Annotated in this window: 59 protein-coding genes (1 of these 59 cut by a window edge); 36 read left to right on the top strand and 23 right to left on the bottom strand. The window is 71.6% G+C overall.

Going from position 1 to position 55,074, the window contains the following annotated elements:
* Positions 1–252, top strand: the final stretch of a protein-coding gene (locus ACZ6TB_RS27275) for an AzlC family ABC transporter permease (protein ID WP_465558361.1). The gene continues 441 nt to the left of window position 1, outside the view; the window shows 252 of its 693 coding nt (coding positions 442–693); the start codon falls outside the window, past its left edge; it ends in the stop codon at positions 250–252.
* Positions 246–554 carry an AzlD domain-containing protein gene (locus ACZ6TB_RS27270; RefSeq protein ID WP_465558359.1) on the top strand — a complete coding sequence of 103 codons (309 nt, stop codon included), beginning with the start codon at positions 246–248 and terminating at the stop codon, positions 552–554. The genes ACZ6TB_RS27275 and ACZ6TB_RS27270 overlap by 7 nt, the downstream gene beginning before the upstream one ends.
* Before the next feature lie 13 nt (positions 555–567).
* Here ACZ6TB_RS27270 and ACZ6TB_RS27265 read toward each other — a convergent pair whose 3' ends face one another.
* The 3 genes from ACZ6TB_RS27265 to nadA all read right to left on the bottom strand — a co-directional run bounded on the left by ACZ6TB_RS27265 (position 568) and on the right by nadA (position 3,982).
* The gene (locus tag ACZ6TB_RS27265) at positions 568–1,185 is read right to left on the bottom strand and encodes a DUF3043 domain-containing protein (protein WP_465558357.1); all 618 of its coding nucleotides are present in this window, start codon (positions 1,183–1,185) and stop codon (positions 568–570) included.
* A 59-nt stretch (positions 1,186–1,244) separates the two neighbouring features.
* Positions 1,245–2,600 (bottom strand): UDP-N-acetylglucosamine 1-carboxyvinyltransferase, encoded by a 1,356-nt coding sequence (gene murA / locus ACZ6TB_RS27260; RefSeq protein ID WP_465558355.1) that lies wholly within the window; start codon positions 2,598–2,600, stop codon positions 1,245–1,247.
* Between the two features lie 212 nt (positions 2,601–2,812).
* A complete protein-coding gene (nadA, locus tag ACZ6TB_RS27255) occupies positions 2,813–3,982 on the bottom strand; it encodes a quinolinate synthase NadA (RefSeq protein ID WP_465558353.1) in 1,170 nt (389 codons plus the stop codon).
* A gap of 67 nt (positions 3,983–4,049) precedes the next feature.
* Between nadA and ACZ6TB_RS27250 the strand changes: the two genes are divergently transcribed.
* The 4 genes from ACZ6TB_RS27250 (at position 4,050) to ACZ6TB_RS27235 (ending at position 7,243) form a co-directional block, all read left to right on the top strand.
* The gene (locus tag ACZ6TB_RS27250; protein ID WP_465558352.1) at positions 4,050–5,153 is read left to right on the top strand and encodes a glycerate kinase family protein; all 1,104 of its coding nucleotides are present in this window, start codon (positions 4,050–4,052) and stop codon (positions 5,151–5,153) included.
* A 97-nt stretch (positions 5,154–5,250) separates the two neighbouring features.
* A complete protein-coding gene (gene erpA, locus ACZ6TB_RS27245) occupies positions 5,251–5,619 on the top strand; it encodes an iron-sulfur cluster insertion protein ErpA (RefSeq protein WP_465558350.1) in 369 nt (122 codons plus the stop codon).
* A 124-nt stretch (positions 5,620–5,743) separates the two neighbouring features.
* The gene (locus ACZ6TB_RS27240) at positions 5,744–6,721 is read left to right on the top strand and encodes a carbohydrate kinase family protein (RefSeq protein ID WP_465558348.1); all 978 of its coding nucleotides are present in this window, start codon (positions 5,744–5,746) and stop codon (positions 6,719–6,721) included.
* A gap of 21 nt (positions 6,722–6,742) precedes the next feature.
* Positions 6,743–7,243 (top strand): P-loop nucleotide/nucleoside kinase family protein, encoded by a 501-nt coding sequence (locus ACZ6TB_RS27235; RefSeq protein WP_465558346.1) that lies wholly within the window; start codon positions 6,743–6,745, stop codon positions 7,241–7,243.
* Here ACZ6TB_RS27235 and ACZ6TB_RS27230 read toward each other — a convergent pair.
* Positions 7,236–7,496 carry a sulfurtransferase TusA family protein gene (locus ACZ6TB_RS27230; protein ID WP_465558344.1) on the bottom strand — a complete coding sequence of 87 codons (261 nt, stop codon included), beginning with the start codon at positions 7,494–7,496 and terminating at the stop codon, positions 7,236–7,238. The genes ACZ6TB_RS27235 and ACZ6TB_RS27230 overlap by 8 nt on opposite strands.
* Complete coding sequence (locus tag ACZ6TB_RS27225; RefSeq protein WP_465558622.1) at positions 7,493–8,599, bottom strand: cysteine desulfurase family protein; 1,107 nt, start codon at positions 8,597–8,599, stop codon at positions 7,493–7,495. Before ACZ6TB_RS27225 ends, ACZ6TB_RS27230 begins: the two co-directional genes overlap by 4 nt.
* Positions 8,600–8,840: 241 nt before the next feature.
* Here ACZ6TB_RS27225 and ctaC point away from each other — a divergent pair, with 241 nt between their 5' ends.
* Entirely contained in the window at positions 8,841–9,731 is an 891-nt protein-coding gene (ctaC, locus tag ACZ6TB_RS27220) for an aa3-type cytochrome oxidase subunit II (protein WP_465558342.1), read from the top strand.
* A 9-nt stretch (positions 9,732–9,740) separates the two neighbouring features.
* Positions 9,741–10,166, top strand: coding sequence for a cytochrome c oxidase subunit 4 (locus tag ACZ6TB_RS27215; protein WP_465558340.1), 426 nt, complete (start codon positions 9,741–9,743; stop codon positions 10,164–10,166).
* 51 nt (positions 10,167–10,217) lie between these two features.
* On the opposite strand, the gene ACZ6TB_RS27210 is transcribed toward ACZ6TB_RS27215, so the two are convergent.
* The 4 genes from ACZ6TB_RS27210 to ACZ6TB_RS27195 all read right to left on the bottom strand — a co-directional run bounded on the left by ACZ6TB_RS27210 (position 10,218) and on the right by ACZ6TB_RS27195 (position 13,147).
* Complete coding sequence (locus ACZ6TB_RS27210; protein ID WP_465558338.1) at positions 10,218–10,421, bottom strand: hypothetical protein; 204 nt, start codon at positions 10,419–10,421, stop codon at positions 10,218–10,220.
* Positions 10,422–10,543: 122 nt separating this feature from the next.
* Entirely contained in the window at positions 10,544–11,602 is a 1,059-nt protein-coding gene (gene trpD / locus ACZ6TB_RS27205) for an anthranilate phosphoribosyltransferase (protein WP_465558336.1), read from the bottom strand.
* Between the two features lie 37 nt (positions 11,603–11,639).
* Entirely contained in the window at positions 11,640–12,095 is a 456-nt protein-coding gene (locus tag ACZ6TB_RS27200) for a hypothetical protein (RefSeq protein WP_465558334.1), read from the bottom strand.
* Between the two features lie 95 nt (positions 12,096–12,190).
* A complete protein-coding gene (locus tag ACZ6TB_RS27195) occupies positions 12,191–13,147 on the bottom strand; it encodes a cytochrome c oxidase assembly protein (protein ID WP_465558332.1) in 957 nt (318 codons plus the stop codon).
* Between the two features lie 109 nt (positions 13,148–13,256).
* On the opposite strand from ACZ6TB_RS27195, the gene ctaE reads away from it, so the two are divergent.
* Genes ctaE through qcrB form a run of 4 tightly spaced genes read left to right on the top strand, consistent with a single transcriptional unit; the run spans position 13,257 to position 17,468 of the window.
* Positions 13,257–13,856, top strand: a complete 600-nt coding sequence (ctaE, locus tag ACZ6TB_RS27190; protein ID WP_465558330.1) for an aa3-type cytochrome oxidase subunit III — start codon at positions 13,257–13,259, stop codon at positions 13,854–13,856.
* A 50-nt stretch (positions 13,857–13,906) separates the two neighbouring features.
* A complete protein-coding gene (gene qcrC / locus ACZ6TB_RS27185) occupies positions 13,907–14,761 on the top strand; it encodes a cytochrome bc1 complex diheme cytochrome c subunit (protein WP_465558328.1) in 855 nt (284 codons plus the stop codon).
* Entirely contained in the window at positions 14,758–15,852 is a 1,095-nt protein-coding gene (gene qcrA / locus ACZ6TB_RS27180) for a cytochrome bc1 complex Rieske iron-sulfur subunit (protein WP_465558327.1), read from the top strand. Before qcrC ends, qcrA begins: the two co-directional genes overlap by 4 nt.
* Positions 15,849–17,468 carry a cytochrome bc1 complex cytochrome b subunit gene (gene qcrB / locus ACZ6TB_RS27175; RefSeq protein ID WP_465558325.1) on the top strand — a complete coding sequence of 540 codons (1,620 nt, stop codon included), beginning with the start codon at positions 15,849–15,851 and terminating at the stop codon, positions 17,466–17,468. The genes qcrA and qcrB overlap by 4 nt, the downstream gene beginning before the upstream one ends.
* 694 nt (positions 17,469–18,162) lie before the next feature.
* On the opposite strand, the gene ACZ6TB_RS27170 is transcribed toward qcrB, so the two are convergent.
* From ACZ6TB_RS27170 to ACZ6TB_RS27150, 5 genes are all read right to left on the bottom strand, one after another.
* Positions 18,163–18,450, bottom strand: a complete 288-nt coding sequence (locus ACZ6TB_RS27170) for an Lrp/AsnC family transcriptional regulator (protein WP_433302498.1) — start codon at positions 18,448–18,450, stop codon at positions 18,163–18,165.
* 79 nt (positions 18,451–18,529) lie between these two features.
* Positions 18,530–19,363, bottom strand: a complete 834-nt coding sequence (locus ACZ6TB_RS27165) for a nucleotidyltransferase family protein (protein ID WP_465558323.1) — start codon at positions 19,361–19,363, stop codon at positions 18,530–18,532.
* On the bottom strand, positions 19,360–19,815 hold the full coding sequence (locus tag ACZ6TB_RS27160; RefSeq protein ID WP_465558621.1) for an NUDIX hydrolase: 456 nt from the start codon (positions 19,813–19,815) through the stop codon (positions 19,360–19,362). Before ACZ6TB_RS27160 ends, ACZ6TB_RS27165 begins: the two co-directional genes overlap by 4 nt.
* A gap of 82 nt (positions 19,816–19,897) precedes the next feature.
* Positions 19,898–21,691: a RelA/SpoT family protein gene (locus ACZ6TB_RS27155; protein ID WP_465558321.1), complete on the bottom strand. Its 1,794-nt coding sequence runs from the start codon at positions 21,689–21,691 to the stop codon at positions 19,898–19,900.
* Between the two features lie 108 nt (positions 21,692–21,799).
* Positions 21,800–23,599, bottom strand: a complete 1,800-nt coding sequence (locus tag ACZ6TB_RS27150) for a DEDD exonuclease domain-containing protein (RefSeq protein ID WP_465558319.1) — start codon at positions 23,597–23,599, stop codon at positions 21,800–21,802.
* Between the two features lie 138 nt (positions 23,600–23,737).
* Here ACZ6TB_RS27150 and ACZ6TB_RS27145 point away from each other — a divergent pair, with 138 nt between their 5' ends.
* The 5 genes from ACZ6TB_RS27145 to ACZ6TB_RS27125 all read left to right on the top strand — a co-directional run bounded on the left by ACZ6TB_RS27145 (position 23,738) and on the right by ACZ6TB_RS27125 (position 28,594).
* On the top strand, positions 23,738–25,126 hold the full coding sequence (locus tag ACZ6TB_RS27145; RefSeq protein WP_465558317.1) for an NYN domain-containing protein: 1,389 nt from the start codon (positions 23,738–23,740) through the stop codon (positions 25,124–25,126).
* 78 nt (positions 25,127–25,204) lie between these two features.
* Positions 25,205–25,423, top strand: coding sequence for a hypothetical protein (locus ACZ6TB_RS27140; protein WP_465558315.1), 219 nt, complete (start codon positions 25,205–25,207; stop codon positions 25,421–25,423).
* Between the two features lie 22 nt (positions 25,424–25,445).
* The gene (locus ACZ6TB_RS27135; protein WP_465558313.1) at positions 25,446–26,693 is read left to right on the top strand and encodes a M48 family metallopeptidase; all 1,248 of its coding nucleotides are present in this window, start codon (positions 25,446–25,448) and stop codon (positions 26,691–26,693) included.
* Positions 26,693–27,823 carry a glycosyltransferase family 4 protein gene (locus ACZ6TB_RS27130; protein WP_465558311.1) on the top strand — a complete coding sequence of 377 codons (1,131 nt, stop codon included), beginning with the start codon at positions 26,693–26,695 and terminating at the stop codon, positions 27,821–27,823. The genes ACZ6TB_RS27135 and ACZ6TB_RS27130 overlap by 1 nt, the downstream gene beginning before the upstream one ends.
* Before the next feature lie 51 nt (positions 27,824–27,874).
* On the top strand, positions 27,875–28,594 hold the full coding sequence (locus ACZ6TB_RS27125; protein WP_465558309.1) for a TlpA family protein disulfide reductase: 720 nt from the start codon (positions 27,875–27,877) through the stop codon (positions 28,592–28,594).
* A gap of 107 nt (positions 28,595–28,701) precedes the next feature.
* Here ACZ6TB_RS27125 and ACZ6TB_RS27120 read toward each other — a convergent pair whose 3' ends face one another.
* Complete coding sequence (locus ACZ6TB_RS27120) at positions 28,702–29,928, bottom strand: MFS transporter (protein WP_465558307.1); 1,227 nt, start codon at positions 29,926–29,928, stop codon at positions 28,702–28,704.
* Positions 29,929–29,995: 67 nt separating this feature from the next.
* Here ACZ6TB_RS27120 and ACZ6TB_RS27115 point away from each other — a divergent pair, with 67 nt between their 5' ends.
* Together ACZ6TB_RS27115 and ACZ6TB_RS27110 are read left to right on the top strand one after the other, a co-directional pair.
* Positions 29,996–30,505: a MarR family winged helix-turn-helix transcriptional regulator gene (locus ACZ6TB_RS27115; protein WP_465558305.1), complete on the top strand. Its 510-nt coding sequence runs from the start codon at positions 29,996–29,998 to the stop codon at positions 30,503–30,505.
* A gap of 62 nt (positions 30,506–30,567) precedes the next feature.
* On the top strand, positions 30,568–30,975 hold the full coding sequence (locus ACZ6TB_RS27110) for a DUF4395 domain-containing protein (RefSeq protein WP_465558303.1): 408 nt from the start codon (positions 30,568–30,570) through the stop codon (positions 30,973–30,975).
* Here the strand turns inward: ACZ6TB_RS27110 and ACZ6TB_RS27105 are convergent.
* Together ACZ6TB_RS27105 and ACZ6TB_RS27100 are read right to left on the bottom strand one after the other, a co-directional pair.
* Positions 30,972–31,640: a response regulator transcription factor gene (locus tag ACZ6TB_RS27105; RefSeq protein WP_020512124.1), complete on the bottom strand. Its 669-nt coding sequence runs from the start codon at positions 31,638–31,640 to the stop codon at positions 30,972–30,974. The two genes, ACZ6TB_RS27110 and ACZ6TB_RS27105, sit on opposite strands and share 4 nt — an antisense overlap.
* Before the next feature lie 7 nt (positions 31,641–31,647).
* On the bottom strand, positions 31,648–33,336 hold the full coding sequence (locus ACZ6TB_RS27100) for a GAF domain-containing sensor histidine kinase (protein ID WP_465558301.1): 1,689 nt from the start codon (positions 33,334–33,336) through the stop codon (positions 31,648–31,650).
* Positions 33,337–33,417: 81 nt separating this feature from the next.
* Between ACZ6TB_RS27100 and ACZ6TB_RS27095 the strand changes: the two genes are divergently transcribed.
* The 6 genes from ACZ6TB_RS27095 (at position 33,418) to ACZ6TB_RS27070 (ending at position 38,914) form a co-directional block, all read left to right on the top strand.
* Positions 33,418–33,870, top strand: a complete 453-nt coding sequence (locus ACZ6TB_RS27095; RefSeq protein WP_465558299.1) for an SRPBCC family protein — start codon at positions 33,418–33,420, stop codon at positions 33,868–33,870.
* Positions 33,871–33,887: 17 nt separating this feature from the next.
* Entirely contained in the window at positions 33,888–35,099 is a 1,212-nt protein-coding gene (locus ACZ6TB_RS27090; protein ID WP_465558297.1) for a hypothetical protein, read from the top strand.
* 21 nt (positions 35,100–35,120) lie between these two features.
* Entirely contained in the window at positions 35,121–36,071 is a 951-nt protein-coding gene (locus ACZ6TB_RS27085; protein WP_465558295.1) for an ROK family glucokinase, read from the top strand.
* 4 nt (positions 36,072–36,075) lie between these two features.
* A complete protein-coding gene (locus tag ACZ6TB_RS27080; protein ID WP_465558293.1) occupies positions 36,076–36,750 on the top strand; it encodes an endonuclease/exonuclease/phosphatase family protein in 675 nt (224 codons plus the stop codon).
* Positions 36,751–36,821: 71 nt separating this feature from the next.
* Complete coding sequence (locus ACZ6TB_RS27075; RefSeq protein WP_465558291.1) at positions 36,822–38,162, top strand: flavin-containing monooxygenase; 1,341 nt, start codon at positions 36,822–36,824, stop codon at positions 38,160–38,162.
* The gene (locus ACZ6TB_RS27070; protein WP_465558289.1) at positions 38,159–38,914 is read left to right on the top strand and encodes an alpha/beta hydrolase; all 756 of its coding nucleotides are present in this window, start codon (positions 38,159–38,161) and stop codon (positions 38,912–38,914) included. Before ACZ6TB_RS27075 ends, ACZ6TB_RS27070 begins: the two co-directional genes overlap by 4 nt.
* On the opposite strand, the gene ACZ6TB_RS27065 is transcribed toward ACZ6TB_RS27070, so the two are convergent.
* Both ACZ6TB_RS27065 and ACZ6TB_RS27060 read right to left on the bottom strand, forming a co-directional pair.
* Positions 38,911–40,350 (bottom strand): alpha,alpha-trehalose-phosphate synthase (UDP-forming), encoded by a 1,440-nt coding sequence (locus ACZ6TB_RS27065; protein ID WP_465558287.1) that lies wholly within the window; start codon positions 40,348–40,350, stop codon positions 38,911–38,913. The two genes, ACZ6TB_RS27070 and ACZ6TB_RS27065, sit on opposite strands and share 4 nt — an antisense overlap.
* Positions 40,351–40,415: 65 nt before the next feature.
* Entirely contained in the window at positions 40,416–41,213 is a 798-nt protein-coding gene (locus ACZ6TB_RS27060; protein WP_465558285.1) for a DUF308 domain-containing protein, read from the bottom strand.
* A 174-nt stretch (positions 41,214–41,387) separates the two neighbouring features.
* Here ACZ6TB_RS27060 and ACZ6TB_RS27055 point away from each other — a divergent pair, with 174 nt between their 5' ends.
* Positions 41,388–42,122, top strand: coding sequence for a lysophospholipid acyltransferase family protein (locus ACZ6TB_RS27055; RefSeq protein ID WP_465558283.1), 735 nt, complete (start codon positions 41,388–41,390; stop codon positions 42,120–42,122).
* Here the strand turns inward: ACZ6TB_RS27055 and ACZ6TB_RS27050 are convergent.
* On the bottom strand, positions 42,073–42,753 hold the full coding sequence (locus tag ACZ6TB_RS27050) for a Crp/Fnr family transcriptional regulator (protein WP_465558620.1): 681 nt from the start codon (positions 42,751–42,753) through the stop codon (positions 42,073–42,075). The two genes, ACZ6TB_RS27055 and ACZ6TB_RS27050, sit on opposite strands and share 50 nt — an antisense overlap.
* Before the next feature lie 241 nt (positions 42,754–42,994).
* On the opposite strand from ACZ6TB_RS27050, the gene ACZ6TB_RS27045 reads away from it, so the two are divergent.
* Together ACZ6TB_RS27045 and ACZ6TB_RS27040 are read left to right on the top strand one after the other, a co-directional pair.
* Entirely contained in the window at positions 42,995–43,849 is an 855-nt protein-coding gene (locus ACZ6TB_RS27045; protein ID WP_465558281.1) for a phosphotransferase enzyme family protein, read from the top strand.
* Between the two features lie 62 nt (positions 43,850–43,911).
* Positions 43,912–44,403 (top strand): polyadenylate-specific 3'-exoribonuclease AS, encoded by a 492-nt coding sequence (locus ACZ6TB_RS27040; RefSeq protein ID WP_465558279.1) that lies wholly within the window; start codon positions 43,912–43,914, stop codon positions 44,401–44,403.
* Here ACZ6TB_RS27040 and ACZ6TB_RS27035 read toward each other — a convergent pair.
* A complete protein-coding gene (locus ACZ6TB_RS27035) occupies positions 44,400–44,630 on the bottom strand; it encodes a PLDc N-terminal domain-containing protein (RefSeq protein WP_465558277.1) in 231 nt (76 codons plus the stop codon). The two genes, ACZ6TB_RS27040 and ACZ6TB_RS27035, sit on opposite strands and share 4 nt — an antisense overlap.
* 249 nt (positions 44,631–44,879) lie before the next feature.
* Between ACZ6TB_RS27035 and ACZ6TB_RS27030 the strand changes: the two genes are divergently transcribed.
* Both ACZ6TB_RS27030 and proC read left to right on the top strand, forming a co-directional pair.
* Entirely contained in the window at positions 44,880–45,908 is a 1,029-nt protein-coding gene (locus tag ACZ6TB_RS27030; protein WP_203820816.1) for a 6-phosphofructokinase, read from the top strand.
* Positions 45,909–45,972: 64 nt separating this feature from the next.
* Positions 45,973–46,800, top strand: a complete 828-nt coding sequence (gene proC, locus ACZ6TB_RS27025) for a pyrroline-5-carboxylate reductase (RefSeq protein WP_465558275.1) — start codon at positions 45,973–45,975, stop codon at positions 46,798–46,800.
* Here the strand turns inward: proC and ACZ6TB_RS27020 are convergent.
* Complete coding sequence (locus tag ACZ6TB_RS27020) at positions 46,787–47,464, bottom strand: DUF429 domain-containing protein (RefSeq protein WP_465558273.1); 678 nt, start codon at positions 47,462–47,464, stop codon at positions 46,787–46,789. The two genes, proC and ACZ6TB_RS27020, sit on opposite strands and share 14 nt — an antisense overlap.
* Before the next feature lie 248 nt (positions 47,465–47,712).
* Here ACZ6TB_RS27020 and ACZ6TB_RS27015 point away from each other — a divergent pair, with 248 nt between their 5' ends.
* From ACZ6TB_RS27015 to ACZ6TB_RS26995, 5 genes are all read left to right on the top strand, one after another.
* Positions 47,713–49,194 (top strand): glycosyl hydrolase family 18 protein, encoded by a 1,482-nt coding sequence (locus ACZ6TB_RS27015; RefSeq protein WP_465558271.1) that lies wholly within the window; start codon positions 47,713–47,715, stop codon positions 49,192–49,194.
* Positions 49,195–49,280: 86 nt separating this feature from the next.
* Positions 49,281–50,687: a class II 3-deoxy-7-phosphoheptulonate synthase gene (locus ACZ6TB_RS27010; RefSeq protein ID WP_465558269.1), complete on the top strand. Its 1,407-nt coding sequence runs from the start codon at positions 49,281–49,283 to the stop codon at positions 50,685–50,687.
* Positions 50,680–51,708, top strand: coding sequence for a threonine aldolase family protein (locus ACZ6TB_RS27005; RefSeq protein ID WP_465558267.1), 1,029 nt, complete (start codon positions 50,680–50,682; stop codon positions 51,706–51,708). The genes ACZ6TB_RS27010 and ACZ6TB_RS27005 overlap by 8 nt, the downstream gene beginning before the upstream one ends.
* Position 51,709: 1 nt before the next feature.
* The gene (locus ACZ6TB_RS27000) at positions 51,710–52,675 is read left to right on the top strand and encodes a sialidase family protein (RefSeq protein ID WP_465558265.1); all 966 of its coding nucleotides are present in this window, start codon (positions 51,710–51,712) and stop codon (positions 52,673–52,675) included.
* A 40-nt stretch (positions 52,676–52,715) separates the two neighbouring features.
* Positions 52,716–53,159 (top strand): hypothetical protein, encoded by a 444-nt coding sequence (locus ACZ6TB_RS26995; protein ID WP_465558263.1) that lies wholly within the window; start codon positions 52,716–52,718, stop codon positions 53,157–53,159.
* A gap of 4 nt (positions 53,160–53,163) precedes the next feature.
* Here the strand turns inward: ACZ6TB_RS26995 and ACZ6TB_RS26990 are convergent, their stop codons facing one another.
* Positions 53,164–53,901 (bottom strand): CTP synthase C-terminal region-related (seleno)protein, encoded by a 738-nt coding sequence (locus ACZ6TB_RS26990; RefSeq protein ID WP_465558261.1) that lies wholly within the window; start codon positions 53,899–53,901, stop codon positions 53,164–53,166.
* Between the two features lie 72 nt (positions 53,902–53,973).
* On the opposite strand from ACZ6TB_RS26990, the gene ACZ6TB_RS26985 reads away from it, so the two are divergent.
* A complete protein-coding gene (locus tag ACZ6TB_RS26985; RefSeq protein ID WP_465558259.1) occupies positions 53,974–54,843 on the top strand; it encodes a LysR family transcriptional regulator in 870 nt (289 codons plus the stop codon).
* Positions 54,844–55,074 lie beyond the last annotated feature (231 nt).

The raw sequence follows: 55,074 nt of genomic DNA, 5'->3' as shown, positions 1-55,074 counted from the left end.
GGCGTGCTGCTGGGCGGCGCCACCGGCAACCCGGACGCGCTGGGCCTGGACGCGGCGTTCCCGGCCGCCCTGATCGCCCTGATCATGCCGTCGCTGCGAGACCGGGCGACGCGGACCGTCGCCCTCACCGGCGCTGCCGTGGCCGTCCTGCTGACGCCCGTGCTGCCCGCGGGTCTGCCGGTGATCTGCGCGCTGGTGGGGCTGGTGACGCTGGTCCGCCCGCGCCGCCGAAGGAGGGACCAGCCATGCTGATCGCGGCGATCATCGCCCTGGGCGTCGGCACCTACAGCATGCGGCTCGGTGGCGTGCTGCTGCGCGGCCGGCTCAAGCTCTCCGCCACGCTCGAGCGCCTGCTCCCGATGGCCGCCGCCGCGCTGCTGGCCGCGCTGGCCGGGACCGCGGCGCTGATGGCCGGCACCGACTTCGCCGGCCCGGCCCGGCCGCTGGGTGTGCTCGTCGGCGGCGTCCTGGCCTGGCGGAAGGCGCCGTTCGTGGTGGTCGTCCTGGCGGCCGCGGCGACCGCGGCCCTGCTCCGGCTGGCCGGGGTGAGTTAGCCGGCAGCGAAATTCAGACCTTGTCGCCGATCTCGACCTGCGGCTTCGGGACGCGCATGCGGCGGAACGTCAGGCCGCGCATCACGCCGTACAGCTGGAGCGAGCCCACCCGAACCGTGGACTTCGGGACGCGCTCCTTCACCAGCTTCTTCACCCGGCGGGCGATCAGCACGCTGTCGACGATCACGGCGATCGCGAGCAGCGCCCACAGCACGTTGCTCGCCAGCTGGACGGCGGAGATCCGGACGGTCGAGCCGACCAGCACGATCAGCGCGCCGCCGAAGAACCACGTGCCGACCGTACGGCGCGAGTCGATGATGTCGCGGACCAGCTTGCGCTCGGGGCCGCGGTCGCGGGCCAGCAGGTAGCGCTCGTCGCCCTGACGCATGCCCTCGGCCGCCTCGGCGCGCTCGACCCGCTGCCGCTCGCGCATCTGCTTCATGGCCTCGCGGCGGTTGGCCGGCGCCTCGGCGTTGACCTTCCGGGCGTTGCTCTGCCGCTTGGGCGTGACCTGGCCGAGCTCCCGCTTGCTCGGGGTGTAGCCCTTGGCGCGGGGCGCGGCGCCGCTCACCTCCTCCTCAACCTCGGGAGTGGCGACGTCGGCGGACTTGCGGCGAAAAAGCGAGGACACGCTAGGAGAGTAGCCAAGCGGCGCGGTGCGAAGCACACCGCGCCGCCCAAATCTATAAATCAGAGACGTTCGACGTGTGCGCCGAGGGCGGCGAGCTTGTTCTCGAAGTCCTCGTAACCGCGGTTGATCAGGTCCACGCCGTAGACCCGCGAGGTGCCCTCGGCCGCCAGCGCCGCGATCAGGTGGGCGAAGCCCGCCCGCAGGTCGGGGATGACCAGGTCGGCCGCGTGCAGCTTGGACGGCCCGGCGATGACGGCCGAGTGCTTGAAGTTGCGCCGGCCGAAGCGGCAGGGCGTCCCGCCGAGGCAGTCCCGGTAGACCTGGATCGTCGCGCCCATCTGGTTCAGCGCGTCGGCGTAGCCGAGCCGCTGCTCGTACACCGTCTCGTGCATGATCGAGAGGCCGCGGGCCTGGGTCAGCGCCACCACCAGCGGCTGCTGCCAGTCGGTCATGAAGCCGGGGTGCACGTCGGTCTCGAGCGCGACCGGCTGGAGGTCGCCGCCCGGGTGCCAGAACTTGATGCCGCCCTCGGCGCCGGTGACGCCCGGCCGGGCGACCCGGTCATCGGTGATCTGGAACTCGCCGCCGATCGAGCGGAACACGTTCAGGAACGTCATCATGTCGGCCTGGCGGGCGCCGACCACGTCGATCTCGCCCTTGGTGGCGAGCGCGGCGGCGGCCCAGCTGGCGGCCTCGATCCGGTCCGGGATCGGCTTGTGCGCGTACCCGTGCAGCCTCGGCACACCCTCGATCTCGATGACCCGGTCGGTGTGGACCGTGATGATGCCGCCCATCTTCTGAAGCACGCAGATCAGGTCGATGATCTCGGGCTCGATGGCGGCGTTGCGCAGCTCGGTGACGCCCTCGGCGCGCACGGCGGTGAGCAGCACCTGCTCGGTGGCGCCGACGCTGGGGTAGGGCAGCTCGAGCTTGGCGCCCTTGAGCCCGTTCGGCGCGCTCAGGTGCATGCCCTCGGGCGCCTTGTCGACGACCGCGCCGAACTCGCGCAGCGCCTGGATGTGGAAGTCGATCGGCCGCGGGCCGATGTGGCAGCCGCCCAGGTCGGGAATGAACGCCCGGCCGAGCCGGTGCAGCAGCGGGCCGCAGAACAGGATCGGGATCCGGCTCGAGCCGGCGTGCACGTTGATCTCGTCGGTGCTGGCGCTCTCGACGTTGGTCGGGTCCATGACGATCTCGCCGTCGTCGGCGCCGTCGGTGACCTTGACGCCGTGCAGCTCGAGCAGGCCGCGGACGACCTCGACATCGCGGATGCGCGGCACGTCGTAGAGGCGGCTCGGCGTCTCGCCCAGCAGGGCGGCGACCATCGCCTTGGATACGAGGTTCTTGGCGCCACGGACCCGGATCTGGCCCTGCAGCGGCGTACCGCCGTGCACGACCAGGACATCGTCGGTCAACGTAACCTCCAGCCGGCGGGCGATCGAAGCGCCCGGAAGTGATCGACGGGCGGGGGTACCCGTTTCTGCAACCGGGGAAGCATAGCGTTGAGTGACAATAAAGAAAGTCGGCACAACGCCCAGGGGCCCGTGAAATGCTGATGATTAAGACAACAGAAAGGCACGATCACGCGGACTGCGCCTCTGTCGTTACCCAGAGTTACGGCTGGGGGTTACGGCAGGGCGAGCATCTGGTCGAGCGCGATCCGCGCGTGGTGCGCCGTGTCCGGGTCGACCGTGATCTGGTTGGGCACCCGGCCCGCGACCAGCTCCTCGAGCGCCCACACGAGGTGCGGCAGGTCGATCCGGTTCATCGTCGAGCAGTAGCAGACCGTGCGGTCCAGGAACATGATCTGCTTGTCCGGGTGGGCGAGAGCCATCCGGCGTACGAGATTGAGCTCCGTGCCCACCGCCCAGGCCGACCCCGCCGGCGCCGCGTCGAGCGCCTTGATGATGTATTCGGTCGAGCCGACCTGGTCGGCCGCCCGCACCACCTCGTGCTTGCACTCCGGGTGGACCAGCACGTTCACGCCCGGCACCCGCTCGCGCACCTCGCGCACGCTGTCGATGGTGAACCGGCCGTGCACCGAGCAGTGCCCCCGCCAGAGGATGATCCGGGCGTCGCGCAGCTGCTGGTCGGTGAGGCCGCCGTTCGGCTTGTGCGGGTCGTAGAGCACGCAGTCGTCGAGGTCGAAGCCCATCTCGAGCACCGCCGTGTTGCGCCCGAGGTGCTGGTCGGGCAGGAAGAAGACCTTCGAACCTTGCTCGTACGCCCAGGTCAGCGCCCGCTTGGCGTTGGACGACGTGCAGACGACGCCCTTGTTGCGGCCGACGAAGCCCTTGATGTCGGCCGACGAGTTCATGTAGGTGACCGGGACGACGTCGCCGGCGATGCCCAGGTCCTCGAAGTGCTCCCAGGCCGTCTGCACCTGGCCGAGCACCGCCATGTCGGCCATCGAGCAGCCGGCGGCGAGGTCGGGCAGGATCACCTTCTGCGCCGCGGTGGTCAGGATGTCGGCGCTCTCGGCCATGAAGTGCACGCCGCAGAACATGATGAACTCGGCGTCGGGACGGGCCGCGGCCTGCTGCGCGAGCTTGAACGAGTCGCCGGTGACGTCGGCGAACTGGATCACCTCGTCGCGCTGGTAGTGGTGCCCGAGCACGAAGACGCGGTCGCCGAGCGCGGCCTTGGCGGCGGTGGCGCGGGCGACCAGGTCGGGGTCGCTCGGCGCGGGCAGGTCGCCGGGACAGTCGACGCCGCGCTCGGAGGCGGGGTCGACGCCGCGGCCGAGCAGGAGGAGCGCCGTTGCGGAATTCGACGGTTCGGTCCAGGTCGAGGTCACGAATTCATCGTCGCACAGCGCGGGACGGCCATCTCCCGTGCGAACAGTGGCCTGCCACACTCGACCCGTGCGCGTACTGATCTGTCCGGACAAGTTCGCCGGCACCCTTTCCGCCCCCGCCGTCGCCGCCGCCGTGGCCTCCGGCTGGAACCCTTCCGACGACCTCGTGCTGCGGCCGCTCGCCGACGGCGGTCCCGGGTTCGTCGAGGTCCTGGCCGGAGCGCTCGACGGACGCCGGCTCGAGGTCGAGACGGTCGATCCGCTCGGCCGCCCGGCGCGCGGCGAGGTGCTGCTGGCCGGCAACACGGCCTACATCGAGAGCGCGCAGGCGTGCGGCCTGCACCTGCTCACCGGCGAGGAGCGGAACCCCAACACCACGACGTCGTACGGCCTGGGCCTGCTCATGCTCGCGGCGGTCGAGGCGGGCGCGGCCGAACTGGTCGTCGGGCTGGGCGGCTCGGCGACCAACGACGGCGGAGCGGGCATGCTGGCCGCGCTCGGCGCCGCGCCGGTCGACGTGGCCGGCTACGCGCTGCCCTACGGCGGCGCCTACCTGGCCTCGGCCGCGGCGCTGGGCGGTCAGCCGCGGTTGCGGGACGTGCGGCTGGTCGCGGCCACCGACGTCGACAGCCCGCTCACCGGCCTGCACGGCGCCAGCAAGGTTTTCGGCCCGCAGAAGGGCGCCACCGAGGAGGACGTGTTCCGCCTCGACGCCGCCCTCGAGCAGTTCGCCGGGGTGCTCGAGCGTGCCTTCGGCGTCACCGACCTCGAGGTCGCGCCCGGCGGCGGCGCGGCCGGCGGCATCGGGGCCGCCCTGATCGCCATGGGCGGCCGGGTCGTCTCCGGCATCGGCCTGGTCGGCACCCTGATCGGCCTGGAGAAGGAGCTGGACGCGGCGCACCTGGTGATCACCGGCGAGGGCTCGTTCGACCACCAGTCGCTGCGCGGGAAGGTGGTGGCCGGGATCGCCAACGGCGCCCGCGACCGGGGCCTGCCCTGCATCGTGGTCTGCGGCCGGAACGAGACCGGCTACCGCGAGGCGGCGAGCGCCGGCGTGACCGAGACGCTGTCCCTGACCGAGCACTTCGGCTCGGCGGAGACGGCGATGGCCGAGCCCGCCCGGGGCCTGCGTGAGCTGGCCGAGCGCCTTTCCCGGCAGTGGAGCAGGTGAACCGGGGTGACCTGGACCACCCGGATTGGGAATCATCCGGAACAGGGCTAGCGTTGGGTGGTACGGCAGACTTCGCACCCTGGCAGGGAGATACGCAGTGACCACTGAAGCGCACACCCACGCGACCGAGGCCGCCGCGCCGACCGGCGTCATCCTTACCGACGTCGCCGCGGTGAAGGTCAAGGCCCTGATCGAGCAGGAAGGGCGCGACGACCTGCGCCTGCGTATCGCCGTTCAGCCCGGTGGCTGCTCCGGCCTTCGCTACCAGCTCTTCTTCGACGAGCGTTCCCTGGACGGGGACATCGTCAGCGACTTCGGCGGTGTCGAGGTCGTCGTCGACCGGATGAGCTCGCCGTACCTGGCGGGCGCCACGATCGACTTCGCCGACCGCATCGACGCCCAGGGCTTCACGATCGACAACCCCAACGCGCAGAACTCCTGCGCCTGTGGCGACTCGTTCCACTGATCTCGCCCGCATAGCACGTCCCGACCGCAGGCCGTCCCGTTAACGGGGCGGCCTGCGGCGCGTAACCTGCCGGTAGGCTGCGTTGGTAAGGCTGCCCCCTGTTTCCCGACCCCCGAGGGCCGACATGAAGATCGCCGTCACCGGCTCGATCGCCACCGACCATCTGATGCACTTCCCGGGCCGGTTCGCCGACCAGCTCATCGCCGACCAGCTTCACAAGGTCTCGCTCTCGTTCCTCGTCGACGACCTGGTGGTCCGGCGTGGCGGCGTGGCCAGCAACATCTCGTTCGGCATGGGCAAGCTCGGCCTCCAGCCGATCCTGGTGGGCGCGGTCGGCGCCGATTTCGCCGACTACCGTTCGTGGCTCGAGCGGCACGGCGTGGACTGCGCGTCGGTGCACGTCAGCGAGGTGGCGCACACGGCCCGCTTCGTCTGCACCACCGACGACGACCTCAACCAGATCGCCTCGTTCTACGCCGGGGCGATGGCCGAGGCCCGCAACATCGAGCTCACGCCCGTCGACGCCCGCGCCGGGGGCCTCGACCTGGTGCTGATCAGCGCGAACGACCCGGCCGCGATGATCCGCCACTCGCAGGAGTGCCGGGCCCGGGGCTTCAAGTTCGCCGCCGACCCCTCGCAGCAGCTCGCCCGCATGGACGGCAGCGACGTGCTGACCCTGATCAGCGGCGCCGACTATCTGCTGACGAACGACTACGAGCGCTCGCTGCTGGAGACCAAGGCCGGCCTCACCCCCGAGCAGGTCCTCGAGCACGTGCGCATCCGGGTCACGACGCTGGGCAAGGACGGCGTCGAGATCACCGGGCGCGACATCGAGCGCATCCACGTGCCGGTCGCCCGGGACGTCATCCCCGACGACCCGACCGGCGTCGGGGACGGCTTCCGGGCCGGTTTCTTCGCGGCCGTCTCCTGGGGCCTGGGCCTCGAGCGGGCCGCGCAGGTCGGCTCGCTGGTGGCGGCGCTGGTCCTCGAGTCGGTCGGCCCGCAGGAGTACGACATCCGGGCCGAGGACTTCACCAAGCGGCTCGCCGACTCGTACGGCGACGAGGCCGCCGCCGAGATCAAGCCGTTCCTCCCCGCCTGAGCCCTGCCCTAGGGTGAGGTAATGGTCCTCGCCGTCTTCGCCGGGTTGCCCGGCGTCGGGAAGAGCACGCTCGCCGCGCGGGTGGCCACCGAGCTGCCCGCGGCGGTGCTCGCCGTCGACACGGTGGACTTTACGCTGCGGCGTTACGAGGTCGCCGAGTCACGGCCGGGATATGCGGCGTACGGCGTGGTGGCCGCGCTCGCCGAGCTCCAGCTCGAGATCGGCCACCACGTGATCATCGACGCGGTCAACCCGGTGAAGGCGGCCCGGCAGCTCTGGGTCGACCTGGCCGAGCGCCGCCAGGTGCCGCTGCGCGTGGTCGAGGTGGTCTGCGGCGACGACGCCGAGCACCGGCGCCGGGTCGAGGCGCGCTACGCGACGCGCGACCACGACGGCATCCCGGACTGGGTGCGGGTGCTCGAGCGGCAGCAGGAGTACGAGCCCTACCTGGGTCCCCGGCTCGTGGTCGACACGTTCCTGGCCAAGGAGCCGGTCGGCCCGGTCGTCGACTACCTCAGCTGACCCGCCGCACGTCGAACGCGTGCGGTTCGGGGGAGCCGAGATACTCCTGACCCTTCATCCGGCACCAGGCCGGCACGTCATTGGCCGCCGCCGGGTCGTCCGCGAGGACCCGGATCACCTCCCCCGGCCCGACACTTCCGATCTGCCGGGCGAGGGCGATGATCGGGAGGGGACAGCGCCGGCCGAGGCAGTCGAGGGTGAGCGAGGGGAGAAGGCCGTCCCCGATCGCGCCGCCCGCGTCCGCCGCGCTCACATCCCCGCCTCCTTCCGGATATTTGCCACTATTCCCGGCAGGACCGCGAGGAAGCGGTCGACCTCGGCCTCCGTCGTCGACCGGTGCAGCGAGATCCGCACGTTGCCGTGGCTGAGCACGCCCATCGCCTCGAGCACGTGACTCGGCCGCAGCGTCGAGGCCGTGCACGAGGAGCCGGACGAGACCGCGAACCCCTGGCGGTCCAGGGCATGCAGCAGGGCCTCGCCGTCCACGTACAGGCAGGAGAACGTGACCAGGTGCGGGAGCCGGTCGCGCGGATCGCCCACCACCTCGACGTCGGGCACGGTGGCCGGCACCCGCTCGCGGATCCGGTCGACCAGCGCGCTCAGCCGCAGCGCCTCGGCCGCCGCCTCGCCGAGCACGGCGCGCAGGCTCGCGGCGGCGGCCACCACGGCCGGGAGGTCGAGGGCGCCCGGCACGCCGGGGCGATAAAGATCATCCTGTGGGTACGGTGAGATCCACCGCACTCCCTTGCGCACCACGAGCACGCCCACGCCCGGCGGGCCGCCCCATTTGTGCGCGCTGGCGCTCAGCAGCGACCAGCCCGGCGGCACCGGATGACGGCCGATCGACTGGGCGGCGTCCACGTAGAGCGGCACGCCCGCCTCGTCGCAGTAGCCGGCGGCCGCGGCCACCGGCTGGACGGTGCCGGCCTCGTGACTGGCGCTGATCAGCGCGGCCAGGGCGACCCCTGGTGCGGAGACGGCCCGGTACCAGGCGTCGAGGTCGAGCCGACCGAGCCGGTCGACGCCGACCTCGGTGGATTCTCCCTTATGGGCGGCGTGCAGGACGGCGGAATGCTCGATCGCGGAGTGGACCAGGGTGGCGCCCCGGCGGCGTCCACCGGCGAGCCCGCCGAGCACGGCCGCCTGCGCCGCCTGCGTACCGGATGGCCAGAAGGAGAGCTCGTCCTCGCGTACGCCCAATGACTCGGCCATCGAAGCCTGCGCCGCCTCGCGCAGCCGTTGTGCCCGCCGGCTCGCGGAATAGAGCCGCGAGGGGTCGGCCCAGCCGTCCGCCAGTGCCGCCACCAGCGCCTCCGCCGCCACCGGATGCAGTGGAACGGCGGTGGCCGCGTCCATGTAGGCCGCCGGTCCGGCCGGAACGCCCGTGTCTCCCACCCGGAGAACGGTATCGTCCGTTTGTTGAGGAGTATCCGGGGGAGACGGAAGATCGGACCCCCGGAACCGGACGGTAGGGCCTGGTCGAGTAATGTGCGACCGTCGGTGACGCCTTGCCGCTCGTGTCCGTTTTCGGGCGAGGCGGCGCTGCTAAGGGAGGCAGAAGCAGGTGGGCGCAAAGGGTTCGGCCGCACGGCCGCGGATGGCAGTCCGGATCTCCGGGCTCGCTCTCGGCGGCGCGGGGCTGCTGATGATGCTCTCGGGTTGTTCGTTGCAGGACTTCGGGAGCAAGTTCGGCAACTTCGGGTGGCCCAGCAACGGCATCAGCCTGCAGGCACACAAGATGTACGACCTGTGGATCGGGTCCGTCATCGCCGCGCTGACCGTCGGCATCTTCGTGTGGGGCCTGATCTTCTGGTGCATCATCCGGTATCGCAAGCGCGGCGACGAGCTGCCCGTGCAGACCCGGTTCAACATGCCCATGGAGGTCCTCTACACGGTCACCCCGATCCTGGTGGTCGCGGTCCTCTTCTACTACACGGCGATCGTGCAGACCGACGTGGACAAGCTCTCCAAGAACCCCGACCAGGTCGTCCAGGTCGTGGCGTTCAAGTGGCAGTGGGAGTTCGACTACCGCGACGGCATGGGCAAGGACGCCAACACGGTCGCCTCGACCATCGGCTCGGCCGACGTGATCCCGCTGCTGGTCCTCCCGACCGGGGAGAAGATCCGGTTCGAGGAGACCTCCAAGGACGTCATCCACTCGTTCTGGGTCCCGGAGCTGCTGTTCAAGCGGGACGTGTTCCCGGGCAACGTACGCAACGTCTTCGAGGTGACCCTCGACAAGGAGGGCCGCTACGTCGGCCGCTGCGCCGAGCTCTGCGGGACGTACCACGCCTTCATGCAGTTCGAGCTGGTCGTCGTGTCGCCGGGCGACTTCGACAAGTTCCTCGCCGAGAAGAAGGGTGGCGCCACCACCCAGGAGGCGATGACGGCGATCGGCAAGGCGCCGTACGCGACGACCACCCAGCCGCTGAACACGCGCCGGCACATCGACAGCTGGAACCAGTTCAAAGATGCTGCCGGGAACTAGGGGACTGACGTGAAGACCGAGTACAAAATCTTCATCGGCGTTGCCGGCTTCCTCTTCGCCGCGGCCGCGCTCTACGGCTTCTGGACGCACGGCGAGACCGGTCATCTGGAGTGGATCGGCTTCGTCGCGCTGATCCTCTCCGGACTGCTCTGCACGATGTGCGGCACGTTCTTCTGGTTCGTCTCGCGGCGCATCGACCTCCGCCCGGAGGACCGCGAGGACGGCGAGATCGCCGAGGGCGCCGGTGAGATCGGCTTCTTCAGCCCGGGCAGCTACTGGCCGTTCGGCATCGCCCTGGCGGCGTCGGTCGCCGGCCTGGGCCTGGTGTTCTGGATGTGGTGGCTGATTGCGGTCGGCCTGATCATGGTGATCTTCTCGGCCAGCGCGATGCTCTTCGAGTACTACTCGGGCACCCGGCACACCGCCGAGCACTGAGCTGTTGCCGAAGGCCCGCGTTCCCCTCGGGGACGCGGGCCTTCGCTGTTTCTAGGCCGCTCGGCGCTGGTGGGGCACCTGGAGTTGCGGCCGGAGCTTCCAGCTCAGGTGCACGACGATCGGGGCCACTACCTCGGCGGCGCCGCAGCGGGTGCAGACCAGCTCGGGGCAGTCGTCGTGATCGTCGGGGCACGGTGGAACTTCGAACATCATGTCGCCGTCGCAGATCACACAGCGCAGCTCACGCTCGGACACGGGATGCTCCTGTCCTGGTGAATTACCCGAATGTGATTCAGACGCTGCCACGAATGGGCATCATCGCCGCGGATTAGCGGCGGCGTGTCTGATGCCTTTTCGTCATTCGTGACTTATTCGGCCTATTCGGCGGCCTTGGCCGTCTGCGCCGCCTCCACCCAGCGGGCCAGCTGAGCCGTCGCGGCCCCGGAGTCGATCGTTTCCTGGGCCCGGGCTATTCCGGCCCGCAGCGTGTCTCTGAAGTCGCCGGGGAAGCCGTTCTGGGCGGCGATGGCGGCCGCCGCGTTCAAAACCACGGCATCGCGTACGGCGCCCGGCTCGCCGGCGAACGTCCGGTGCGCCACCTGGGCGTTGAACGCCACGTCGTCGCCGCGCAGGTCGGCCGGTTGGCTGCGGGGCAGGCCGAGCTCGACCGAGTCGATCAGGAGCTCCTCGACGGCGCCGCCGCGGGCCATCCACACCCGGGTCGGGGCGGCGGTGGTGAACTCGTCCAGGCCGTCCTCGCCCCGCACCACCAGCGCCGAGTCGCCGCGGTTGGCGAACACCGCGGCCATCACCGGCGCCATCCGCAGGTCGAAGCAGCCGACCATGGCCGCGGTCGGCCGGGCCGGGTTGGTCAGCGGGCCGAGCACGTTGAAGAACGTCGGCACGCCCAGCTCGCGGCGGGTGACGGCGGCGTGCCGCATGCCGGGGTGGTAGCGGGCGGCGAAGCAGAACCCGATGCCGGCCTCGGCCACCGTGCGGGCCACGCCCGCGGGGCCGAGGTCGAGCGGGATGCCGAAGTGCTCGAGCAGGTCGGCGGTGCCGGTCGTGGACGACGCCGAGCGGTTGCCGTGCTTGACCACGGTGACGCCGGAGGCGGCCGTGATGATCGCGGCCATCGTCGAGATGTTCACGGTGTTGGCCCGGTCGCCGCCGGTGCCGACCACGTCGACGGCCGAGGTGCGCGTCTTCTCCGGCAGCTCGACCAGCGTCGCCGCGCCGAGCATGGCCTCGACCAGGCCGGCCAGCTCGCGCGGGGTCTCGCCCTTGGCGCGCAGGGCCATCGCGAACCCGGCGATCTGCACGGGCGTGGCGTTGCCCGCCATGATCTCGCCCATCGCCCAGGCCGTGTCGGCCGTGGCCAGTTCCTCGCCGCGCAGCAGGGCGCTCGTCAGGTTCGGCCAGGTACGTGCGCCCATGACGGGGCCTCCGGGGGAAGGTCTGAAGGGAAGAGGATCAGCCGAGGTGGCCCAGCGTGCCCAGCGGGATCGCGCCGTTGCGGCGGGCCCGCAGCATGGCGGCGATCGTCTGGCCGGTGGTGACCGGGTCGAGCGGGTAGGTCAGGGTCTGGTCGACCTGGGCGTAGGCGGCGAGCCAGCGGTCGGCGGCGCGGGCCAGCACGACGCAGACGGGCGGGGGAGTCGCGTACTCGTCCTTGGTCTGCCGGGCGATGCCGAGGCCGCCCGCGGGAGCCGCCTCGCCGTCCAGCACCATCAGGTCGATCTCGTACTTGTCGAGAATGATGCGGCACTCTTCCCACGTCGAGGCGTCGACGAACTCGACCGCGAGATCGGCGGCGGGGCGGGTGCCGATGGCCATCCGGATCCGGTCGCGAACCGCGATGTCGTCGCTGTAGAGCAGGACCGTGTAGAGATCCGGCCGCGGAGTCGCCTGTGCGTCGCTGTCGCTCATGTTTGGCCTTAGTTCCGGTCGTGGGTGGTGGGCGGGGCGGTTGGATGGGCCCGGTTCACGTCGAGTTAGGTGCGCGCTGATCGTACCGAATCCGGTTATCCGCCGTCGGTCTGGCCTGTGACTCTCGTCGCTGCCGCCCGGGCCGCCTCCTGCGCCTCCTGGCGGTCCAGCGCGCGGTCGATCCGGCGGGCTTCCCGTTCGGACTGCTTGATCCACTGCATGACCAGGATGCCCAGCATGGTGACGCTCACGAACTCGCCGCCGGCCCACAGGATGCCGCCCGCCAGCACCTGGTCGTCCCAGGGGTTCGACCAGGTCAGGTGCAGGCTCGGGTAGTAGTCGCCGGCCAGCAGCGTCTTGCTCTGCATGATGGTCAGGCCGAGGACCGTGTGGAACGGCACGGAAAGCACCATGAGCAGCGCGCGGCCGGGGTAGGGCCAGCGGTTCGGCAGCGGGTCGAGGCCGAGCAGCGGCCAGAAGAACAGGCAGCCGGTCACGATGAAGTGGACGTGCACGAGCTCGTGCAGCCAGGCGTGCTCGAGGGACGCGCGGTACAGCCCGGTGAAGTAGAGGATGAACGGGTTCGCGATGAAGATGCCGAAGGCGACCAGCGGAAACGTCAGAACCTTGGCCACCCGGCTGTGGATGACGGCCAGCAGCGTCTTGCGGCTCGTGCCGTGCAGGGTGCGCAGGGCGAGCGTCACCGGGGCGCCGAGCGCCAGGAAGATCGGCCCGACCATCGCCAGCACCATGTGCTGGACCATGTGCACCGAGAGCAGCGTGTCGTCGTACGCCTCGATGCCGGTGACCGTGACCGCCGCGATCGAGCCCAGTCCACCGACGACGAAGGCCACCGTGCGCCCGGCCGGCCAGTGGTCGCCGCGCAGCCGGAGCTTGTAGACGCCATAGCCGTACAGCGCGGCCGCGACCAGCAGGAACAGTCCGACCAGGCTCGCCAGGTGAAGGCCGCTGAAGATCGAGGCGGCCGTGAACGGCGGAAGAACAGTATCCCCGGCCGAGGCGAGCGGCGTGGGCGTTTCGACTAGCTGCACCACTCGAGGCTAGGCCCATCCGGTCGATCACCGTTCTTCCGGGCTGCGACTCGTGCCGGATTCCACCCCCCGCGGCACGTTGGACTGATCGCGGGGCAATAATGAGCCCGTGACAGCGGCCTCAGCCATCGACAAGAGCAGGATCCACTCCCTGACCCGACCGAACATGGTCAGTGTCGGGACGATCGTGTGGCTCTCCAGCGAACTCATGTTCTTCGCGGCGTTGTTCGCCATGTACTTCGCGATCCGTGCGGCGGATTACAGCATGTGGGAGGAGCACACCCCCGAGCTGAAGATCCCGTACGCGACGACCTTCACGGTGATCCTGGTGCTCTCCTCGGTCACCTGCCAGTTCGGCGTGTTCGCGGCGGAGAAGGGCGACGTCTTCGCGCTGCGGCGCTGGTTCACGATCACCTTCGTGATGGGCCTGATCTTCGTGCTCGGCCAGGCCAACGAGTACCACAACCTCGTCCGTGAGGGCATCAAGCTCAACGGCGACGGTTACGGCTCGATGTTCTACCTCACGACCGGCTTCCACGGCCTGCACGTCACCGGTGGTCTGATCGCCTTCATCGTCTACATGATCCGTACGACGATGGGCCGTTTCACCCCGGCGCAGGCCACGTCGGCGATCGTCGTGTCGTACTACTGGCACTTCGTGGACGTCGTGTGGATCGCGCTCTACCTCATGATCTATTGGCTGAAGTAGAACCGCGCCCGTCCATGAGCTTCAGGTCGAAAACCAGAAGGATCCAGCCCATGACTTCACACACCCCCGCCGGTCGGCGATTCCGGGGGCTGTTCACCCGGCGGCGCGGGGCGCCGAGCCGGGCGCGCCGTCGTTTCGGTGCGGCGGCGCGCATGCTGGCCGCGCTCGCCCTCGCCGGCGGCGTGTACACCGCGTTCGCCCCCGGCGCCTTCGCCGAGGACAACGTGCAGCTCTCCGCCACCGCGCAGGAGGGCAAGCAGCTGTACGACAACAGCTGCATCACCTGCCACGGGCGCGACGCGCAGGGTGTGCCGGGCCGCGGACCGAGCCTGATCGGCGTCGGGTCGGCCTCGGTGGAGTTCCAGGTGGGCACCGGCCGCATGCCGATGACCCGCCAGGAGGCTCAGGCCGAGGAGAAGAAGCCGCAGTTCGACAAGACGCAGACCAAGCAGCTGGGGCAGTACATCCAGGAGCTCGGCGGCGGTCCCGAGCTGCCGGCCGACGGCAAGTTCACCGAAGACCTCAAGGAGAACCCGGACGCGCTGGCCCGCGGCGGCGAGCTGTTCCGCGTCAACTGCACCTCCTGCCACGGCTTCGGCGGCGCCGGCGGTGCGCTCTCCTCCGGCAAGTACGCGCCGAGCCTGCACGACGTCAGCCCCGAGCACCTCTACGCGGCCATGCTGACCGGCCCGCAGAACATGCCGGTGTTCGGTGACAACGAGCTCACGCCGGAACAGAAGCGCGAGATCATCACGTACGTCACCGTGCAGCTCCAGGACGACAAGGACCCGGGTGGCCTGTTCAACCTCGGCCGGTACGGCCCGGTCACCGAGGGACTGGCTATCTTTGGGGTAGGCATTGTGCTCCTGGTCTTCACGACGCTGTGGATTGCGGGGAAGTCATGACGACGCTGCACGACGAGCCGGAAGCGATCGACGTGAACGACCCGCGCCTGAGCCGGTTCGAGATCGTCAAGGAAGGCGCCCGGCGGGACGAGATCGAGATCGTCACGTACGAGTCGCAGTTCCACGGCGTGGACTCCAAGGCCGAGAAGCGCGTCGTGCGCAACATCGCCCTGCTGTTCCTGATCGCCGGGGTGGCCGGGCTCGCGTTCATGGGCTTCTACATCTGGTGGCCCTGGGAGTTCGAGCTCGGCGACACGCTGAGCGACTACTACACGCCGCTGCTCGGCATCTCGCTCGGCATCGCGTTGTTCGGCGTCGGCTTCGCGATCCTGGCCTGGGCCAAGAAGCTGCTGCCGCACGAGGTGTCGATCCAGCAGCGGCACAACGGCGGGTCGCCGTCCGACGAGCAGCTCATCACCGGCCAGACCATGGCCTTCGTGGGCGAGGAGCTGGCCGTGGGCGTCCAGCGCCGGCCGCTGCTCAAGGGCGCGATCGCCATCGGCCTCGCGCCGCTCGGCCTGGCCGCCGCGGCGCCGCTGATCGGCGGCCTCATCGAGAACCCGCACAAGGACGACCCGCCGTTCATGTTCTCGACGGGCTTCAACCCGAAGAACAACGGCGGCAACCTGGTGCGGCTGACCCGGCAGGACGGCACGCCGCTGCGTCCCGACGACGTCAGCACCGGCGGCCAGCTCACGGTGTTCCCCGGCATCCCCGGCGGCTCCACCAACGAGTGGGCCGACTCGCCGACCCTGCTGATCCACCTGCGGCCCGACGACGCCCAGCTGACCAGGGCGAACGCCGACGCCGACCCGCGGAACAAGGGCTCGTTGTGGGGTGACTACGTCGCGTACTCGAAGATCTGCACGCACGCCGGTTGCCCGGCCAGCCTGTACGAGCAGCAGACCAACCGTCTGCTCTGCCCGTGCCACCAGTCGCAGTTCCTCATCACCCGGAACGCGCAGCCGATCTTCGGTCCGGCCACGCGGCGTCTGCCGATGCTGCCACTGGGCGTGGACGACGAGGGCTACTTCGTGGCATTGTCCGACTACAGGGACACCGTCGGACCCGACTTCTGGGAGCGGCCGTGAAGCGCCGGAAAGTTGATCTCGCGCAGGCGCCCGTCACCTTCGCCAAGGGGGTAGACGAGCGGTACAAGGCTGCCACCCCGCTGCGGGGGCTGCTCAACAAGGTCTTCCCCGACCACTGGTCATTCCTGCTCGGGGAGATCGCCCTCTTCTCCTTCATCATCCTGCTGCTCACCGGCACCTTCCTGACCCTCTTCTTCGACCCGTCGATGAAGGAGGTCGCCTACCAGGGCGCCTACCCGGCCCTGCGCGGCACGGAGATGTCGGCGGCGTACGAGTCGACCCTGCGCCTCTCCTTCGAGGTGCGCGGCGGCCTGTTCCTGCGGCAGATGCACCACTGGGCGGCGCTGCTGTTCATGGCGGCGATCGTCGTGCACATGGCCCGCACGTTCTTCACCGGCGCGTTCCGCAAGCCGCGCGAGGCGAACTGGGCGATCGGCGTCGTCCTGTTCCTGCTCGGCTTCCTGGCCGGCTTCACCGGCTACTCGCTGCCGGACGACGGCCTCTCCGGCACCGGCCTGCGCATCGCCTCGGCGATCATGCTGTCCATCCCGGTGGCCGGCACCTGGATCTCGGCCTCGATCTTCGGCGGCGAGTTCCCGGGCCACCTGATCATCGGCCGGTTCTACATCGCGCACGTGCTGCTGATCCCGGGCGGCCTGCTCGCCCTGATCAGCGTCCACCTGGGCCTGGTCTTCGCGCAGAAGCACACCCAGTGGCCCGGCCCGATGCGCACGAACACGAACGTGGTCGGCGAGCGGATGTTCCCGCGCTACGCGCTCAAGCAGGGCGGCTTCTTCATGGCCGTCTTCGGCACCGTGGCGCTGATGGCGGGTCTGTTCCAGATCAACCCGATCTGGCTGTTCGGGCCGTACCGCGCCTCCGAGGTGTCCTCGGCGTCGCAGCCCGACTGGTACGTCATGTTCATGGACGGCCTGGTCCGTCTCATGCCGAACTGGCAGATCTACATCCCGATCGGGAACGGCTACAGCATCCCGCCCCTGTTCTGGCCCGCGGTGGTCGGCCTCGGCGCGCTCACCACGGTCCCGATGTTCTACCCGTGGATCGAGGCCCGGCGCACCAAGGACAAGGCGATCCACAACCTGCTCCAGCGTCCGCGCGACAACCCGGAGCGGGTCGGCATCGGCGCCATGGCGTTCACGTTCTTCATCGTCGCCACGCTCTCCGGCGGCAACGACGTGATCGCCGACAAGTTCCACATCAGCCTGAACGCGATGACCTGGGCCGGCCGCATCGGCTTGCTGGTCGGGCCGCCGCTGGCGTACTTCATCGCGGTCCGCGTCTGCCTGGGTCTCCAGCAGCACGACCGCGAGGTCCTGGCCCACGGCGTGGAGACCGGCATCATCCGCCGCCTCCCGAACGGCCAGTTCATCGAGGTCCACCAGCCGCTCGGCCCGGTCGACGACCACGGTCACCCGATCCCGCTCGAGTACGGCGGCTGGGTCGTGCCGAAGAAGATGAACCGCGTGGGCGCCCTGGCGCCGGCGATCAAGGGCTTCTTCTTCCCGGTCGAGAAGCCGGCCGAGGCGCCGGTGTCCCCCGGCATGCCGCCGGTGAGCGCCCGCGACGAGCGCGAGGAAATCACGTCCGGCCGGTAACGCACAGCGCAACGCGAAAGGGGCCCGCTTCGGCGGGCCCCTTTTCGCATCTCACGCCCGGGCCGTCTCACGCTTGGGCCGTCTCGGGCCTGGGTGGTCTCGGGCCTGGGTCGTCTCGGGCCTGGGTCGTCTCGCGCCCGGCCGTCTCACGCCCGCGCCGGCTCACGGGTTGGGCTCGGGCTGATTCGGGCTCGGGCTCGGGGCGGCTCATGCCCGCGCTGGCTCATGCCCGCGCTGGCTCATGCCCGCGCTGGCTCATGCCCGCGCTGGCTCATGCCCTGGGTCGGCTCACGCCCGCGTCGGCTCACGCCCGCGTCGGCTCACGCCCGCGTCGGCTCACGCCCGCGTCGGCTCGCGCTGGCTTGGGCTCGCGCTCGCGCTCGAATGCACCGTCTCGTGCCCGGGCCTGGGCCGTTCAAGCCCGCGCCGTTCACACCCGTGCCCGATTTGCACCCGCGCTTGGTGATCGCGTCGCGGTTCGCCGCCTTGTCGCGGGCGTCGGGCCCTGCCGAGCCTGGCCTTGCGCTCGGCGGCGGCAACCTTGGTCAGGCGCGGGCGCGGGGCGCGGGCGCGGGGCGCGGGCGCGGGCGCGGGGCGCGGGCGCGGGGCGCGGGGCGCGGGCGCGGGGCGCGGGGCGCGGGCGCGGGGCGCGGGCGCGGGGCGCGGGCGCGGGGCGCGGGCGCGGGGCGCGGGGTCAGTCGGCGTCGGGGAGGCCGATCGCGAAGGCGTCCTCGAGGTCGTGCTTCGAGTAGGCGCGGAACGCGATGTGCGACTCCGTGTTGAGCACGCCGGGGGTTTTGGAGATCTTGCCGGCGATGACCTCGGCGATGTCGTCGAAGTGCGGGACGCGGACGATGGCGATGAGGTCGACGTTGCCGGCCACCGAGTAGACCTCGCTGACGCCGTCGAGGGCCGCGAGCGCCTCGGCGACCTCGGGGATCGAGTCGGTGGCGCAGTCGATGTGCACGATCGCGGTGTTCACCTGGGCTCCTCGACGATGAGAGAGACGGGACGATGGGAGGCGGGATCTTTCGCCGACCATGGTATCGGCGACGGCGCGGTCAGACTCGGACGGTCAGGCCGTTCGGTGCGCGGATCGCGTCGGTCAGGCTTTCGCCGGGGAGGACCTCGGCCCCGGGCCAGACAACCGCACGGGCGACGTCGCCCCCCACCCGGGCATGCGGGCCGATGACGCAGTCGACGACGGCCCCGGAGACCACAGCCGTGGGGTCGATCAGGGTCTGACCATTCGCGGCGTGCAAATTGGCGCTGAGGTAGTCGGCAGGCGTGCCGGTGTCGATGTAGGCGCCCTCGTAACCGATCAGCTCGAGCTCGCCCGCCGCCTCGGCCGGACGCCAGCTCGAATGCACGAGGGTGTCGTGGTCCTCGGTCAGGTCGCGGACGTGGCGCCACGGGAGGAGCGAGAAGCCGGCGAAACGGTGGCCGCTGAAGCCGCCGGTCTCGCCGGGACGGTTCGGCAGCGTGAGCATGCGCACCGTTTCCCCGGACCAACCGTCCAGCATGGCCGCCACGTCCTTGCCGGGGGACCGCAGCGGGTCGGCGAGGTAGGCGTCGGCGTTGCCGATCAGAACGCCGCGTCCGTCGATCCAGGACTTGAGGCGCGCGACGCCGCCGGTGGTGCCGAGCGGGCCATCGTGCTCGACCGAGAGGTGGGCCCGGCCGCCCACGTGCGCGACGATCATCGGCGCCAGGTAGGCGGCGTTGACGGCGACGGTGGCGGGGGAGTCGAAGCCGAGGGCGGCGACGCGGGCCAGGGCCCGGTCGAGCAGCGGGACGTTGCCGACCGGGCAGAGGGCCTTGGGGAGCCGCTCGGTGAGGGGACGGAGACGCCGGCCCTCGCCGGCGGCCAGGATCAGCGCGCAGACGGGCGTCACCGCGGGACTATGCCGTACGTGTTCAGCACGAGAGCCGTGTTGGCGCTGAGCCGCGGGAGGTCGTCGACCGGGAACCAGGCCGCCTCGAGGACCTCGGCGCCGTCGACCACCAGCGGCGTGGACGACGCCGGGACGTACGCGAAGAAGATCGTGTCGACCACGCCCACGACGTGGACGATGGCGTTGGGCGAGCCGGCCGTCATGTCGGCCGGCTCCACGCGTACGCCGGTCTCCTCGAAAAGCTCCCGGGCCGCGCCCACCACCGGCTGTTCCCGCTTCTTGAGCAGGCCGGCCGGCAGGCCCCAGCCGCCGCGATGCGGCTGGCGCAGGAGCAGCAGGCGCTCGGGTCCGCCGTTCGCCGCCGCCTCCGAGTCGCGCAGGACGGTGACCGCGCCCACCAGATATCTCGGCGCGACGAGCTTGGCCACGAAACGGCGAGCGGGCAGCGGCATCCGATAGAACGTGAGGTACGCCAGGCCGCGCACACGCCGAGGGAAATTCACGTCGCCAAGGCTAGCGGGGGCGGCTGTGAACTCAGTCGGGGTGGTCGACGAGGGCGATCAGCTGCTCGACCACCGCGTCCGGCTCGAGGTTGCGCTCGCACACCGCGACCAGCATCGTCTCGAGGTCGGGATACCCCAGCTCCTCGGCCAGCCGGCGCAGCGGCACCTCGCTGGCCAGCCCCCGGTCGTGCTTGCGGAGGGTGAGGCCGATCGTCGCCCGGCCGAGCTTCACCTTGTCGGCGATGCTCATGCCCGGCTCGTTCTTGTCGTCGAAGTAGCGGTTGATCGAGAGCTGCGCCTGGCTCGACTTCACGAAGCCGAGCCACTCCTTGCGGGGGCCGCGCGGCGCGTTCGGCTCGAGCTCGACGTGCTGGTCGGACTCGGAGAAGATCTCGACGACGTCGCCGTCGCGCAGCTGCGAGCTGAGCGGGGCCAGCCGACCGTTGATCGTGGCGGCCAGGCACTGGTCGCCCTTCTCCGAGCTCAGCTCGTAGGCCAGGTCGACCGGGGTGGAGCCGCTGGGCAGCTCGACCGCCTGGCCGTGGGCGAAGACCGTGATCTGGGCCTCGGCGAGGTCGCAGCGCAGCGAGGAGAGGAACTGGGCGGCGTCGTTGGTGTCCTGCTGCCAGTCGAGCACCCGCTTGAGCCAGGACAGCTGGTCGGCGCCGGACGGGTCGGCGGTCTCCGCGTCCTTCGGGTAGCGGTAGCCGGTGGCCACGCCGTACTCCGAGTAGCGGTGCATCGCCTCGGTGCGGATCAGCACCTCGACCAGGCGGCCGTCGGGGCCGGTCACGGTCGTGTGGAGCGAGCGGTACAGGTTGTTCTTGGGCGAGGCGATGAAGTCCTTGAACCGGCCGGCGACCGGGCGCCACTGGCCGTGGATCGCGCCGAGCGCCGCGTAACAGTCGGTGGCCGGGCCGTCGACGATCACCGCGATCCGGGGCAGGTCGAACGGGACCGGATGGTCGCCGGCGACCGTGTCCTTCCAGATCGAGTAGTAGTGCCTCGGGCGGGCCGTGACCACGGCCGTCACCCGCTGGCGGCGCAGGGCCGCGCGGGCCTTGCCGGTCACCTCGGTGAGGTAGTCCCCCCAGCCCGGGCGGTTCTTCACGTGGTCGTCGATGCGCGCGTACGAGTCGGGCTCGAGGTGGTAGAGCACCACGTCGTCGAGGTCGCGCTTGAGGGCCTGGATGCCGAGGCGGTCGCAGAGCGGGACCAGCACGTCGAGGGTGGCGGTGGCGATCCGGGCGCGGCTGGCGGGGGAGCGTGCATCGAGCGTACGCATGTTGTGCAGCCGGTCGGCGAGCTTGATCACCAGGACTCGGACGTCCTTGCCGGCCGCCACGATCATCTTGCGGATGGTCTCGGCCTCGGCCGCCTTGCCGTAGAACGCCTTGTCGAACTTGGTCACGCCGTCGACCAGGTGGGTCACCTCGGGCCCGAAGTCGCTGTGCAGCGCCTCGAGGGTGTAGCTCGTGTCCTCGACCGTGTCGTGCAGCAGGGCCGCGACCAGGGTCGTCGTGTCCATGCCGAGCTCGGCGCAGATCTGGGCGACGGCCAGCGGATGCGTGATGTAAGGATCGCCGGACTTGCGCATCTGGCCGCGGTGCATGTTCTCCGCGATGGCGTAGCTGCGGCGGAGCACGCCGGCGTCGGCGGAGGGGTGGATGCCGCGGTGGGTCTTGGTGAGTTTCGCGACCGGGTCGTCGTCGTTGCCCGGGAAACTCAGAAAGGACCGGAGCCGCTGGGAGATGGATTGCTCGGCGGGCACTTGCGTGGGGAGGGCACGTCCAAGGGCGGCGCCGTGGCCGGCGTCGACGTCCACTGGACACCCCCTCACCGCTCGGTCGCCCGGCACCCGACGGGCGCCACGCGATCCGCCTGGCAAATCGCCGTGAAGTCACCCGAACCATGCCCGGTGAATCCACTTGCCTTACAGCCTAAGCGAGCGAGCGTCATCCGAACGGTCAGTTACGGATGAGCGAACGGCCGAGTCTTTGCCCGCTGCTGCGGCTTCTGCCCGGTTGAGCAGGGCGGTGAAGCGCGCGGCGCCACGAACCGGTGACACCCAGTCGCCGGAGGTTTCCACCAACCGGGTGTCCGCCCGTTCGAGCCAGGCGAGGATCCGCTCGCTCTCCTCGGCGGTCGCGGCGGGGACCGGACCCGGTCCGGGTAGGACCGTCTCGGCCGTCATCCGGACCGCGTCGAGGGTCGGCCGGGGGTGCTGGCGAGGCGGCGAGGTGGCGGCCGCGGCGAGCCGGCCGTGCCGGACCACGACGATCTCCCACCCGCCGATGTCGTCGCGCCGGGCGGCCACGATCTCCGCCAGACGGGTCAAAGCGGACAGGCGCTGCATGCGGACCGTGGCCCGGAGCAGGGCGATCAGGCGGGAGCGGAGCACGGCGGCCTCCTCGTACCGCCGGACCTCGGAGAGGGCGTCGATGCGGCCCATCAGGGCGGCGACCACGATCTCGGGATCACCGTGGATGGCCGTCCGGAAGGGGAGGGCGGCCGTCTCCGCGTACGCCTCCGGAGTGATCTTGTGTTCGCAAGGCGCGGGGCATCGGCCGAGCTCGGCCAGGGCGCACGCGGGGGTCGGGGTGCGGATCGAGAGCGCGTGGGCGCACTGGCGCAAGGGGAGCGCGTCGTAGACACCGGCCGCGGCCAGCTCGGCGGTGCGGCGCGAGGAGAACGGCCCGAGATAGGCCGCGTCGTCGTCGGCCAGGCGCCGGACCACCGACAGGCGGGGGTAGACCTCGGTGGTCAGCTTGAGCCAGACCACCCGATCGGGATATTTCGACCTGCGGTTGTACGGCGGGGAGTGTGCCGCGATCAGCCGGAGCTCGCGGACCTCGGCCTCGAGCGAGTGGGCGCACTCGACCGCCTCGACCCGGGTCGCGGCGCCGAGCATCTCCGAGATGCGCGCCCTCTTCTCGCTGGCGGTGAAGTAGCTGCGGACGCGCTTGGCGATGTCCTTCGACGTGCCGACGTAGAGCGGGCGGTCGTCGGCGGCCCGGAACACGTAGACCCCGGGCACGTGCGGCAGGCCGTCGGCCAGGTGGCGCTGGCGGCGCTGGGTCGGGGTGACCGCCTTGGCGAACTCGATCGCGTCACCGAGCGTGTGCACCCGGAAGCTGCCGAGGCGCTCGATCAGGCCGTGCAGCACGTCGACGGTGGCCCGGGCGTCGTCGAGCGCGCGGTGGGTGGGCTGGACCGCGGCGTGGAAGAACTGGGCGAGCGTGCCGAGCTTGCGGTTGGGCACCTCGTCGCGGGTGAGCGCCCGGCGGGCCACGGCGGCCGTGTCGAGCACCCGGGGGTTGGGCCACTGGTAGCCGTGCCGGGCGCAGGCCGCCTTGAGGAAGCCGACGTCGTAGGGCGCGTTGTGCGCCACCAGCACCGACCCGCGCAGGAACTCGAGCAGGCTGGGCAGCACCGTCTCGATCGGCGGGGCCGGGGCCAGCATCGCGTCGGTGATGCCGGTCAGGACGGTGATGAACGCCGGGATGCGCTCGCCCGGGTTGACCAGGGTCGCGAAAACGCCCAGCTCCTCGCCCGCGCGGACCTTGACCGCGCCGATCTCGGTGACGCCGGCGCCGTCGGCCGCGCCGCCGGTCGTCTCCAGGTCGAGCACCACGAACGTGGTGTCGGCCAGGGAGAGGGCCGCCGGGTCGACCGAGCCGTCGGCGGCGAGAAGCGTGTCCAGAGTGCCCTGGACGTATGCGGGTTGTGCCACGGCGGGGAGATTAGAGAGGGGGTACGACAGAAATGTCGCGCCGCCGGTCGGTGCACCTTTGGTTCGCGTTTCGGCTCGCCGCAAAAGATCACTTGCTTCGACAAGCTTTTCCGCTGCCCACGGTGTGAGAATGGGTAGATGTCCGAGCCTTCGTTTCCCGGCGACCGCCCCGCGGAGGAGGCGGCGGCTGTCCTGGCTGGGCTCGCTCAAGACGAGGAGTTCGTCCCGGAACCGGTCCTGCCCGAGCCCGTCCGTCAGCGCATCACCACACTGGCGGCCGCCGCGCTGCCCGGGCTGCCGGGCGACGAGATCCCGGTCGTGCTGCGGCGGGTCGCCCGGTTCGCCCCGAACCGGCGGGCTCGCCTCGGCGGTCGCGAGATCGCCGCGCAACTGACCTCGGACCCGCTCTTCCGTCAGCGGATCAGCGGCAAGGTCATCACCGACGCGGGCGACCTCGGCGCCGCCGTGTCGGCCGGCATGGCCCCGGCCGCCGCCGACCCGGTCGAGGTCGCCGCGCTGGCCTACCTGGCCCGGCCCGACGGCTGGCGCGACCTGGTCGAGGGCGCCGGCGACGCGGTCCGGGCCGAGGCCGACAGCGCCGCGGTGGAGAACCGCATCCGCGAGGCCGAGCATCGGGCCGTCCGCGCCGAGCACGACCGCACGGTGGCCAAGGTCGAGGCCGACAAGCTGCGCGACGAGCTGGCCCGGGTGCGCGAGGAGCTGGGCCAGCTGCGGGAGGAGTCCCGGTCGACGTCGAAGGCGCTGCGCGAGGCGCAGGCCGGCCAGAAACGCGCGAGCGACCTGCTGGCCACGGAGAAGGGGCGCGCGTCGCGCGTCGCGGCCGATCACGATGCCGAGGTACGCCGCCTGAAGACCCGCCTCGCGGAGGCCGAGACGCAGGCCGCGAACGGCAAGCAGAGCGCCAAGGACGCCCGCGCCGCCGACGACGCCCGGCTCTGGCTGCTCATCGAGACCATCGGCCAGGCCGCCTCGGGTCTGCGCCGCGAGCTGGCGCTGGGCCCGTCCGACAAGCTGCCCGCCGATTTCGTCGCCGACATCGCCGCCGACCGGCCGGGCCAGCCCGAGCGGTCCCGCGCCCGGGCCCAGGACACCGACGACCCGGGCCGGCTCGACCAGCTGCTCGCGCTGCCGCGGGCGCATCTGGTGGTGGACGGCTACAACGTGACCAAGCGCGGCTTCGCCGAGATGTCGCTCGAGCAGCAGCGCAAGCGGCTGATCACCGGCCTCGGCGGGATCGCGGCGCAGACCGGCGACGAGGTCACCGTGGTCTTCGACGGCGCGGAGCGGGTGCACGGCCTGCCGCCGGCCCCGCGCGGCGTACGCGTCCTGTTCTCCCGCAAGGGCGACACCGCCGACGAGCTGATCCGGCAGCTGGTCCGGGCCGAGCCGGCCGGACGGCCGATCGTGGTGATCTCGTCGGACCGCGAGGTCGCCGACGGCGTGCGGCGTCACGGTGCGTATCCGATGGGCGCCGACTCCCTGCTCAGGCGACTCGCCCGCTCCTGACCGGATTTTTGTCGTACCCCTCGCCTAGCGTGACGGTCACCGATGGTGGTCGGTGTGCCACCCGGGTGAGGAGGAGTGATGATCGTCGACTGCGGTCGCTGCGCCGGGCCGTCCGACGCGTGCCGGGGTTGCCTGGTCAGCGCGCTGCTGGACACGCCCGACGGCATTGCCGACCTGACCCCCGGCGAGGTCCGGGCGATCGAGACGTTCGAGCTGGCGGGCTTCGAGGTGGAGATCGTCGAGACCCCCGAGCCGCCGGTGGTCGTGCCGATGCTCCCGCGCCGACACGTGGCGTGATCGCGTCTCTAGGATGTGGCGGATGACGACGTCGCGAGCCTGGGCCGCCGGCACCCTCGTTGTGTTGCTCGTGCTGCTCGCCGTCTTCGCCGCCGTGACCATCCCCTGGCACCGGCCGCCCGCGCCGCGCGCCGACCAGCTCGCCGCGCTCAGCTCGCTCCCGGCCGACAAGGTCGCGCGGGCCCGCCAGTTCCACGCCGAGTTGCGCCCGGGGTCGTACGGCGCGATGGCCATCGGCCTTCTCGTGGCGCTGGTGCTCGGGCTGACCCCGCTCGGCGCCCGCATCGTCGGCGCGTTCGGCGACCACTGGGTGGTGCGGGCCCTCCTCGGCGGCCTCGCCGTGGTGCTCGTGGCCGAGGTCGTCACGCTGCCGTTCGCGGCCTGGCGTCACGTCGTCGTGGTGAAGTACGGCATCTCCACCCAGACCTGGGGCGCGTGGACGGTCGACCTGCTGAAGTCGTGGGCGGTCGGCGCGGTGATCGGCGGGGTGGCCCTGCTCGGCTTCTACACGATCACCCACTTCGCACCGCGCTGGTGGTGGGCGTTCGGCGCGGTCGGCGCGGCCGGGCTGGTCGTGCTGCTCTCGTTCGTGCTGCCGGTGCTGGTCGAGCCCGTGTTCAACAAGTTCACCCCGATGGCCGACGGCCCGCTGCGCACCTCGCTGCTCGAGATCGCCGTCCGCGACGGCGTGCCCGTGCGGGACGTGCTGGTGGCCGACGCCTCGCGCCGCACGCGCGCGGTCAACGCGTACGTCTCCGGGCTCGGCCCGACCCGCCGCATCGTCGTCTACGACACCATGCTGACCGAGGCCACGCCCGACGAGGTCGTCTCGGTGGTGGCCCACGAGCTCGGCCACGCGAAGGACAACGACGTCCTGATCGGCACCGTGCTCGGCGCCCTGGGCTCGGCCGTCGCGGTGATCGCGCTGTTCCTGCTCGGCTCGTGGTCCGGGCTGCTGCGGCTGGCCGGCGTCACCTCGCTCGGCGAGCCACGCGGCATCGGCCTGATGCTGGCCGTGGTGACCGTCGCCGGCCTGGTCGCCGGCCCGGCCCAGGCCTACGTCTCGCGCCGCATCGAGGCCCGGGCCGACGCGCACGCGCTGGCGCTGACCGGCGACCCGGAGACCTTCGAGGCCATGCAGCGCCGCCTCGGCACCGTGAACCTCTCCGATCCCGACCCGCCGACCTGGGAGTACGTCATTTCCGCCTCGCACCCGTCCACGGTGGAGCGCATGGCCGCGGCCCGCGCCTATGCCCGGGGAGCGCGCTGATGGGTCGCACGCTGCTGGTCACCAACGACTTCCCGCCCCGGCCCGGCGGCATCCAGCAGTTCGTGCACAACCTGGCGATCCGGCAGCCGGCCGGGTCGGTGGTCGTCTACGCGTCGACGTGGAAGGGCTCGGCGAAATTCGACGCCGAGCAGCCGTTCGAGGTGGTGCGCGAGCGGACCGGCGTGCTGCTGCCGACGCCCGCGGTGGCGCGCCGGGCCGCGTCGCTGGCCCGCGAGCACGGCTGCGACCGGGTCTGGTTCGGCGCGGCGGCCCCGCTCGGGCTGCTGGCCGAGGGCCTGCGCCGGTCGGCCGGCGTCACCCGGGCGGTGGCGATCACCCACGGGCACGAGATCGGCTGGGCCGCGCTGCCCGGCGCGCGGCAGTTGCTGCGGCGCATCGCCCGGGGCAACGACGTGGTCACGTACCTGGGGGACTACCAGCGCACCCGGCTCGACCGGGCCCTGCACGGCCTCACCGACCTCGAGCGGCTGGCGCCCGGGGTCGACGTCGAGGCGTTCCGTCCCGGCGTCGACGGGTCGGCGGTCCGCGCCCGGCATGGCCTGAGCGACCGCCCGGTGATCGTCTGCGTCTCCCGCCTGGTGCCGCGCAAGGGCCAGGACATGCTGATCCGCGCCCTGCCGGCGGTCCGCCGCCGCGTGCCCGGCGCGGCCCTGCTGCTGGTGAGCGGCGGCCCCTACCGGCCGAAGCTCGAGAAGCTGGCCCGCGAGCAGGGTGTCGAGTCCGATGTGGTCTTCACCGGTTCGGTCCCGTGGGCCGAGCTGCCCGCGCACTATGCGGCCGGCGACGTCTATGCGATGCCGTGCCGCACCCGCGCCGCGGGCCTCGACGTCGAGGGTCTCGGCATCGTCTACCTGGAGGCCTCGGCCACGGGCCTGCCCGTGGTCGGCGGCGACTCCGGGGGCGCGCCCGACGCGGTCCGCGAGGGGGAGACGGGGTTCGTGGTGGGCGGCCGCGACCTGGCCGCCCTGACGTCCCGTTTGACCGAGTTGCTGGCCGACCCGGCGAAGGCCCGGGCGATGGGCAAGGCCGGCCGGGCATGGGTCGAGCAGGAGTGGCGGTGGGAGCGACAGGCGGCCCGGCTGACGGCGCTGCTCGATCAGCGGACGTGAATCGCGTCGCTACCCGGTTGTTCGGCAACTTTGGCGTGGCATCGTTTCCCTATGGACCCGCTGGGGATCGCCGTCATTGTCGCCGTCCTGATCGTGGCTACGACGTTCGGTTTGTGGCGCCGGCGCACCGATGGCGTGATCCGGGACGAGGCGGCCGAGAAGCGGAAGCGGGCCGCGATCCTGCGGGCGGCGGGCCTCGAGGTCGTCGAGATCCCGGACCATTCGTCGCCCGCGGCGGCGGCCACCACGGCGGCCAAGGCGGCGTCGACGGCGGCGGCCGCGGCGGTGCAGGGGACGCATCAGGCTGCTGCTCCCAAGCCCCGGACGCTCTCGGTAGTCCCGTCCCTCCCCTCTGACGCGGTGGGCGTGGTGCCGGATCGCGAGGAAGAGCCCGGAGTCGTCGAGGACGCGAGGGAGCGGAACGAGGGCGACCCGAGCGCGGCGGGGCAGCGGCTCGAGGCCGGACTGCTCGAGCGGCTCGGTGTCGGGCCGGCGGCGGTGACGCTGTTGCAGTTCTCGTCGGCGTTCTGTGCGCCCTGCCGGACCGTGCGGCGGGTGAGCGCCGAGGTGGCCGAGCTGCTGCCGGGGGTGCGGCACGTCGAGGTCGATGCCGAGAGCCACCTCGACGAGGTGCGGGAGCTGGGCATCTGGCGGACGCCGACGCTGCTCGTGCTGGACACCGAGGGGCGCGTGGTGAAGCGGGCCACCGGCGTGCCGAGCAAGCCGCAGCTGATCGCGGCGCTCGCCGGTCTGCTGCCCGCCGCGGAGTGACTCTCGGCGCGGCCGGATGACCGGCCGCGCCGACAGGGCGGCAACCCAGCGGCGGCGGCCGGATGACCGGCCGCGCCGACAGGGCGGCAACCCAGCGGCGGCGGCCGCTACAGGGTGGCCTCGGCCAGCTCGGGCGGGGTGTGCGCGGCGGCCGGCCGGCCCGCGCGGGTCAGGTTCCGGGACGCGGGGATCAGGAATTGCGACGCCGCGGCCAGCAGGAGGACCAGGGAGCAGACGGTCAGGACCCGGTTGGTGCCGAACTGGCCGGCCACGGGACCGGCCAGGGCGTTGCCGACGGGGATGGCGATGAAGGACAGCAGCGTGTCCCACGACGCGACCCGGCCCAGGGCGCTCTGCGGGACGCGGTCCTGCAACGCCGTCTCCCAGGCCACGTCGAAGAAGATCAGGCCCGCCCAGCCGATGATCGCACCGGCCAGGACCGCCACCAGGGTGGCCGGCCACACGTACGCCAGGGACCAGAACGGCATCAGCATGAGGGTGAGCCAGCCCGCCCGCAGCAAGCGCCGCGGTTTGAAGCGCAACGCGACCGCCGCGCCGATGGTGCCGCCCAGGCCCTCCGCCGCCGCGATGAAGCCGGCGGCGGTCGCGCCGCCCAGGCGCTCGATGGCCACCACCTGCACCAGCACCAGGATGATGCCGTTCGCGATGTGGTAGACCCCGGCCCCGAACAGCCCGCCCAGCAACCAGCTCCGGCTGCTGATCTCGTGCCAGCCGGCGCGCAGCTCGGCCAGCATCGACGAGCGCGGCCCGCGGGTGGCGCGGGCCCGCAGCAGCAGGCAGGCGGCCATCGACGCCAGGAAACTGGCCGCGTTCACCGCGAAGCCGGCCGGCGCGCCGAACGCCGCCACCGTGAGGCCGCCCAGCGCCGGACCGGCCACCGAGCTGCCGGTCTGCAGAATGCTCAGCGTCGCGTTGGCCGCCTGGCGACGCTCGACGGGCACCAGCAACGGGCGCAGCGCGGTCATCGCCGGGTTGAAGAAGCTGCCGGCGCCGGACGAGATCGCCGTCAGCGCGCAGAGCAGCGCCAGGTGGTAGCCGCCGCCGACGAACATCACCGCGATCGCGGCCGCGCAGAGCAGGCGGATCAGGTCGGAGACGACCATGACGCGCTTCGGCTGGAGACGGTCGGCCCAGACGCCGCCGACCAGCGAGCAGGCCAGCAGCGCGGTGAACGAGCTGGCCATCACGATGCCGAGGTCGCCGGCGCCGCCGCCCGCCCGCACCACGGCGACGGCGAGGGCGACGGTCTGGAAGCCGTTGCCGATCCAGGACAGGGTCTGGCCGGCGGCGAGCAGGCGGAAGTCGGAGAGCATGACGGCGAGACTAGTTCGACGTCGAATTATTCGCAATCTAAATATCGGGCGTGGAACAATGGGCGGCATGGCCGAAGAGAGGGACGGTGTCGATCACCACGTGGCGCGCTGGGCGGCGTTCTGGAAGGACGACGCCCGGTTCGCGCCCGAGGTCGAGGGCGCGCTGGTCCGGATGTACGACATCAACAAGTGGGCCAAGCGGCTGGACGCCGCCGCCTTCGCCGGCAACGAGGACTTCACGCTGGAGGACTACAAGACGCTGCACGCGCTGATGGTGCAGCCCCATCCGACGGAGGCGACCCCGGCGCAACTGGCCGATGCCACCCACGTGACCCGGGCGGCGATGACCAGCCGCCTCGACCGGCTCGTGGGGGCGGGCCTGGTGACCCGCGAGGTCGACCCGGGCGATCGGCGGCGGGTGCTGGTGCGGCCGACGTCCAAGGGGCGCGAGCAGTGGGACCGGAACATCTTCGAGGGGATGGCGCGCGATCGCCAGATGATGAGCGCGCTGACGTACGAGGAGCTGGTTCAGCTCAACACCCTGCTCCGCAAGGTCATGCGTTCCCTGGAAAGTTGACCGGGCCGGTGGTGATTGAGCACACAGCTACGTCGACGGCGAACAATGCGACGCTTCGGAGCATGGAACTCGACCCCCGCGGCCAGCGCTTCGCCGCGGCCGTGACCAGCGCCGTTCTGATCGTGGTGCTGGCCACCGGCTGGGGCTGGCTGGCGCTCGCCCAGACGATCGTCTTCGCCGTCACCGCTCTCGATCCACGCAAGGGCCCTTACGCGTACGCCTATCGGTCCTTGATCTTGCCGCGCATCGGTCCCCCGGCCGAGCGCGAGCCCGCCGCCCCCGTCCGTTTCGCCCAGACCGTCGGTTTTAGCTTCCTGGCCGTGAGCACGCTGGGGTACCTCACCGGGCTGACCACGCTGGGCGTGGTGTTCGCCGCGTTCGGGTTGCTCGCGGCGTTCCTGAACGCGGCCTTCGGGCTGTGTCTCGGGTGCGAGGCCTACCTGCTGATCAAGCGGATGCGAACCGCTTAGAACTTCGGGGCGTCGGGCGCCTCGAGCAGGCCCAGCCGCAGCGCCGTCATGAGCGCCTGCGCCCGGTTCGCCGCGCCCAGCTTCTCGTACAGCTTCGAGATGTGGGTCTTGGCGGTCGACTCCGACACGAACAGCTGCTTGGCGATGCCGGCCACGCTCATCCCATCGGCGAGCAGGCGCAACACCTGTCCCTCGCGGGGCGAGAGCTGCGGGCCGGACGGGGCCAGCCGGCGCTTCATGGCCTCGGCCAGGTCGGCCGCGGTGAACGCGCTCGGCGCCGACGCCGCGTGCCGGGCGGCCGCCACGACCTCGTCGGCCGGCGCGGTCTTGGGCACGAAGGCGCTCGCGCCGGCCTCGAGGGCGCCGAACAGCTGATCGTCGCCCGCGTACATGGTGAGGACCACGATGCCCATGTTGGCGTTGTTCTTCCGCAGCGCCTTGGTGGCCTCGAGGCCACTGCCGTCGGGCAGGCGCAGGTCCATGATCACGACGTCGGGCTGGAGGGCGCCGGCCTGCCGGACCGCCTCGGCCGCGGTGGCCGCCTCGCCGACGACCTCGAACTGACGGTCGCGCTCGAATGCGTGTCGCAGCCCCTTACGAATCAGGTCGTGATCGTCAACAAGGAGGACCTTGGTGCGCGTCGTCGGCGCAGGACTGGTCGACATGCTCGGGTTACTCCCCTTCTGGAGCGGAAACGCTATCCCGCACGCTATCGCGCCGACCCGGCGATCCGAGCACTACGGCTACGGTTGTCCCGCTGGGGTGTCGCGGCGTGATCTTCAGTCGGCCCCGGATCCGTTCCGCCCGCTCGGCCATGATGGTGAGGCCGTAACGACCGTCCGGGCGGTCGTCGGCGAAGCCCTTGCCGTCGTCGGAGACCTCGATCTCCGCGTACGGCGGGTCCACGGTGCAGGTAACCCACAGATTAGAGGCTCCGGCGTGCTTCCGCGCGTTGGTGATCGCCTCCTGCGCGATGCGGAGCAATTCGGCCTCGGTCGCGGCGGGCAGCCGGGCCGTGGACTCGTCGAAGGTGAAGTGCACGCGCAGCCCCGCCGAGGTGCCCAGGGTCCGCGCGTACTCGGCGATCGCGGCGGCCAGGCCGCCGTTGCGGTCCACCTCGGAACGCAGCTCGAACAGGCTCAGCCGCAGCTCGGTGATGACCCGGGTGACCTCGTTGCGCAGGGTGCGCAGCTCCTCGGCGGTCTCATCGGTGCCCTCGGGGAGCGTCGCGAGCGCGTTGTCGATGCCGTAGCCGACCATCACGAGCTCCTGCGCGACGCCGTCGTGGATCTCGCGGGCCAGCCGCTGACGCTCCTCATTGGTGGCCAGCGAGCGCACGTCATCGAAGAGCAGGGCGGCCTCGAGGCGAATTGCCGCGGGCTCGGTCACGCCGGTGACATCGAAGACCACCGAGGAGGGGTACGCGTTGGAAGCATCCGTTTCCAGGATCACCAACCCGATCGTGCGCACCCCGGCGACCAGCGGGACGACGAGCGAGGAGACCTCGCCCCGGCGCGCCGAGCGGCCCTGCGACCGGTTCGCCACCTGGGGCTGCTGGGTGGCCCAGGAGTCGGCGATGGCCGAGTCGGCGTCGAGCGTGGTCTCCCAGTCGACGCGGTCGGCGCCGGTCTGGGCCAGCACCACGAGACGGCCGCCGCCGCTGGTGGAGAGAACGGCGGAACGGTCGCTGGGCGCCACCATGCGCAGCTCGTCGAGCAGGTGCTCGGAGATGCCGCCCGGGTCGAGCGTGGCGCCCGGGAGCGACCGGGCCACGCTGCGCAGCTGGGTCAGGAGGCGGGTGGCTTCCGCGTACGGCTGCGGGGTCGGCTCGGCCGGCTGCATGAGCTGCCGCATGGTGTCGGCCGCGAACGTGACGATCGCGCCGAGCACGAGCCACTGGCCGCCGGCCGCGAGGAAGCCCGGCTGGGTGATCGGGCTGTCCTGTCCGATCAGGGTGCCGCCGGCGACCAGCGCGACGGCCGCGACGCCGAGCAGCGCGGCGCCCTCGGTCGGCCGGCGGCGCAGGGCGGCGGTCAGCAATGGGACGGCGAGGTAGGGCAGCACGGCCTCGGCGCCGAACCCGGCGTCCACTGTGCCGCTGCGGGTGGCCGCGGCCGCGATCGAGCCGGCCGCGAGCCCGGTGACCGTGACCTCGGCGAACCGGCCGAGCGGTCCGAAGACGCGATGGTCGGGCGCCAGGAACGCGGGCAGCGCCGCGACCACGAGGAGGGCGATCCAGCGCAGCTGCGCCGGATCGCGGGTGGCGATCAGGGTGAGGGCCGCGACCAGCGCCAACATGATGACGCGCGCGGTCACCGCGAGCGGTTGGACACGCGCGGAGACACTGGCTAGCACCGGCACCTGACGGATGGTAGTCGCCGCTGCAAGATGCGGCTCGGCCCGGTCGTCGGGAATGTCGTACGGACGGGGTAGCCTCCGTGCATGGCGGATACCTCGACGCAGTCGATCCAGGTACTTGCGCCCGTCGGCGCGGTCGCCGCGGTGATCTGCGACTTCCCGCGATACCCCGAATGGGTCGACGCGCTGAAGCAGATCGAGGTCCTCGAGGAGTACGAGGACGGCTATGCCGCGCGGGTCCGCTTCGTGATCGACGCCGGCGTGATGGCCGACGACTACACGCTCGAGTACGCGTACGCCGAGGATCTGAGCCGCATCGAGTGGCAGCTGGTCGAGCCCTCCAAGACGCAGAAGTCGCAGGAGGGCTCCTACGACCTGGCCGACAACGGCGACGGCACCACCACGGTGACCTACGCGCTCGCCGTCGAGCTCTCCATCGGCATGCTCGGCATGTTCCGCCGCAAGGCCGAAAAGATGATCATGGACACGGCGTTGAAGCAGCTCAAGCGCCGCGTCGAGAGCCTCCCGGCGAGCTGAGCGGGCGGGTGGGTGCGATGCCGGGTTCAGCGCGCGAGGAGGCCGAGCGGCTGGTCGCCGCAATGATCGCGATGGCTTCGAGCGATTCTTCCGGTACGCGCGAGGGCGTCGCGGCCGGCCTGAGTGCCCTGGTCGACTCCGCCTTCGGCGCGGTCAACCGGTTCGCGGGGGTTTCCGGCCCCGCGCACAAGCAGCAGTCGAGTGGCGGCTGGGCGACGGGTAGCGCGGAGTGCTGCGTGTGCCCGGTGTGCAAGGCGATCGCGGCGGTGCGCGACCCGGGCCCGGAGACGGCCGCCCGCATGGCCGCCAGCGCGGGTGACATCGCGAGCGGGGTGGCCAGCCTGATGCGCGGTCTCTCGGTGCTGGCGGGTGACCGGCCGAAACGGGCGGCGAGGCCGGCGCCCGCGCCGCAGCCCAGCCCCGACCAGGCGTGGTCGGCAGCGACCCGCGCGGCGAAGCCGGCATCGCGCGTGGCCGCGACCGCGGCGGGCGCGACGCCGCGCGCTGCCGGCGCGGGCTCGCGCGCGGCCGACGCTGCCTCGCCCGACTCCGGCGCAGCCAACGCGGCCCCGTCCGCAGCCGATGCCTCCACAGCGACCGGCCAGCCCTCTCCTCGCGACACATTTCCGACAAATCCGGAAAATCCGGAGGGCGTGGCGGCGGATGGCAACGCGGACCGGGCTGCGGGGACGGTCAGCGCGAAGCGCCCCGTGAAGAGACCCACGAAGACGCACGCCGAGATGGCTGCGGCCGGGGTCGACCCGTGGGCGGCCGCCTCGGCGGCGAGCGCGGCGGCGGCCGAGGACGAGCGGGCGGCCGCGGCGGCGAAACGGGCGGCCGTGCAGGCCGAGCGACGGGCGGCGGCCAAGAAGGCGCGCGAGGCGGCGGCCGAGGCCGCCCGCCGAGTGGCCGAGGCGGCGGCGCTGGCCGAGGCCGCGAAGAGCGTGACAGACGCGCCGGGCGATTCCGGGGCCGCGACAGGCGCGCTGGGCGGTTCTGAGGCCGCTGAGGGCACGCCGGGTGTATCTGCGGGTGGTGGGGAGACGGGTGACACGCGGGCCGGGGGTCGCCCTCGCGGGTTTGATGTGTGGGCCGCGGCCACGGCCGAAGCGGGTGTTGGCGACGTGGCCGGAACCGCGACCGTGGATCATGATGTACCGGGCGCCGGGGTGTCCGGGGAGCGCGACGACGCGGCGGGCGACGCTGCCGGCGGCGACGGCGCGGCATAGCAGGTAGCAGAAGGAGACAGCGTGACGCTGACCATCGGAGTCGACGTCGGCGGCACCAAGGTGGCCGGAGGGGTGGTCGACGAGCACGGCTCCGTGCTGGCGTCGAACCGCCGCGACACGCCGGCCGAGGACCCGGCCGGCACCCGCGACACGATCGTCGAGGTGGCGGCGGAGCTGGCGCGGCAATATCCGGAGGCGACCTCGATCGGCATCGGCGCCGCCGCCTGGATCGACGCGCCGGGGGCCACCGTGCTGTTCGCGCCCAACCTCGCGTGGCGTGACGAGCCTCTGCGCGACTACGTGAGCAAGGCGGTCGGCCTGCCCACCGTGCTGGAGAACGACGCCAACGTCGCGGCCTGGGCCGAGTTCCGGTTCGGCGTCGCCCGGCACGCCGACGACTCGATGGTCATGATCACGGTGGGCACCGGCATCGGCGGCGGCATCGTGCTCAACGGCAAGCTCTGGCGCGGGGCCAACGGGATCGCGGGGGAGCTCGGCCACATCCAGTCGGTGCCGGACGGGCACCCGTGCGGCTGCGGGCGGCTCGGCTGCCTCGAGCAGTACGCGAGCGGCAACGCCCTGGTCCGCTTCGCCCGGGCCGGCGCCCGGCAGGAGCCCGAGCGCGCCGCCCAGCTGCTCGAGCTGGCCGGCGGCGACCCGCTGGCGATCTCGGGCCGGCAGATCACCGAGGCGGCCCGCAACGGCGACGGCGTGGCCCGGGACGCGTTCGCGCAGATCGGCTACTGGCTCGGCGTCGCGATGGCCGACCTCGCGCAGGCCCTCGACCCGCAGATCCTGGTGGTCGGCGGCGGCGTGGTCGACGCCGGTGACCTGCTCATGACGCCGACCCAGACGACGTACCGAGATCAGCTCAAACAGCGCGGCCGGTTCCCGGTCGCCGAGGTGGTCGCGGCGGAGACCGGCAACACGGCGGGCGTCGTCGGCGCCGCCGACCTGGCTCGGCGGATCTGACCTAGTGTCCGGGGTCCCGCTGCGGGTGATGAGCTACAACGTCCACGGTCTCAAGGACGACCGGGCGGCCCTGATCGACCTGATCCGCGAGGCGGAGCCGGACGTGCTGGTCGTGCAGGAGGCGCCACGCCGGTTCCGCTGGCGGCACAAGTGCGCGGCGCTCGCCGACGACGCCGGGATGGTGGTGGCCGCCGGCGGCCTGCCCGCCCTCGGCAACCTCGTGCTGGTGAGCCTGCGGATCCGGGTGCACGAGACGTGGTGCATGCGCTACCCGCTGACCCCGGGCCGGCACCTGCGCGGCGCCGTCTTCGTGCGCGGCTCGGTGCGCGGCGGCGCCTTCACCGTCTCGGGCTCGCACCTGGCCACCGACCCGGCCGAGCGGCCGGACCAGGCCGCGCTCTGGAAGGAGGCCCTCGACGCGATCGAGGGCCCGGTGATCGCGGCCGCCGACCTGAACGAGGGCCCCGGCGGCGGCGCCTGGCGCACGCTCGAGGACGGCCTGCTCTCCTCGTCGGCCGGGAGCTTCACGTTCCCGGCCACGCTGCCCGCCCGGCTCATCGACGGACTGTTCGTGACGCCCGACATCACCATCGAGAAGTACGAGGTGGTGGGCAGCGACCTGGCCCGCCGGGCGAGTGATCATCTTCCGGTCGTAGCGGACCTCCGGCTCAGCCTTTAGTCCGGTCAGGGGCGGCGGGCGGGGCGGTCGGATGGCTTCCTCATAAGCCCGCCTTCTGGCAGTATCGCCGCGTGCACGACACTCCGGACATCGCCGACCGTCGGGACGCGGTGTGCGTCATCGGCGCCGGCGCCAGCGGGCTTGCCGCGATCAAGAACCTGCGTGAGCACGGGTTCGCCGTCGACTGCTACGAGCGGGAGACGTCGGTCGGCGGCGCCTGGAACTGGCGGCACGACCGCAGTCCGGTCTACGCGGGCACCCACCTGATCTCGTCCCGGCCGCTGACCGAGTTCCCCGACTTCCCGATGCCGGACGGCTGGCCGGACTACCCGCACCACAGCCAGGTGCTGTCCTATCTGGAGCGTTACGCCAAGCACTTCGGGCTGGGCGACCACATCTGGTACGGGACCGAGGTCGTGGCCGCCGAGCCGGTGGCGGACGGCCACTGGGACGTCACCACCCGCTCGACCGGCGGCGGCTCCACGCGTACGCAACGCTATGCCGCTTTGATCGTCGCGAACGGCCACAACTGGTCCCCGGCCCGGCCCGAGATCCCCGGCGACTTCAAGGGCCAGGTCATCCACTCGGCGCAGTACAAGGACGCGGCCCAGTTGCGCGGCCGCCGGGTGCTGGTGATCGGTGGCGGCAACACCGGCTGCGACATCGCCGTCGAGGCGGCCCAGCAGGCGACCACGGTCTGGCACTCGACCCGGCGCGGCTACTGGTACGCCCCGAAGTACGTGCTCGGCCACCCCGCCGACCAGGTCAACGACCGGATGCTGCGCTGGCGGCTGCCGCTGCGCCTGCGGCAGTGGCTCTACCGCCGCACGGTCGCCATGACGACCGGTGACCTCACGCGCTTCGGGCTGCCGGCGCCGGACCACCGGCCGTACGAGAGCCATCCGATCGTCAACAGCCAGCTGCCGTACTACCTCGGGCACGGCCGGATCCGCCCGGTGCCGGACGTGACCCGCTTCGCCGACGGCAAGGTGGAGCTGGCCGACGGCCGGCGCATCGACCCGGAGCTGGTGATCACCGCGACCGGCTACCTGCCGCGCTTCGAGTTCCTCGCGCCCGAGCTGCTCGACACCGAGGACGGCCGCCCCGACCTGCACCTGCACGCGTTCGCCCGCAAGCACCCGACGCTCGCCGTGATCGGCCTGCTCCAGCCGGACGCCGGCCTGCTTCCGCTCGCGCACTGGCAGAGCGTCGCGGTGGCGCGCTGGCTGCGCCTGCGCCGGGACGATCCGGTACGCGCCGCCGCCGTCCAGCAGAAGGAGTCCACCCGGCCCCTGCGCAGCTGGTCGCGCCGCCAGGTGGTGCCGACCCGCCGGCACTGGTTCGAGGTCGACCACATCGACTACCTCAAGGCCCTCGCCGGCCTGCTCCGCGAGATGGAACCGGCCCGATGAGCGACGAGCTGCTGCGTTTCGCGGACTGGACGTCGCCGGTGCCGCCGGTCGAGCGCGAGGTCGTGTCCCGCCTGGTCGAGGGCGAGGACGAGCAGCCACCGCTGCTGTTCGTGCCCGGTCCCGGCCACGGCGCCTGGGCGTTCGCCGAGCACTGGCTGGCACACGCCGCGGCCCGGGGCTTCCCGGCGCACGCGCTGACCCCGCGCGCGGGCGGCGACCTGCGCGCCCAGGCGCACGACGTGGTGCAGGTGGCGGCGTCGCTGCCGAGGCAGGCCGTGCTGATCGGGCACGGTGCGGGCGCCCTCGCGGTGGCTCGCGCGCTGGGCCGTTACCCGGCCCGGGCCGCCGTCCTGGCGACGCCCGAAATGTCGAAATGGGCGACGATCGGCGCGGCGTTGAAGGCCAACCCGATCGGCGCCCTGCCCGCGATCTTCGGCGGCCGCCTGCGATGGAACCGCCGCCAACTGTTCGCCGCCCTGCCGCCCGAGGCGGCCGAGTCGTATTTGTCGAAAATGTCCAAAGTGAAGATCGAAGGCGGCGCCCTGCCCCGCCCGATCGGCGAGCCCCCGGTCCTGGTCGTGGGGTCGCCGGACGACCGGGTCGTGTCCCGCAAGGCGCTGGACAAGACCGCGAGCCACTACGGCGGCGCGCCCCTGCTCTTCCCGGGCATGGGCCACGACCTGATGCTGGACGCCGGCTGGGCCGAGCCGATCGACGCGATCCTCGACTGGCTCGGCAAGGAGCTGAGCTAGATCCCGGCGGCGGCGGGGGAGCGGCGGCGGGGGAGACGCTGGGCCAGGCTGCCGGTCAGGTCGAGCGACGTCAGATAGGCGCGCGCCCAGGCGTGGATGTCGTTCTCGGTGATGTGCGCGCGCATCGCGGCCATCCGGCGGGCCAGGTCGGCCGGGTCGGCGTCCATCGCCCGCAGCAGCGTCTCCTTGAGGTCGTCGAGGTCGTGCGGGTTGACCTGGAACGCGTCCTCGAGCTCGGCCGCCGCCCCGGCGAACTCGCTGAGCACGAGCGCGCCGGTGTCGCGGGCGCGGGCCGCCACGAACTCCTTGGCCACCAGGTTCATCCCGTCCCGCAGCGGGGTCACCACCATCACGTCGGCGGTCTGGTAGAGCGCGGCCAGGTCGGCGCGGTCGAACGGCTGGTTCAGGTAGTGGATCGCCGGTTCGCCCACCCGCCCGTACTCGCCGTTGATCCGCCCCACCTCGCGCTCGATCCGGTCGCGCAGCCCGCGGTAGTTCTCCACCCGCTCCCGGCTCGGCACCGCCACCTGCACCATCACCGTGTCGCGCACCTTCACCCGCCCGTCGCGAAGCAGCTCGCTGTACGCGGTGAGACGGTGCTCGATGCCCTTGGTGTAGTCCAGCCGATCGACGCTGACCAGCACCTTCTTGTGCCGGCCGAGGTCGTGCCGGAGCTGACGGGCCTGGTTCACCACGTACGGCCGGGCGGACAGCGACTGCATCTCGGAGACGTCGATGGAGACCGGGAACGCGCCCGTGCGCACCACCCGGCCGTCGAGCAGGATCGCCTCGTCGGCGCCCCGCGCGTTCACCAGCTTGGCCGCGAGCTGGGCGAAGTTGTGCGCGGCCTGATCGCGCTGGAAGCCGACCAGGTCGGCGCCGAGCATCCCGCGCAGCAGGTCGACCCGGCGGGGGAGCTGCATGAACAGCTCGGGCGGCGGGAACGGCACGTGCATGAAGAAGCCGATCAGCAGGTCGGGGCGCAGCTCGCGCAGCAGTTGCGGCACCAGCTGGAGGTGGTAGTCCTGGATCCAGACGGCGGCGCCGGGCTCGGCCACCTCGGCGGCGGCCTGGGCGAACCGGCGATTCACCGACCGGTACGTCTCCCACCAGCCCCGATCGAAGACCGGTTGCTCGACGGCGTCGTGATAGAGCGGCCAGAGCGTGGAGTTGGCGAAGCCCTCGTAGTAGCCGCGCAGCTCGTCCTCGGTGAGCGACATCGGGCGCAGCCGCAGCGTGCCGATGTCGGGCAGCGGCCGGGCCGGGCCGACCCCGCCGCCCCAGCCGACCCACGTCGCCGGGGTCCCCTCGAGGATCGCGTGCAGCGCGCCGGCCAGCCCGCCGGGGCTACGCCGCCACTCGCAGGCGCCATCGGGTGCGGCGTTGTCGTCGAGCGGGAGACGATTGGCGACCACGACCAACGAGCTCTGGCGCATCACCGAAGGCTACCGGAACACCACCGGAGGTTATACCGACAGTGGTCAATTCGACAGGACCCGCCCTAAACGACCGCGCCGTCGTCGAAATCGTCCTCGTCGTCGTCGCCCGAACGCAGCCGCCAGACCAGCATGACCGCGCCCGAGACGATCGCCGCGAAGCCGAGCAGCGTCACGTAGTCGCGGGCGATCGGCAGCAGGTCGGGGAAGAGGAACAGCACGAAACCGAGCACGACGCCGAGCAGGCCCATCACCGCGTACTTCGAGATGCGCGGGAGCGGCGGGGGCGGTGGCGGGATGTACCGCTCGTCGTCCTCGTCGTCCTCGTCGTCGAGGTCGGTGCCGAAGGTGTCGAGCCCATCGATCAAGGACGGCTCGGCCGGTACGTCGGAGCGGCGCCGGTTGTGCTGGACCGGCTCGGTGGACGGCGGCGCGATCGGCGGCGGCTCGGAGACGGCCGGCAACCCCTCGGCGGCGGGCCAGGGCGCGGCCGTCGGATCGACCGAAGTGTGGAAGCCGGCCACGATCTTGGCCCACTCGGCCTCGATGTCGGGCTCGCGGGTGGGGTCGGCGGGCGGCGGCGTCGGCAGCTGGCCGCCGGTCTCCTTGAGCAGATGGGCGCGGGCGTCCTCGAGGTACGTCCGGTCGACGTAGAGCCGGTCGGTCGGGCGCGACGGCAGCGTCGTGGCCCGCAGGATCGGGTTGAGATCGGCCGTGGGCTGCAGATATGCCGCGATGCCCACCGCCTGGAGCACGTCGAGCAGGTGCTCGCCGACGCGCGGATCGACGTCGCCGGCCACCGCGAAGTCGGCCGCGTCGAGCCCGTTGTCCCGCCGCCCGCGGCGGGCGCCACCCGCTGTCACCCTGCACACTCCCTCGCCGACCGTGCCTTGAATGGTGACACGCCATGCACCGGTTGCGGGAGTGCGTTGTGGCGCGCCGTCCCGCTTCCCATCCAACCGCCCCGCCCACCACCCTCGAAAGGGCGGAAGACCATTACGCTTCCCTCTACGCCGGATGTCCAAGAAGGGACACTCGTGTTCTATTGGATCTTGAAGTACGTGGTCCTCGGCCCCGTGCTGCGGGTGATCTTCCGCCCCGACGTGCGCGGCCTGGAGAACGTGCCCGCGTCCGGCCCCGTGATCCTGGCCTGCAACCACCTGTCCTTCTCCGACTCGATCTTCACACCCCTGATGGTGGATCGCAGGGTGACGTTCGTCGCGAAAGCGGAGTACTTCACCGGCAAGGGGATCAAAGGGCGGCTGATGCGGCAGTTCTTCCTCTCGACCGGGACGATCCCGGTCGACCGTTCGGGCGGGCAGGCGGCCCAGGCAGCGCTGGACACCCTGCTGAGAGTGCTGCGCGAGGGTGGCGTCGCGGGCATTTATCCGGAGGGGACCCGCTCGCCCGACGGCCGGCTCTACCGGGGCAAGACCGGGGTCGCCCGCCTGGCTCTGGAGAGCGGCGCCGTGGTCGTGCCCGTCGCCCTGCTGAACACCGACGAGATCCAGCCGACCGGCACGATGATCCCGAAGGTTAAGCGCGTGCGGATGCGGTTCGGTCAGCCGCTCGACTTCTCGCGCTACGACGGCTCCCGCGGCGACCGCTTCGTGGAGCGGGCGATCACCGACGAGATCATGTACGAGCTGATGACCATGTCCGGCCGCCCGTACGTGGACGTCTACGCCAGCAAGCTCAAGACCTCGATCGAGTCGCCCGCCGTCACCCGACAGCCATCCCCGCACGACGCCGCAGCGCCTGAAGGTCCGTGACGACTATCCGCCGGCCCTCGGTGCGCAGCCAGCCGCGGCTGGCGAACGAGCCGATCGCCTGATTCACGCTCTGCCGCGAGCCGCCGGCCATCTCGGCGAGCTGGCTCTGGTTCAGCTCGATCGTGATCATCGGCGCCTGGCTCTCGCCCGCCAGCCGGACCAGCGTCTTGGCCACCCGCCCGGGCAGGTCGAGGAAGACGTGGTCGGTGTTCTGCTCGGTGAGCCGGCGGATGAGCGCGCCCACCGACCGCATCACGGCGTCGAGGATGCGCGGGTTCGAGTGAACCAGGTCGATGAATGCGGCGCGGGACAGCGTGAGCGCCTGACAGTCCTCGATCGCCTCGGCCGACGCGCTGCGGGTCGCGGCGTCCAGAAGGGACACCTCGCCCAGCACGTCCGGCGGGCGGACGACGGTGAGCACCGCGCGCTCGCCGGTGGGCGCGGTGCGGAAGATGGCGACGGCGCCACGTTTCAGGATGATCAGCGATTCGCCGGGGTCGTGCTCGACGAAGATGATCTGACCCTTGCGATACGTGCGTGGAACCGCGGTGGCGATGACCCGCTGCCGAACGTCCGGCTCCAGGCCGGCGAACATCTCCACGCCGGTCAGCGCGTCGCCGGAGTCCGGCATGCGATGGTCCACGGCGCTATCCCTCCCCCAGGTGGGGACCGCGTCGACGAACCCGGCCGGCGCCGGCCCCTCGACGCGAACGATCACTAATAGCACGAAGCTGCCCTCCCGCGCCATTTCTGCGCGAGCGTGCCTACGATCATGTCCTGCGCGTCGCTATCTGTAAACCTCTCGATAGCCAAGCGTGATTGTCACCCTGCCTGTCCGTCGCATTTTCGGCATCTGCCGAGATAATCCCGCGGTGCCGGATGACGACCTCGTTCTATCGACCCTGCGGGACCAGTGGCATCTCGTGCCGACCGAGATCAAAGCGCTGCCGTGCGAGGTGGTCTCGCGCGGCTGGGAGATCACCGCGGGCCCGGAGAGGTACGTGTGCCGCTTCGTCGAGCCGGCCGCCCGGCAGCCGGTCGAGGCCGGCCTGGTCGCCGCCGAGCACCTGCGGATCCGGGACATCGCGGCCGGGGAGCCGGTGCGCACCCTCGCCGGCGGGCTGACCGCGCAGACCCCGGACGGGGCGCTGGCCCTGCTGCGGCGCGTGCCCGGGCGGCCGCTCGACGGACGTGACCCGGTCGACCAGCAGTGGTGGGGTGACCGGCTGGGCGCCGTACATCGCGCTCTGCAAGGTTTTCATCATCCCGGCCTGCGCCCGTGGCAGGTGCTGGACCACAACGCGCCGCATCTCTCGGCCGAGACCTGGTTGCGCGGCGCCGTCGCCGACGCGGTGAGCGCGGCCGTCCGGCTCACCGTCACCGACCGGCTGACGTACGGGATGCTGCACGGCGATCCGTCACCGGCCAGTTTCGTGGTCGACGCCAGCACCGGGCGGGCCGGCCTGCTCGACTGCGGCGCCGGCGGGATGGGGCCGCTGGTCTACGACGTGGCGGCGGCGATCGGGTACGCGGGCGGGGTCGCGAAGGCCGGCGAGCTGATCGACGGCTACCTCGCGGCCGGGCCGGTGCGGCGCGACGAGCTCGAGGCCGCGCTCCCGGTGCTGTCGCGGCTGCGCTGGGCCGTACGCGCCGATCGGGCCGCCCGCCGGGGTGACAAAAAGACGCTCCGCCGCGCGAAACAGGCCCTGGAGGCGACCGGCGGGTAGCCGTCAGTCAAGATGATCCGGAAAGTCTTCGGTCCGTCTGTGGGCGGCGGTGGGGAGGTCGGATGGGGGTCTACCGCTATTTCTACGACTGTGAGTTCATCGAGGACGGCCTCGTGATCGACCTGGTGTCGATCGGCGTCGTCGACGAGTTCGGCCGCGAGTTCTACGCCGTGAGCACCGAGTTCGACGACACCAAGGCCATTCCTTGGGTGCGCCGCAACGTCCTCGACAAGCTCCCGTCCCCCTCCGACAAGTCCTGGCGCTCCCGCGAGCGCATCCGCGAGGACCTCCACGAGTTCCTCATGGAGCCGCTCCGCGGGCGCGACGAGCAGATGGAGCTGTGGGCGTGGTTCGCCGCCTACGACCACGTGGCGCTCGCCCAGCTGTGGGGCGCGATGCCGGCCCTGCCGCGCGAGATACCCCGCTTCACCAAGGACCTGCGCCAGCTCTGGGACGACCGGGGCCGCCCGCACCTGCCGACCATGGCCGGCCGGCACGACGCCCTCGTCGACGCCCGGCACAACCTGGCCCGCTGGAACGTGATGAAGCCCTAGCGCTTGCGGCCGAACAGGAGATAGGCGAACGGGCCGAACGGCTGGACGGACAGTGCCGGCCACCACAGCGCCTTCGGCCCGCGGACCAGCTCGCGCGGCCGGCGCGCCAGATCGGCCACGGCCACCGCCGTCGCGACGACCTCGACGGCGCCCAGCGCGAGCGTCTCCACGCGCTGCGACCTGGACATGGCGGCCCACCGCTCGCGCGGACCCGGCTTCTCGCTCATCTCACGCTCCCGATCTCGCGCTCCCGAGTGCTCGGATGGTGTCAGTCTGCACCCGCGGCGGTGGCGGCGTGTCTAGGCTGGGAAGCCAGGGCCGGGGCGAGCGGTCCGGCGAGGGGCAGATAAAGTTCGGGTTGCGGCCCGCCCCGGGCCGGCAACGCTGCCGAGACTGAGCCCGTTCCAGAAGCGCGCTCCCGGGGCTCGACGGGCTTTTTGACTTCTCGCAACCCGATCTGGGAGGACGAGCAAAACATGCGTATCGGCGTGCTCACCGGCGGCGGCGACTGCCCCGGTCTCAACGCGGTGATCCGGGCGGTGGTCCGCAAGGGCGTCGCCGCGTACGGTCACGAGTTCGTCGGATTCCGCGACGGCTGGAAGGGCCCGCTCGAGGGCCTGACGAAGCCGCTCGGCATCGCGGAGGTCCGCGGCATTCTGCCCCGCGGCGGCACCATCCTGGGCTCCTCGCGCACCAACCCGTTCAAGATCGACGGTGGCGTCGACCGGATCAAGGCCAACCTGGCCGAGCAGGGCGTCGACGCGCTGGTCGCCATCGGCGGCGAGGACACGCTCGGCGTCGCCACCAAGCTCAACGACCTCGGCGTCAACGTGGTCGGCGTGCCGAAGACGATCGACAACGACCTCAACGCGACCGACTACACGTTCGGCTTCGACACCGCGGTCAACATCGCCATGGAGGCGATCGACCGGCTGCACACCACGGCCGAGTCGCACCACCGCACGCTGGTCGTCGAGGTCATGGGCCGGCACGCGGGCTGGATCGCGCTGCACGCCGGCCTGGCTGGTGGCGCCAACGTGATCCTGCTGCCGGAGCGCAACTTCGACGTGGAGCAGGTCGCCACCTACGTGACCAAGCGCTTCCAGGTCGAGTACGCGCCGATCGTCGTGGTCGCCGAGGGCGCGCAGCCGCTCGAGGGCCAGATGGTGCTGCACAACCAGGAGCTCGACTCGTTCGGCCACGTCCGCCTCGGCGGCATCGGCCAGTGGCTCGCCGAGCAGCTCGAGGAGAAGACCGGCAAGGAGGCCCGCACGGTCGTCCTCGGTCACATCCAGCGCGGCGGCACCCCGACCGCGTTCGACCGGGTGCTCGCGACCCGCTTCGGCCTCCAGGCGATTGACGCCGTCCACGAGGGCGACTTCGGTAAGATGATGGCGCTGCGGGGCACCGACATCGTCCGCGTGCCACTGATCGAGGGCACCGGCGAGCTCAAGACCGTCCCGCTCTCCCGCTACGAAGAGGCCGAGGTCTTCTTCGGCAGCTGAACCGCGTTTTTCGGAACGAGGGGGCGACCGCGGGGTCGCTCCCTCTTTCTCGTGAGAGGGCGAAATGACCAAGCAAAGTGTCGCCGTGATCGGAGCGGGCAAGCTCGGCGAGCTCGTCCTCTCCGGACTGCTCCGCTCCGGCTGGCCCACCACCCAGGTGCTGGCCACCACCCGGCGCCCCGAGCGGGCGGCCGAGCTGGCCGAGCGCCACGGCATCCGCCCGGTGCTCAACCTGACCGCGTTCACCCAGGCCGACGTCGTGCTGATCGCGGTGAAGCCGCAGGACGCGGCCAAGGTGCTCGACGACTTCGGCATGAAGGTGCCGCCGGACACGCTGGTCATCTCGCTCTGCGCGGGGCTCACCGCGAGCTTCTTCTCCGAGCGCCTCCCGGGCGGCATCCCGGTCGTGCGGGTCATGACCAACACCCCGGCGCTGGTCGACCAGGCGATGACGGCGATCTCCCCGGGGCCGTACGCGACCGAGGAGCACCTCGCGCTGACCGAGGAGATCTTCCGGCCGCTGGGCCGCACCCTGCGCGTGCCCGAGTCGCAGCAGGACGCGGTGACCGCGCTCTCCGGCTCCGGCCCGGCCTACTTCTACCTGCTGGTCGAGTCGATGATCGACGCCGGCATCCTGCTCGGCCTGCCCCGCCAGGTGGCGCACGAGCTGGCCGTGCAGACCGCGGTCGGCTCGGCCACGATGCTGCGTGACTCCGGCGAGCACCCGGTCAAGCTGCGCGAGGCGGTGACCTCGCCGGCGGGCACGACCGCCGCCGCCATCCGGGAACTGGAGAACCACGGCGTACGGGCCGCCCTGCTCGATGCTCTCGACGCCGCGCGCAAGCGGGCCGCCGAGATCGCCACGCAGATGGCCGCCTCTAGTACCAAATAGCGATCTTCGAGCCGTTGTTCTCCTCGGGGGGCGACGGATGGCTCGACGCCGAGCCGGTGGCGACGCGGTGCGCCGACCAGGCGACGGCGGCCGCGTCCAGCAGGTCGTCCGGCGGCGCCTGCCCGGCCGGGCCGATCTGATCGGGCAGCACGATGCCGTTGCGGGCCAGCAGCTCCCGCCGGCGCATCTGGCCCGACCACGTCTTCTTGGCGTGCTGGAGCGGCTCGCCCGCCATCGTGCGGAACGAGACCTCCGGGTGCGCCTCGAACAGCAGGCCCGGGTGCCGCTCCCAGATCGCGTTCGCCTCCAGCAGCTTGGGGCGCAGCGCCCACGACTGGCGGCTCAGGCCGGCGCCGGTCAGCTCCCGGCACAGCCGGTTGGCGGCGGCGAAGTCGGCCTCCTGCCAGACCACCCGCGGCGGCACCCGGAAGACGCTGCCGCGCCGCGGGCCCAGCTGGTCGGCGGCGAGCGTGTCGGCGGCCCGCCAGCGGTCGGGGAGCATGCCGAGGGGGATGTCGACGCCGATCACCGCGGCGCCCGAGCTGCTGGTGACGATCTCGTAGAGCGAGGCGGCGAGCACGGCGCGGCCGAAGACCCCGTCGCGCAACTCGACACCCACCCAACCCAGGGCGTACGCGTCGACGCCGATCACGTGGATGGTCATCGGCCGCTCAGCGGGGCAGCCGCGGTGTCATGCCGCAGTGCGAGGCCATATCGATGTCGCCGTCGAAGATGGTCATGACGGCAGACTACGCGCAGTGGCCAATCATGTGCACCCCGTACCGATGGCCGCCGAGAAGTTAAGACCATGCTTAATCAAGGTCATGCATCTTGACGATTGTGAATGGGTGTGACTACGGTCTCTTCTACGAACTTTTTGGAAACTTTCCTAACTGTTCACGAGGAGACGAAGTGCAGAAATCCCTCCGCCGCGCACTCTGGGCCGGGGCGTTCGTGGTGGCCTCCACCGCGATGGTCCCGACGCTCCAGGCATCAGCCGCGGTGGCCTGTGCCCCCGCCTGGTCCTCGACCGCCGTGTACGTCAAGGACAACACCGCCTCCCAGAACGGCCACAACTACGCCGCCAAGTGGTGGACTCAGAACGAGTCGCCGGCCACGCACAGCGGACAGTGGGACGTCTGGATCGACAACGGCGCGTGTGGCGGCACGACCACCCCCCCGACGACTCCCCCCACCACGGCCCCGACCACCACCCCCACGACCGCGCCCACCACGCCGCCGACGACTCCGCCCACCACGTCGCCGACGTCCGGTCCCAGCGGCAAGAACGTCGTCGGCTACTTCGCCGAGTGGGGTGTCTACGCCCGCCAGTACTTCGTGAAGAACCTGGTCACGTCCGGCTCCGCGGCCAAGCTCACGCACATCCTGTACGCGTTCGGCAACACCACCGGCGGCCAGTGCTCGATCGGTGACTCGTACGCCGACTACGACCAGGCCTACACCACCGCCACCAGCGTGGACGGCGTCGCCGACACCTGGGACGCGGGCGCGCTGCGCGGCTCGTTCAACCAGCTGCGCAAGCTGAAGAAGCAGTACCCGAACATCAAGGTGATCTGGTCGTTCGGCGGCTGGACCTGGTCCGGCGGCTTCACCCAGGCGGCGGCGAACCCGACCGCGTTCGCGAACTCCTGCTACAACCTGGTCAAGGACTCCCGCTGGTCGGACGTCTTCGACGGCATCGACATCGACTGGGAGTACCCGAACGCCTGCGGGCTGTCCTGCGACGCCAGCGGCCCGGCCTCGTACAACAACGTGATCTCCGCTCTGCGCACGAAGTTCGGCTCGTCCTTCCTGATCACCTCGGCGATCTCGGCGGACGGCTCGAACGGCGGCAAGCTCGACGCGGCCGACTACGCCACCGGCATCCAGAAGCTCAACCTGGTCTTCCCGATGACGTACGACTACTACGGCGCGTTCAGCCCGCAGGGCCCGACCGCTCCGCACTCGCCGCTCACCTCGTACGCGGGGATCCCGACCAACGGCTTCTGGTCGGACGCGGCGATCCAGAAGCTCAAGAGCAAGGGCGTCCCGTCGAACAAGATGCTGCTCGGCATCGGCTTCTACGGTCGCGGCTGGACCGGCGTCACCCAGGCCACGCCCGGCGGCACGGCCACCGGAGCGGCGCCCGGCACCTACGAGGCGGGCATCGAGGACTACAAGGTCCTCAAGAACAGCTGCCCGTCGACCGGCACCGCGGGTGGCACCGCCTACGCCAAGTGCGGCAGCAACTGGTGGGGCTACGACACCCCGGCGACGATCGCGGGCAAGATGTCCTACGTCAAGCAGCAGGGTCTCGGCGGCGCCTTCTTCTGGGAGTTCTCCGGCGACACCAGCAACGGTGAGCTGATCACCGCGATCAAGAACAACCTCTAGACCGTACGCAGCAACAACTCATCTCCTCAGGTGAGAAGCGGGGCACCGGGCGCGAGCCGGGTGCCCCGCTTTCGTAGGCTTTCCCCATGCGCCGTGAGTGGCACCAGTTGAGCTACCCGGGGGTCGGCAACCCGGCCTTCCAGACGTCCCGCCCGTCCACCGACTCCGCCGAGGACGAGGCGCTCGGCCTCGACCGCTGGCGTGACCTCCCGCGGGTGCAGATGCCGCCCTGGGCGGACATGGACGAGGTCGCGTCGGTCTGCAAGGTCCTCGACAACGTTCCCTCGATCGTCGCGCCCTACGAGGTCGACCAGTTGCGGGTCAAGCTGGCCGAGGTGTGCGAGGGCCGCGCGTTCCTGCTGCAGGGCGGCGACTGCGCCGAGACGTTCGACCACAACACCGAGAGCCACCTGCTCGCCAACGCGCGCACGCTGCTGCAGATGGCGGTCGTGCTCACGTACGGCGCCTCGATGCCGGTGGTGAAGGTGGCCCGCGTGGCCGGGCAGTACACCAAGCCCCGCTCGGCGCCGAACGACTCGCTGGGCCTGCCGGCCTACCGCGGCGATCTGATCAACTCGCTCGAGCCCACCGAGGCGGCGCGGGTCGCCGACCCGCAGCGCATGATCCGGGCGTACGCGAACTCCGCCGCCGCGATGAACATGCTGCGCGCCTACCTCGCCGGTGGCCTCGCCGACCTGCACGGTCTGCACGACTGGAACAAGGACTTCGTCCGGGCGTCACCGGCCGGCGAGCGCTACGAGGCGATCGCCCGCGAGATCGACCGGGCGCTCGACTTCATCCGCGCCTGCGGCATGACCGACAACGACGCGCTGCGCACGGTCAGCCTGTACTGCTCGCACGAGGCGCTGGCGCTCGAGTACGACCGGGCCCTCACCCGGGTCTCGGACGGCCGCGCGTACGGGCTGAGCGGGCATTTCCTCTGGGTCGGCGAGCGCACCCGGCAGCTCGACCACGCGCACATCGACTTCATCTCCCGCATCGCCAACCCGATCGGCGTGAAGCTCGGTCCCGGCACCTCGCCCGAGACGGCGATCGAGCTGTGCGAGAAGCTCAACCCGGCCAACATCCCGGGCCGGCTCACGCTGATCAGCCGGATGGGCAACGGGAAGGTACGCGACGCGCTGCCCCCGATCGTGGAGAAGGTGACCGCGGCCGGCGCCAAGGTCGTCTGGCAGTGCGACCCGATGCACGGCAACACGCACGAGTCGTCCAACGGCTACAAGACCCGGCACTTCGATCGCATCGTCGACGAGGTGCTGGGCTACTTCGAGGTGCACCGCGGCCTCGGCACCCACCCGGGCGGCATCCACATCGAGCTCACCGGCGAGGACGTCACCGAGTGCCTGGGCGGCGCGCAGGGCATCGAGGACCTCGACCTGCCCGACCGGTACGAGACGGCGTGCGACCCCCGGCTGAACACCCAGCAGAGCCTCGAGCTCGCCTTCCTGGTTGCGGAGATGCTTCGTGGTTGATCTGCGTTCGGACACCGTCACCCGCCCGTCCGCGGCCATGCGGCAGGCGATGGCCACCGCGCTCGTGGGCGATGACGTCTTCGGTGACGACCCGACGGTGAACGCGCTCGAGGCCCGGGTCGCCGCGATGTTCGGCCACGAGGCGGCGCTCTTCGCGCCCTCCGGCACGATGGCCAACCAGATCGCGCTCCAGCTCGTGGTGCCGCCCGGCGGCGAGCTGCTGGCCGGCGGCGACGCGCACGTCCTGGTGTACGAGATGGGCGCCGCCGCCGTGATCGGGGGCATCTCGTCGCGTACCTGGCCGTCGGTCGGCGCCCGGCTCGACCCGGACGAGATCGCCGGCATGTTCCGCACCCCCGGCGGCTACACGGTGCCGACCAAGGCGGTCGCCGTCGAGCAGACCCACAACCTGGGCGGCGGCAGCGTGATCCCGCTCGACACGCTGAAGGCGATGCGCGAGGTCACCGGCCGGGCCGGGGTGGCGCTGCACTGCGACGGCGCCCGCATCTGGCACGCGCACGTCGCCGACGGGGTGCCGCTGCACGAGTACGGCGTCCTCTTCGACACGATGTCGGTCTGCCTCTCCAAGGGCCTCGGCGCGCCGGTCGGCTCGCTGGTCATCGGCAGCGCCGAGCGCATCGCCCGGGCCCGCGTGATCCGCAAGCGGCTGGGCGGCGGCATGCGCCAGGCCGGCATCCTGGCGGCGGCCGGCGACTACGCGCTGACCAACAATCTCGACCGGCTGGCCGACGACCACGCCCGGGCCCAGAAGGTGGCCGTCGCGCTGGCGAAGTTCGGCGTCGTCGACCCCGCCCAGGTCCGCACCAACCTGGTGCTGGTCGACCTCACCGAGACCTCGTGGGACGCGCCTTCCTTCGTCGCCGCCGCGGCCGAGCGCGACGTGCACATCGCCGCGATGCTGCCGCAGCTCGCGCGTATCGTGCTTCACCTGGACATCGACGACAACGCCCTCGATCAGGCGATCACGGCTCTGACGGGGATCCTCGCCGAAAGGTCGTGACATGATCGTCGTCGCACACGCCGAGGCCGGGCTCCTACCGCATTTCCCGGACGTGGTCGCCGTCGACGCCGATCGGCTTCTCGCGGCCTACCGGGAGGGCGCCGGCCACATCAGCCACGAGGGGCGCATCACCGTCGTCGACAGCGACGACGGCGGGCAGAGCTGGGGCACGCCGCGGGTGGTGGTGGACGGCCCGCACGACGACCGGGATCCGAAACTGGCCCGGCTGTCCGACGGGACGGTGCTGCTCAGCTACTTCGTGCTGGAGTGGACCGGGCCGCGCACGCACAACGATCTCGGGACGTACGTGCGGCGCAGCATCGACGGCGGCCGGACGTGGGCCGAGCCGGTGCTGGTGGGCAGCCCGTGGTGGGCCTCGCACGGCGCCGCGGTCGAGCTTCCGGACGGCGACCTGCTGCTGCCCGTCTACAACCGGCGGCCGGGGGACCGGTGGCATCGCGCGGTCGTGGTGCGCAGCACGGACGGCGGGCGTACGTGGCCGGCGTCGTCCGAAGTGCTGCTGGCGGCCGGCGACGAGTTCCACTTCCAGGAGCCGACGCTGACGGTGCTGGACGGGCAGATCGTGGCGCTGATCCGCACCTCGCTCGACCGGGCGTGGTCGTGCCGCTCCACCGACGGCGGGCGCACGTGGAGCACGCCGGAGCCGACCGACATGGCGGCGTCCTCGCATCACGCGCTCGCTCTGAGCACGGGGGAGGTGCTCCTCACGTACGGCGACCGCTCGAAGCGTTTCTCCGAACGGCGGGTGACCGTCGGTCGTCTGGTGCGCCGGCCGCTGGAGACCTGGGACGGGTACGAGGACACGCTGCTCTACGACTCGGGCGACCCGGACCAGGCCAACCCGTCCAGCGTCGAGCTCGCGCCGGGCAGCTTCCTGACGCTGGGTTTCGACATTCCGGCCGCCAGCGTCGTCGCGGTCCGGACCGAGGCCCGCGACTACCGCTAGTTCGGCCGGCGCCGAAGCGTCGCCGGGATCTACTTCCCGCATGACCGAACCCTTTGGCGTCGTCGACCGGCTGGTGTCGCAGGTCCTTTCCCGGGCCGCGACGTGGACCTCGTGGGACGGCGTGCCGCGCCCGGCGGACGACCGCGTCTACACACCGCACAAGGCGATCCGCCGGGTGGCCGACCACATCGTCGACCACCTCGCCGAGATCGAGGCCCGGGTGGCCGGCGTCGCGACCATCCCCGACCACTGGCACGCGTCCTACAGCACGACACCGGCCGACCTGGCGCCGTTCACCGCCGAGGACCTCGACGAGGCCCGCAGCCGGCTCACCCGCCTGGCCCAGGTCTTCGAGCTGCGGATGCGGGCCCTCACCCCGGCGCAGCTCGACCTCCGCGACGGCGACGCCTGGACGCCCCGGGAGATCGCGCTGCACCTCGAGGGTTCGCTGTACTACGCGGACGCGCTCGGCTTCCTCGCGTGACGCCTCAGCCGATGGTGACCGGGCCCGGCCCCGCGGCCCCGGTCCCGGAGGGCAGCCGCAGGTGCACAGTCACCGCCCGGGCGAAGCCGCGGATCACCGGGTGGACGCCGTCCGTGTGCAGCTCCGGCTGGAAGAGCGTGGCCAGGAAGAACGGGTGCTCGCCGAGCTCGGCCACGCGCACCTCGCCGTCGTCGTCGTGGCCGGTGAAGCGCATGCCGTGAGCGGCCAGCACGTCGATGTACGCGGCCGAGATGCCGTAGCTGCAGTGGTAGCGCTCGATCGTCCGCGTCGTGCCGAGCAGGCGCTCGATGCGGGAGCCCGGGGTCAGGTTGATCGCGCCCTCGTGGCCGACCAGCGAGCAGGACAGCTCGGCGATCAGCGGGCTCTCGCCGGCGTCGCCGTTCTCGGCGTGGGTGGCCGTGGTCAGGCCGCAGACGTCGCGGGCGAACTCGAGCATCGCGTGCTGGAAACCGCCGCAGGTGCCGAGGAAGGGGATGCCCGAGGTGCGGGCCACGCGGGCGGCGGTGACGGCGCCGGCCTCGCTGCGGTACGGGCTGCCGGGCAGCAGCCACAGACCGGCGAACTTCGCCAGCGCCGCCGGGTCGGTGGCCTCCTCGGTCGGGATCCAGTAGGCGTCGAGGTCGATCTGCTCCTCCTCGCGCAGCGCGTCGAGGATCACCGGGATGCGCGAGTGCGCGCGCACGGCCGGGGAACGGTCTCCCACCAGGGCAATCGAAATCATGCCCCGATTCTGTGGCCCGAACCGACATCAGGTCCAACGATGATGTTTGCTCTCGGCATTAGCATTACTGATGTGGATCCGCACCTGCTCCGGACGTTCGTGGCGGTCGCCGAGACCGGGTCGTTCTCCCGGGCGGCCGAGCGCCTGAGCTACACCCAGTCGGCGGTCTCGCAGCACATCGCGGCCCTGGAGGCCGATCTCGGCACGCCCCTGTTCACCCGGCGCCCGGTGGCGGCGACTCCGGCGGGGGAGCGGCTGCGGCGGCATGCGGCGCTTCTGCTCGTACGGTGGGAAGCCGCCCGCGCCGATGTCACCCGCGCCGTGGCGCCGCCGGGCCGGCTCGTGCTCGGCCTCACCCCGCTGGCCTGGGCCGCGCCGGTGGCGGCCGGCCTGGCGACGATCCGCGCCGAGTCGGCGCTGCTGCGCACCAGCCTGCGGGCCGCCGCCCGCGACAAAATCGTCGAGGCCGTCGCCACCGGCGAGATCGACCTGGGCCTGGTCGACGGCTTCACCGCTCCCAGCGACCCCCTGCGGCTGCCGGAGCCGGGCGCCGGCGGCCCGCGCGCGGTCGGCGTCACCGAGAGCCCCGCCGTGGTGGCGATCCCGCGTTCCCACCCGCTGGCCGGCCGGGCCCGCCTCGACTTATCAGATTTGTCGGATGCGTACTGGATCGATGCGCCGGAGGTGGCACCGTTCGCGAGGCTCCCGGTCGACGGCCTCCGCGCGGGCCTGCGCTACGACGGCGCCGACGTCGCGGTGCTGACCGGCCTCGTCGCGGCCGGTCACGGCCTGGCCGTGCTCCCCGAGCCGGTGGTGGCGGCGCACCATGGGTTGGCCGGCGTGCGGGTGCCGCGCCTGATCCACCGCGTGGAGCTGGTGCGGCTGCCGGCCACCACTCCGCAGGAGCCGGCCGAACGCCTGGCGGCGCTGCTCACCGGCTGAGCCGCTGCGGGTGGCGGCCCCGTCGGTGAGCACCCCGGGTGGCAACCGAGTCGCCGAGCTGCCGCTTTGCCGTGTTGCCGTGAGTGCTTTGCTCTGCTTACAAATACGCGCCGATGAGGCGCACCGAGCCACTCGCCGCGCTGCCGTGTTGCGGTGTTGCCGTGAGTGGCCTTGCTCTGCTTACCAATACGTGCGGGTCGGCCGCACCGTGCCACTTGCCGTGCTGGCGCG

Source organism: Actinoplanes sp. NPDC051537 (assembly GCF_055586105.1).
This window is presented reverse-complemented; position numbering and strand designations above follow the sequence as displayed.

Bases quoted from the DNA above. Each gene is read 5' to 3' on its own strand.
- ACZ6TB_RS27270 (WP_465558359.1), top strand. From the start codon at position 246: ATGCTGATCGCGGCGATCATCGCCCTGGGCGTCGGCACCTACAGCATG.
- ACZ6TB_RS27240 (WP_465558348.1), top strand. From the start codon at position 5,744: ATGAAGATCGCCGTCACCGGCTCGATCGCCACCGACCATCTGATGCAC.
- ACZ6TB_RS27235 (WP_465558346.1), top strand. From the start codon at position 6,743: ATGGTCCTCGCCGTCTTCGCCGGGTTGCCCGGCGTCGGGAAGAGCACG.
- ACZ6TB_RS27225 (WP_465558622.1), bottom strand. From the start codon at position 8,599: ATGGACGCGGCCACCGCCGTTCCACTGCATCCGGTGGCGGCGGAGGCG.
- ctaC (WP_465558342.1), top strand. From the start codon at position 8,841: ATGGCAGTCCGGATCTCCGGGCTCGCTCTCGGCGGCGCGGGGCTGCTG.
- trpD (WP_465558336.1), bottom strand. From the start codon at position 11,602: ATGGGCGCACGTACCTGGCCGAACCTGACGAGCGCCCTGCTGCGCGGC.
- ACZ6TB_RS27200 (WP_465558334.1), bottom strand. From the start codon at position 12,095: ATGAGCGACAGCGACGCACAGGCGACTCCGCGGCCGGATCTCTACACG.
- qcrC (WP_465558328.1), top strand. From the start codon at position 13,907: ATGACTTCACACACCCCCGCCGGTCGGCGATTCCGGGGGCTGTTCACC.
- qcrA (WP_465558327.1), top strand. From the start codon at position 14,758: ATGACGACGCTGCACGACGAGCCGGAAGCGATCGACGTGAACGACCCG.
- ACZ6TB_RS27160 (WP_465558621.1), bottom strand. From the start codon at position 19,815: ATGCCGCTGCCCGCTCGCCGTTTCGTGGCCAAGCTCGTCGCGCCGAGA.
- ACZ6TB_RS27145 (WP_465558317.1), top strand. From the start codon at position 23,738: ATGTCCGAGCCTTCGTTTCCCGGCGACCGCCCCGCGGAGGAGGCGGCG.
- ACZ6TB_RS27140 (WP_465558315.1), top strand. From the start codon at position 25,205: ATGATCGTCGACTGCGGTCGCTGCGCCGGGCCGTCCGACGCGTGCCGG.
- ACZ6TB_RS27135 (WP_465558313.1), top strand. From the start codon at position 25,446: ATGACGACGTCGCGAGCCTGGGCCGCCGGCACCCTCGTTGTGTTGCTC.
- ACZ6TB_RS27130 (WP_465558311.1), top strand. From the start codon at position 26,693: ATGGGTCGCACGCTGCTGGTCACCAACGACTTCCCGCCCCGGCCCGGC.
- ACZ6TB_RS27125 (WP_465558309.1), top strand. From the start codon at position 27,875: ATGGACCCGCTGGGGATCGCCGTCATTGTCGCCGTCCTGATCGTGGCT.
- ACZ6TB_RS27120 (WP_465558307.1), bottom strand. From the start codon at position 29,928: ATGCTCTCCGACTTCCGCCTGCTCGCCGCCGGCCAGACCCTGTCCTGG.
- ACZ6TB_RS27115 (WP_465558305.1), top strand. From the start codon at position 29,996: ATGGCCGAAGAGAGGGACGGTGTCGATCACCACGTGGCGCGCTGGGCG.
- ACZ6TB_RS27110 (WP_465558303.1), top strand. From the start codon at position 30,568: ATGGAACTCGACCCCCGCGGCCAGCGCTTCGCCGCGGCCGTGACCAGC.
- ACZ6TB_RS27105 (WP_020512124.1), bottom strand. From the start codon at position 31,640: ATGTCGACCAGTCCTGCGCCGACGACGCGCACCAAGGTCCTCCTTGTT.
- ACZ6TB_RS27095 (WP_465558299.1), top strand. From the start codon at position 33,418: ATGGCGGATACCTCGACGCAGTCGATCCAGGTACTTGCGCCCGTCGGC.
- ACZ6TB_RS27090 (WP_465558297.1), top strand. From the start codon at position 33,888: ATGCCGGGTTCAGCGCGCGAGGAGGCCGAGCGGCTGGTCGCCGCAATG.
- ACZ6TB_RS27070 (WP_465558289.1), top strand. From the start codon at position 38,159: ATGAGCGACGAGCTGCTGCGTTTCGCGGACTGGACGTCGCCGGTGCCG.
- ACZ6TB_RS27065 (WP_465558287.1), bottom strand. From the start codon at position 40,350: ATGCGCCAGAGCTCGTTGGTCGTGGTCGCCAATCGTCTCCCGCTCGAC.
- ACZ6TB_RS27050 (WP_465558620.1), bottom strand. From the start codon at position 42,753: ATGCCGGACTCCGGCGACGCGCTGACCGGCGTGGAGATGTTCGCCGGC.
- ACZ6TB_RS27040 (WP_465558279.1), top strand. From the start codon at position 43,912: ATGGGGGTCTACCGCTATTTCTACGACTGTGAGTTCATCGAGGACGGC.
- ACZ6TB_RS27035 (WP_465558277.1), bottom strand. From the start codon at position 44,630: ATGAGCGAGAAGCCGGGTCCGCGCGAGCGGTGGGCCGCCATGTCCAGG.
- ACZ6TB_RS27030 (WP_203820816.1), top strand. From the start codon at position 44,880: ATGCGTATCGGCGTGCTCACCGGCGGCGGCGACTGCCCCGGTCTCAAC.
- proC (WP_465558275.1), top strand. From the start codon at position 45,973: ATGACCAAGCAAAGTGTCGCCGTGATCGGAGCGGGCAAGCTCGGCGAG.
- ACZ6TB_RS27020 (WP_465558273.1), bottom strand. From the start codon at position 47,464: ATGACCATCCACGTGATCGGCGTCGACGCGTACGCCCTGGGTTGGGTG.
- ACZ6TB_RS27010 (WP_465558269.1), top strand. From the start codon at position 49,281: ATGCGCCGTGAGTGGCACCAGTTGAGCTACCCGGGGGTCGGCAACCCG.
- ACZ6TB_RS27000 (WP_465558265.1), top strand. From the start codon at position 51,710: ATGATCGTCGTCGCACACGCCGAGGCCGGGCTCCTACCGCATTTCCCG.
- ACZ6TB_RS26995 (WP_465558263.1), top strand. From the start codon at position 52,716: ATGACCGAACCCTTTGGCGTCGTCGACCGGCTGGTGTCGCAGGTCCTT.
- ACZ6TB_RS26990 (WP_465558261.1), bottom strand. From the start codon at position 53,901: ATGATTTCGATTGCCCTGGTGGGAGACCGTTCCCCGGCCGTGCGCGCG.